This window comes from Caballeronia sp. LZ028 (assembly GCF_031451415.1).
Lineage (GTDB): Bacteria > Pseudomonadota > Gammaproteobacteria > Burkholderiales > Burkholderiaceae > Caballeronia > Caballeronia zhejiangensis.
In genome coordinates, this window is record NZ_JARUXN010000004.1 from 718,870 (window position 1) to 774,816 (window position 55,947).

Consider the following 55,947-nt stretch of genomic DNA (forward strand, 5'->3'; position numbering starts at 1 on the left):
CCGCAGCCTGCGGTCATCGTGACGCCGTATGGAGTTGCGCCTGCCGTCAGAGTGACTTACGCGCAGCCGGTGCTCGCGACGCCCGTCGTCGTCATGCATTGATCAATGCGATCCACGGCCGCCTCCTATACTGGATGAACCGCATCGGCGCAACTGCCGATGCGGCGGCGAGCCCGGCGCGTCGCGCCGTTTCATGGCGTTCCAACAGGAGGATCGAGCCATGCTATTCATCGTCAACTGGACTGCGCAACCCGAGGCCGAACGACTCGCGGCCGAGCGATTCCTGCAAACTCGCGGCGCGCCGCCCGACGGCATTCATCTGCTGGGCCGCTGGCATGCGATCGGTTCGATCTGGGGTATCGCCGTGTGCGAATGCGACAACGTCGAGCCGCTCGCGCAATGGGCGCACGAATGGGCCGATTTGTTCATGTTCGACATCAAGCCGGCGATCACGGACGAGCAGGTCGGAAAAATGCTCGCCGAGTATGCGCAGCGACAGTAGCGGGGCAAGCGGCCCGATTCGTCGTACGAACGCGCGTCGAGAGCTTAGGGTTTGCGTGGCTTGCAGCGGCACGGAGAATGCCTCAACATCACAAATGTACTAGTTAGTTCAAATTTGAGCGCCATATACGATCTCCGCGAAGTTGTTTCAAGCATGGCGCCGTCAAGGAGCGAAGCGTGACCCAATCCCCTACGAAAGAACCTTGCGTCATATCGGTTGCGATCACCGGCTCGGTGCCGCGCAAGAAAGACAATCCTGCCGTGCCGATCACGATTGCCGAGCAGGTCGAAAGCACGCACGAGGCGTATGAAGCGGGCGCGACGCTCGTGCATCTGCATGTGCGCGACGAGGATGAACGATCGAGCTCGGACCGGCACAGGTTCGCGGAATTGCAGGAAGGCATCCGCAAGCATTGCCCTGACATCATCATCCAGTTCTCGACGGGCGGGCGCGGGCGTTCGTTCGAGCAGCGCGGCGCGATGCTGGACTTGAAGCCTGACATGGCGTCGCTCGCGACGGGATCGGTCAACTTTCCGACGATCGTCTACGAGAATCCGCCCGATTTCGTGCGCTCGCTCGCGCAGACGATGCTCGATCACAACGTGAAGCCCGAGATCGAGATCTTCGATCTGGCGATGCTCTATAGCACCGTCGATCTCGTGAATCAGGGTTTGTTGAAATCGCCTGTGCACGTTCAGTTCGTGCTCGGCGTGAAGAACGCATTGCCCGCGCGACGCGAGATTCTCGAGTTCGAGGTCGAGCAGTTGAAGAAGAATCTGCCGGATGCCACGTGGACGGCTGCGGGCATCGGGCGCCATCAGCTCGAAGTGAATCATTGGACGTTGCAATTGGGCGGACATTGCCGAACGGGACTCGAAGACAACGTGCGCTGGGACAAGGACACGCTCGCGAAGAGCAATGCGCAACTCGTGAGCCGGGTGGCGTCGTTATGCGCGGAGTACGGTCGGCCGGTGGCGACGGCGAACGAAGCGAGGAAGCTGTTGTCGATCTGAATTTCGATGGCGATGGCCGAAGCGCGCTTGCGGGAGACCGCGGGCGCGTTTTTGTTTACGCTGCGCAATATCGCTTCGCATGCCGAAATGTCATTCAAGGCTCGCACTTCGCGTGCGGTGAAATACTGAGCATGGGACAGGCGGCTTGCGGTGCCTCGCGCGAAAAATCTGCCTGACAAAATCTGCCTTACAATCGGTCTCCACCCTGACAAGCACGTCACGCGCGAACATGAACGAGCGTAAGTCATCCGGCCTCGCCGACCGGATTTATAGCGACATCCTCAACAGCATCATCGAAGGCGAGTTCAAGGAGGGCGACCGGCTCCTCACCGAACACGCGCTCGCGGAACGATTCGCCACCTCGCGTCCGACCGTGCGCGAGGCGCTCGCGCGGTTGCGCGCAGACGGCATCATCGTGACGCGGCGCGGATCGGGAACGATCGTGGGTCGCCGCCCCGATCCCGACGTGCGCCGCTTCGCTCCGCTGGAAACGCTATCCGACATTCGTCGCTGCTACGAATTTCGCGTGGTGACGGAGTCGGGCGCGGCGGAACTGGCCGCCGTCAAGGCCGAGGAGCAAGACATCCGCGCGATTCAGGACGCGTGGGATCAGCTCGAACGCGTCGTCGAAACGCAGGAGGGCATCGGCGCGAAAGACGATTTCGCGTTTCATCTCGCGGTCGCGCGAGCGTCTAAAAATCAGTTCTTCATCACCGTGCTGTCGTTCATCGAAGAACAGGTCGAAGTCAGCATGAACCTGTCACGCAACCTGTCGTACGTGAAGACGCTCGAACGCCAGCGTCTCGTTCAGAGAGAGCATCGCGAAATCCTTGAAGCGATCCGCGCGCGCGATTCCGCCCGAGCCGGGCAAGCGATGAAGGCGCACCTCGAGAACGCGGTCGAGCGCATGTTCGGTGAATAATTTCGACCCGACAGTTGTCACACAACCTTAGCCAACTTGCGATAAACCGGCTCCCTCCCGGCAAAGTTGTTTGACAACGTTTACCCGCCTTGCTACCTTCTGCGGACCTTTTCCGTCGATTCAGCGAGGCGTCATGAATACCGATCCCATCGTCGTCAGCGAGTTTTCCGCATCCGTCATGGCGGTGCCGCCCCTGGCGCGTCGCCCGGATTATTCGCTCGATCCCAAAGCCAACCGCGGGCTGATCGCTCATATCGAGGCCGGCGGCGTCTCCACGCTGCTTTACGGCGGCAACGCGAATCTGTACCACGTCGCCGTCAGCGAGTTCCGGGAGTTGCTTGACATGCTGGCCGAGTCGGCTGGTCCGCGGACTCGCGTCATTCCGGCCATCGGCCCTGACTACGGGAAGATGCTCGATCAGGCGCGCATCCTCGCGCAGACGGGCTACCGCACCGCGATGATCCTGCCGCTCGCGGGTTTCACCACGCCGGAGGGCGTCGCGCACGGCCTCAGACGTCTTGCCGATGTGGCCGGCATGCCGTTCACGCTCTATATCAAGAGCGAGAGTTACATCGACGTGGACAGGCTTGCCGGCCTCGTCGATGACGGCACGCTGCTCGCGGTGAAATACGCGATTCAGCGGGCCAATCCAGCGGACGACGGCTATCTGCGGCGCTTGCTCGAAAGCGTGCCGGCGTCGAAGGTCGTGTCGGGCATGGGCGAGCGCCCCGCGCTGGTTCACACGCGCGACTTCGGTCTCGCGTCATGGACGACCGGCTCGGGATGCATCGCGCCGCACGCAGTGATGGCGCTGCTGCGCGCCGCAAAAGCAGGCGGCACCGGGGCCGATTCCATCTACGAGCACTTTATGCCGCTCGAAACCCTTCGCGACGAAGTCTCGCTGATCCGCGTTCTGCACGACGCCGTGACCTTATCGGGCATCGCCGACATGGGCCCGATACTGCCGTTGCTGAGCGCGTCGCCTGAAGCTGCGTTGCCGGCCATCGAACGTGCAGCGCGCGCGCTGCTCGCATTCGATGAAACCCTCCGCGTTTCCGGGAAACGTGCAGGAAACCCCAGTTAAATACAGGTTAAAGCGGGAGGTAACAAGCGCTCGGGGTATATCCCGAGACGGCTTGCAAAGCGCTATCGGCAGAGGAAAAAAGCCGGTTCGGCTGTTTCGGTAACAGCATCGGCGGGTTGCGATTTGCTTGACATCCTATAACCTCGTTAGCTATTTTTCAGCATCCAAGCCGCAACGAGGACGCACGCGCACGATAGACACGCAAGAATCAGAACGAAGTACAAACAGGCCGGCGATCAACACAATCGACAACATCGACGATCCGACCGGACCTCTTCCCGACCAGCGGTTGCGAGAGAAGTGAGGAGACAACATGGCTTTCAAGGCAGGACTGTCAGTGAAACTGGCGGCGATTTGCGTCGCCGTGAGCGCGGCTTTCGGCACGAGCGCGGCCCACGCGGCCGATCCCGTGTCGATCAACATCGTCGACGTTGCAGGCAATCTGCAACTGACGCAAAAGGGCTTCGAGGCGTTCAAGGCCAAGTATCCGGACCTCGTGTCCAGCATCACGTTCACGAATGCGCCGGCGCCGCAACTGCCGGGCAAGATCAAGGCGATGCAGGCGGCGGGGCGCTCGGACATCGACCTCGTCGTGACGGGCACCGACGCGCTCGCGGCCGGCATTCAGCAAGGTCTGTGGGAGAAGCTTCTGCCCGACAACGCCAAGGCATTCCCCGGCGTGCTCGACAAGTACGCGCCCGGTCCGCGCAAGATGCAGGACATCGCGCAGGGCTACGGTCTGGAAGTGACGTACATGCCAGCGGGTCCGCTGCTCGAATACAACCCGGCCAAAGTCACCGATGTCCCCAAGACGCCGGATCAACTGCTCGCGTGGTGCAAGGCGCATCCGAACAAGCTGATCTACGCGCGTCCGGCCAACTCCGGTCCGGGCCGCACCTTCCTGATGGGCCTGCCGTACGTGCTCGGCGACAAGGACCCGATGGACCCGATCAACGGCTGGGACAAGACCTGGGCGTTCCTCAAGCAACTGAACGACTGCATTCCGTACTACCCGGGCGGCACGTCGGCCGTGATGAAGGAGCTGGGTGAAGGCACGCGCGACATGACTGTCACCGTGACGGGCTGGGACATCAATCCGCGCGCGCTCGGCATCGTGCCGGCGGAATTCAAGGTCGGCGCATTCGACAACATGACGTGGGTCAACGACGCCCATTACATGGTGATTCCGAAAGGCGTGCCGAAGGAAAAGCTCGACGTGCTCTACAAGCTGATGAACTTCATGCTCGAGCCGGCGCAGCAGGCGCTGACATATGACGATGGCTATTTCTATCCTGGCCCGGCGGTGAAGGACGTGCCGCTCTCGATGGCGCCCGCGAAGAGCCAGGAAGTCATCCAGAAGTTCGGCCGTCCGGAATACGCGAAGCTCCTCGCCGACCGTCCGCACGTACTGCCGCTGAACGCGCAGGCGATGGTCGCCGCGTTCCAGAAATGGGACCGCGAAATCGGCGCGGCGAAGACGAAGTAAGTCGACGTATCGGTGTGATGAGACGGCGACGTTCCTCGCGAGGAGCGTCGCCGCTTGTACAAAAAAGCGCAGGAAATGTCATGAAGCACACTTTTGAGCAGTTGCGCCTCGACTCGGTCTCGCGCAGCTTCACCAACGCCGAAGGTCAGCAACTCGCGGCGTTGAAGGGACTCGATCTGAACATCCAGCGCGGCGAGTTCATCGCGCTGCTCGGACCGTCGGGCTGCGGCAAGTCGACCGCGCTGAACTGCATCGCCGGATTGCAGCCGTTGACCGGCGGCGGCATCTGGCTCGACGACAAACGTATCGACGTGCTGCCGCCCGAAAAGCGCGGCTTCGGCATGGTCTTTCAGAACTACGCGCTCTTTCCGCACATGTCGGTGCTGGACAACGTCGGTTTCGGATTGAAGATGCGCGGGGTATCCAAGGCCGAAGCGACGAAGCGGGCGAAAGCCGCGTTGCAACTCGTGCAGCTGATCGGCCACGACGCCAAGCTGCCCGGTCAGCTTTCCGGCGGCCAGCAACAGCGCGTGGCGATCGCGCGCGCGATCGTCATCGAACCGCCGCTCGTTTTGATGGACGAGCCGCTCTCTAACCTCGACACCAAGTTGCGCATCGAAATGCGCGCCGAGATTCGCCGCATCCACGGCAAGCTGGAGCGCGCGACGATCTACGTCACGCACGATCAGGACGAAGCGCTCTCGATGGCCGATCGCATCGTCGTGATGAAAGAGGGCGTCGTGCAGCAGGTCGCGTCGCCGAAGGAAGTCTATTCGCGTCCGAAGAACCTGCACGTCGCGCGGTTCATGGGCTTTCGCAATGTCGTGCAGGCGACGCTCGAAGGCACGCAGGGCGATTGCGTCGCGGTGAACGCGAACGGCGTCAGGCTGCTCGGCACGCCGATGGAAGGCTTCGACAGCAAGCGCGTTGCGGTCGCGCTGCGTCCGGAAGACATGGAGCGCGTCGCGCCCGGCACGGAAAACGCGTTCGACGCGCACGTCGAAGTCGTCGAGTACGGCGGACGCGATTCGCTCATCATCATCGATACGGCGTTCGGCAAGCTCTGGGCGCGCATCGCGGGCGAATGCAGCGAAGGCGAGCGCATCACGCTGCGCGTCGCGCCTTCGAAGACGCTCGTGTACGGAGAAGAAAAATGATCGCGCTTCCCGCGCAGCGCGATCCGAAGGGCTGGCTCGTAGCGCCCGCGCTCATCTTCATTCTCGCGCTGTTCATCTATCCGTTCGCCTACGGGCTGATGCTGTCGTTCAATCCGATGAACGGCGGCGGCATATGGGCGAACTACGTCACGTTCTTCACCGATTCGTCGATGTGGCCGACGATCATCGTCACGCTCAAGCTCGCCGTGCCCGCGACGATCATCAACGTCGGCGTATCGGTGCCCGTCGCGTTCGCGCTGCGCCGCACGTCGCCGTGGCAGAAGTTCGCGACGACGCTGCTCGTCGTGCCGGTGACGCTCGGCACCGTGCTGATCGCCGACGGCATGCTCACGTACTTCAGTCCGAACGGCTGGTTCCCGCAGGCGTTGCAGGCGCTGCATCTCTACGGCGATGAAGTGCGTCTCACGCACAACTACTGGGGCGTGCTGATTTCGCTGATCGTGTCGGGATTTCCGTTCGCGTTTCTGCTGACGCTTTCGTACGTGACCGGCATCGATCCGACGCTCGCGCGCGCGGCGGCCACGCTCGGCGCGAATCCGTGGCAGCAGTTCCGTCAGATCTATCTGCCCTTGCTGTTGCCCGGCCTCACGATGACCGCGTGTCTCTCGTTCGTGCAGGCGTTCTCGGTGTTTCCGTCGGCGGTGCTGCTCGGCGCGCCGGCCGGCCCGACGCGCGTGATCTCGATCGCCGCATCGGAGGCTGCGTTCGAAAACTACGACTACGCGCTCGCATCGACCATCGCGATCGTGATGGGCTTCGTGCAGTTGCTCGTGGTCGGCGGCATGCTCGGCGCGCGCCGCTTCTTCTATACGGGTCCGGTGACGGGAGGCAAGGGATAATGACGACCGATAACCGCGCGGCGTCCGGCTGGCAGGCCGGCGCCCCGACTCGAAGCACGGGCAAACAGATGAAACAGCAAGCGAGCCTGCGCGCCAGGCTATGGAAGTTCTTCGTCTGGACGACGATGGCCTTCTTCCTCGTCAACGTGCTGCTGCTGATCGCGACGGTCGCCGTGAATTCGGTGGCGACGCGCTGGTTCGGCACGCTGCTGCCGCAAGGCTTCACGCTGCACTGGTACGCGCAGGCGTGGAGCGACTTCCAGCTTTCGAGCGTGCTGCTCGTGACGCTCGAAGTGGTCGGCGCGGTCGTGCTGCTGTCGATCGCGCTCGGCGTGCCCGCCGCGTATGCGCTCGCCCGCGTGCAATTCCCCGGCAAGCGTTTCGCGATGCTCGTCTTCCTGCTGCCGCTGATGGTGCCGCCCGTGACCTACGGCATCCCGATGGCGACGGTCATGTACAAGTTCCATCTCGCGGGCACGCTGACCGGCGTGATCCTCGCGAACCTGGTGCCTGCGCTGCCGTTCGTCATTCTCGTGATGACGCCGTTCATCGAGCAGATCGATCCGAATCTGGAATCGGCCGCGCGCATCTTCGGCGCGAACACGGCGAAGTATTTCCGCTACGTGCTGCTGCCGCTGCTCGTGCCGGGCATGCTGGCTGCCGGCTTGCTGGTGCTGGTGCGGACCATCGGCATGTTCGAGCTGACGTTCTTCACCGCCGGTCCGACGACGCAGACGCTCGTCGTCGCGCTGTACTACGCGGTGTTCTCGACGGGCGTGCGCGCGCCGCAGTCCATCGACGCGATGGCGATGATCTACATGGCCATCACGATGATCTGGGTGCTGATCGCGTTGCAGTTCGTGAGCCCGACGCAGCTCGTGTCGCGCGTGAAGGAACAGAAGCAGTGACGAAATTTCGTGCAGTTGGAGAGCTGAACGCGGAACCGCGCCTGAGTATCGCGAGCGGGCCGCATGTGATCGAAATTGCGCCGATGGCGGGCGGGCGCATCACGCGCTTCGCCACGCGGGATGCGCGCGGATTGCATGACTGGCTCGCGCCGGTGACAGTCGCGAGCTGGTCTTGCGATGCGTGGCCCAAGGGCGGCAGCTATCCGCTCGTGCCGTTTTCGAATCGCGTGCGCGATGCGCGTTTTCCCGCGCCGGACGGTTCCGTCGTCGAACTGGCGACGTTTCCAGGCATGACGCACGCATTGCATGGATTCGGCCAGTACGCGGCGTGGAGCGTCGAGTTGCACGAGGCGGATTGCGTCGTGATGCGTTACACGCACGGCGAGGGCGAGCACGGCTGGCCGTGGGCGTTCGAGGCCGTGCAACTGATCGAGGCCAATGCGGATGGCGCGCGGCTGTCGATGCGTGTCGCGAACCGGTCGTCGAGCCCGATGCCGGTCGGCCTCGGTTTTCATCCGTATTTCGTCGCGCTGGAAGCCGAACTCCATACGACGACGCATTGGCGTCACGAAGCCGAAATCGCGATCGAGCCGACGGACGAACGTCCCGCGCTTCTCCACCAACGCGAGACGGAAGGGTACACGCGCTATCTGAGCGGCTGGGACGGCCGTGCGACGCTGCATTACGCCGACGGCCGCACGCTCGGATTGATCGCCGACGACGCGCTCGGTCACGTCGTCGTGCATTGTCCGGCCGGGGCGGGTTATCTGTGCGTCGAACCGGTGTCGCACGTGAGCGACGGCTTCAATCTCGCGGCGCAGGGCTTGCGCGGGACGGGCATCGCCGTCATCGAGCCAGGTAGTGAAATACAGGCGTCGCTCTCGATGGCAGCCGGCGCGAACCCGGCCCGGCACGACGGCGCCGCCGCCTAACGCGCGCTTCGACACAGGCGCGCTCGCGGACCGCGCGGCAGCGCGATGCGTTCGCGGGCAGCACGCCCCCGACGATGCAAATATCCGTGTTCATGGCGCACCTCCATCGACTCAGCGCGTGAGCGGCATCGAAAAGAACGATTCGACGAGATCGACGATGCGCCACGTCGCGCAAGGCCGACGGCAATGGGCGTCGAAACCGGCGTCCTTGAGCGTCTGCACCGGATCGGCGGGCCACACGTTGCTCATCGCGACGAGCAGGCGGCCGGTGACATCGCCGTCCGTACTCAACGTGCGCAGAAAGACGTAGCCGGATTCGTTGTCGAGGCTCGTGTCGAGAAGCAGCGCGTGCGGATGCCAGCTATTGACCAGCGCGCGCACCGACTTCAGATCCTGCGAAAGGATGACCTGCAAGCCTTTGAGCCGAAGTTGCACGGCGAGCGAATCGCCGATCGACTTGTCCTTGTGGGCGATCAGCACACGGCGCGATGCGTCTCCGGTACGCGCCCGCTTGATGCGCCACAATGCGAATTCGCTTTCGCTGGCGGCCAGACGGCTTGACATCTCATCCTCCATTCTCGTTTTGGGTTACGTGGTGATTCGACTGCGTTCAGTTTCGGCCGAACGTGGCGGTCGCTAAACCCGGCGCGGGAGGGGAACGCGGGGGATTTTGGGAGACTGCCGAATGTATCCCTGCGAAAGGAGGGTGGAAGTCGGGCAAGGCGCGCGTAATATCGGAACCGTTCTCGGAGCGTCGCAATGGAAAATGGCTATTTCAAAACTGTGTTGCTAGTAGAGGACGAAGGGCTCACCAGGAGCGCGATGAAAAGCCTGATCCTGGCGAACGAGCCTTTGCTCGAAATCGACGAAGCCGATGGAGTCGAGCAGGCGAAAGCCAAGCTTTCCGCCAATACCTACGATCTGATGTTTCTCGACTACCACTTGCGCGGCCAGGCGACCGGCATGGATCTGCTCAACTGGATCCGCGAAGAAGAACGCGAAGTCCAGACGATCATGCTGTCGGCGCAGGATGACCGCGACACGGTGCTCGAATGCATCAAGAACGGCGCGTGCGGATTCATCTCGAAGGGCAGTGAGCAGGGCGCGGGCGTGTTTCGCGAGGCGCTGAAAACGATTCTGAACGGGCGCGTGTATTTGCCGAATACGGTGCTGGGCAAGGGCGGTCACAGCCCGAAGCCGGTTTCGCCGCACGCGGGCGTGACGATCGAATCGCTCGAACTGCCGCCGCGCCTCACCGAGACGCTGCGCTCTCTGCTGCAAGGGCTGTCGAACAAGGCGATCGCGCGAAAGATGAACATCAGCGAAAACACCGCGAAGGAATATTCGAGCGATCTGCTCGCGCGCTTTCACGTCACGCGGCGAACGTTTCTAATCGTCGAAATGGCGCGGCGCGGGATCGAAATGCCGATGAGCAATACGTCGTCGGCCTCCTGAGCCTCCCGTTTCTCTTCCTCGACGCGGGCGCACCGAAAGGGCGTCCGCGTCGTCTTTTTTTCATCGGTCCGATGAATCATCCCGGGGATGGTAAGGTAGAGCCCGGACTAAATTTGAGATGGGGTCAGCGTAGGTGATTCGCAGGATGACGTTCACGAAAATGCAAGGCGCCGGCACGGCATTCACGGTGACAGCGGCGCTGCTTCTTGGCGCATGTGCGCCGCTTCCGCAGCAGAACGACACGGACGCGGCCGCGGCGGCATCGGCGGCATCGGCCGCGCAAGCGGCTCAGGCGGCGGTCAAGGCGCCCGTCGCGCCGGCGCCGCCGGGGGAAAGGCGCATCATGGTCGGCACCGCGAACGGCTATCACCTGATGCTCAAGACGACGCCGCCATCGCAAGTCTGCGACGACAACGCGTTCGCCGACGGCGTGCGCTACGGCTATGCGCTGACATGGAACCGGCTCGTCAGCGAAGACGTGCGCAACGGCGGCAAGGCGAAGCGCAAGTTCGACGCATCGGCCGTTCATTCCCAGGACGATCAATACAAGATCCAGTGGGAAGGAAAGGAGCGCGTCAACGCGTGCGCGTCGGATGGTTATCTGATCGGGCGTGTCGTCGGGACGCATCTCGCCGGCGTCGACATGCGCAACGGCAAGCCCTCCTGAAGCGCGGAAACCGGGGTTAATCGCAGGTGTGCGTCGCGGTGACGTAGCGGCCGGCCGCCGCGATGTCGCCGTAGATCGTGTAGCCCGTGCCGTTCGCCGACGCCTGCGCGATGACGAGCACCAGCGACTGGCTCGTCCGGCCGCCGCTGGGCCCGGAGACGGCCAGCGTGTCGGAGCTCGGCGAGTATTCGCGCACGCGCGGCGCGATCGGCGTCCATTTTTCCTTCACGCAGCGGACGAACTCGTACGGCTTGTACTGCGACGTGCCCGACCCGAACGGGACGGTCTTGAGCAGGGCGTCGTCGGTCGAAACGCAGGCGCTCAGGGCGCACGCGCCGATGGCGGCGAACAAGATCGATGTGGTTTTTCTCATGATTCCGATGCCTTTTTCTGTAGTATCCGCTTAAGCTACCGACCCGCGTCTATTCGATGCCCGACAAGCTTCACGGCCGTCGATCCTAACCGTTTCCCTGACAAACCGTAAAGCATGGGCGACCGCTCGTTCGTGCCGGTCGCGCTGTCCGGAACTCCGCGCCAGATCTGAAAGCCAGCTTCCGATCCGTAGTTTTCCCAATATTGGTCAAGTCGGGTCAACCATGGCCGTTATATAGGCGTTTCACACGTTGAAGCCTTTTGTATGGCGCGAGCGCGGGCGGCGGGAGCCGAAATGGCGCTCTCCGTCCGCGCGAAGTCCCGGCAATGCGTGGACCCCGATAACCTTGACGTACCGTTGCCGTCGTCGATTCGCTGACGAAACGCAGCGTGAGCCAGTTTCATAGAACGCATGTCTCGCACAAAGTTGCTCGCCCGGCTTCGCGCCATTTCCCCGATCGGACGTTTGTCCGGCGGCGTCGATCTTCAGCGGCTCGCCGCGCCCGTGCTCACGGTCGTCATCTGCGTGCTGCTGCTCGTCGTCTTCCAGCATCTTTCGCGCTCGGTCGATTACAAGTCGGTCATGCACTCGCTGCGCATGATGACGGCGCAAGCGTGGTTCGCCGCGCTGTTCGCCACCGCGCTCAGCTTCGCCGCGCTCGTCGGGCGTGACGCGGTGGGGCTGCGTCACATCGGCGTCGCGGTGCCGCGGTCTTTGTTGTGGGTCGGCGCGACGGTCGGTTCGGCGCTCGGCAACGTGACCGGTTTCGGCGCGCTGACGGGCGGCGCCGTGCGTTGCCGCGTGTACGGCGCGGCCGATGTCACGCCCGCGCAAGTCGGCCGTCTGACGATTTTCACGAGCATCACGCTCGCGCTGTCCCTCGCGTTCATGGCCGCCGCCGGCATGGTGTTCGGCGCGGAGACGCTCTCCGGCATGATGCACCTGCCGCCGGCCGCGTTGCGCGCGACCGGCGCGGCGCTGCTCGCCGTTTTCGCCGCGATGGTCATCGTCTGCGGCCGCGAGCCGCGCACTTTGCACTCGCGCTGGAAGTGGCTGTCGTTCACCGTGCCGGCGCGCCGCGATTTCGTCGCGCAGGCCGCGCTCGCCGTCGTCGACGTGTTCGGCGCCGGACTCGCGCTCTGGGCGCTCCTGCCGAATCCCCAGGTCGGCTTCGGCGAATTCATGACGGTCTTCTCGGCGGCGATGCTGCTCGGCATGATCGGCCATACGCCGGGCGGCGTCGGCGTGTTCGAGGCGGCGATGGTCTTCGCGCTCGGCGGCAGCGCACAGACGCCGGACGTCGTCGCCGCGCTGCTCGCGTATCGCGCGATCTACTTCGGCTTGCCGCTGATCCTGTCGGCCGGCGTCATGGCCGCCTTCGAAGGCCGCGCGCTGAAAGGCCGCTTCAATTTTCTGAGCCCGCATCACGTTTCGCAGCTTGCGCCGTTGTTCCTGTCGATCGTCACGTTCGCGGCAGGCTCGATGCTCGTCATCTCGGGCGCGACGCCCGCGTTCAAGATGCGTATCGCGCTGTTGCAGACCATCGTGCCGCTTTGGGTGCTGGAAAGCTCGCAACTGCTCGGCTCGGTGCTCGGCGTCCTGCTGCTGTTCGTCGCGCGCGGTCTCATGCGCCGCCTCGATGCCGCCTGGTGGCTCGCGCTGATTCTCGCGGTGGCCAACCTCGCGCTGTCGCTCGCGAAAGGTCTCGCGTTCGTCGAAGTGGGCGTGCTCGCGTTTCTCGTCGTGCTGCTCGTCCTGACGCGCGAGCGCTTCAATCGCCGTTCATCGCTCTTCGCCGAGCGTTTCACCGCGACGTGGCTCATTTCGATCGGCGTCGTGATGGCGCTCGCCGTGTGGATCATGTTCTTCGCCTTCCGCGACGTGCCTTATAGCCGCGATCTCTGGTGGCAGTTCGCATTCGACGAGCGCGCCCCGCGTGCGCTGCGCGCGACGCTCGCGGCGGCGCTGTTCGCGTCCGCGTTCGCGGTGTGGCAACTGCTGCGCCCGGCGGCGGGCCGCTTCGTGAAGCCCGCGCCGCAGGATCTCGCCGATGCCGCACGCATCCTGCGCGCGCAGGAACGCAGCGACGCCGGCCTCGCGATGATGGGCGACAAGAGCTTCCTCTTCTCCGAGTCGCGCGAAGCCTTTCTGATGTACGCGAAACACGGCCGCACGTGGGCCGCGCTGCACGATCCGGTCGGTCCGCGCCGCGAGTGGGCCGAACTGATCCGCAAGTTCGTCGAGCTCGCGCACGCGCACAACGGCCGCGCGGCGTTCTATCAGGTGCGCGCCGATGCGCTGCCGCTCTATCTCGACGCCGGCCTCACGCTGATGAAGCTCGGCGAGGAAGCGCATGTCGCTCTGTCCGACTTCGATCTGAAGGGCTCGCATCGCTCGCATTTGCGCTATGCGATCAAACGGGGCGAGCGCGACGGTCTGGACACCGAAGTCATCGGACCGGAGCGCATCGGAGCAAGCATGCCGATGTTGCGCGCCATCTCCGACGACTGGCTCGGCAGCCGCTCGGCGCGCGAGAAGAGCTTCTCGGTCGCGGCGTTCAACGAGGAATACCTCGCGGCGCAGTCGGTGCTGCTCGTGCGCCAGCAGGGCGAGCCGGTCGCGTTCGTCACTTTCATGACGACCGACATGAACACCGAAGCGACCGTCGGCGTGATGCGCCATGTTTCGGCCGCGTCGCCCTACGCGATGGAATATCTCTTCACCAAGCTCGCGCTGCATCTGAAGGAAGCGGGTTTCAAGTCGCTGTCGCTCGGCATTGCGCCGCTGTCGGGCATGGAGCCGACGCCGCTCGCATCGCCGTGGCATCGGATGGCCGGACTGGTGTGGCGCTTCGGCGGCCGTTTCTACAACTTCCGCGGTCTGCGCGGATTCAAAAGCAAGTTCCAGCCGCGCTGGGAGCCGCGCTATCTGGCGGCGTCCGGCTCGGTCGGCGTATTTTTCACTTTGGCGGATCTTTCGCTCCTCGCGGGCGGCTGGCGTTCATGAAATTCCTTTGCAAGAAAGCGGCGGCGCTCGTGGTGGCCGCCGTCTGTGGTGTGTCCGTGACGGGTATGGCGCATGCCGCCGAGTCGATCTCCGGCGGACGTTACGGTCAAGTCCAACTCACGAAGCCTGCGGGCGACATGACCGGCTTCGTCGTGCTGTTTTCCGAGAAGAGCGGCTGGACGCCGGCCGATCAGCAGGCCGCCGATGCGCTCGCCGCCAAGGGCGCGATGGTCATCGGCGTCGACACGCCGCGCTATGCCGCGCGCCTCGCCGCCGACAAGACCGAGAAGTCCTGCCACAACCTCGTCGGCGATGCGGAAAACATGAGCCATCAGCTCGAACGCACCGTTCAGTCGAATCGATATTTTTCGCCGATTCTCGTCGGCACCGGGCAGGGCGCGATGGTCGCGGAAAGCGCGCTGAAGCAAGCGCCGGACAACACCGTCGCGGGCGCGGTCTCGCTTGCGGCCGACCCGATGCTCGACCCGCGTTTCAATCCGTGCGCGCCGGATGCGACCATCATCCACGCAAAGGGTTTGCCGGGCTTCTTCGAATACACGGCCGTGCTGGAAGCGAACCGCTCGAAGGCCGACGCGCTCGTCGCGATGACGGCGCCGCGTCTGAAAAAAGCCGGGCGTCCGACCGAGAACGATGTCTCCGATCTCCCGCTGATCGAACTGCGCGCCGCGCAACCGACCGACTTGCTGGCGATCGTGATTTCCGGCGACGGCGGCTGGCGCGATCTCGACAAAACGATGGCGCTGGCGCTGCAACGCGATGGCGTGTCGGTGATCGGCGTCGACTCGCTGCGTTACTTCTGGAGCGAGAAGTCGCCGCAGCAAACCGCCGACGATTTGGCGCGAATCATCCGCACGTACAACGCGCGCTGGCATACGAGCCATGTCGCGCTCGTCGGCTATTCGTTCGGCGCGGACGTGATGCCGTTCGCGTACAACCGTCTGCCGGACGCAGTCCGCGCGCAGGTGTCGTATATCTCGCTGATGGGCTTCGCGCCCGACGCCGACTTCCAGATTCGCGTGACGGGCTGGCTCGGCATGAAGGCGAGCGACAAGGCGCTGAAGGTGCGGCCGGAATTCGACAAACTGCCGCCATCGATGGTGCAGTGCATCTACGGCGCGAACGAAGAAGACACGCTGTGTCCCGCGCTGACGAAGACGGGGATCGAAGTGGTGAAGCTGCCGGGCGATCATCACTTCGGCGGCGACTACGATGTGCTGGCGCGGCGGATTCTCGCGGGCTGGCGCAAGCAGATCGCGGCGCGGCAGCAATAACGCAGCGCCGCGACCGGCTTAATTGAGCGGGCCGAGATAATCCCGCTTGCCGATCGGCGCGCCGAGATGGCGCAGGATGTCGTGGGTCGTGACGACGTGGAAATAGAAGTTCGGCAAGCCGAAGCCGAACAGATAATCGTCGCCTGAGAACGACGGCGAGAAATCCGGGAATTTCAGCGTGACGGTGCGCGTTTCGCAGCCGGCGAGCGAAGCCTTGTCGATGCTCTTCAGGAACGCGATCGTCTTCTCGATGCGCGCCTGCAGCGCCGGAAAGCTGTCCTCGTTGTCCTCGAAGCGCGGCGCCTCGATGCCCGCGAGACGCGCCGCCGAGAGCTTCGCCGTGTCGCTCGCGCGCTGGATCTGCGCGGCGAGCGGCAGCATGTCGGGCGCGAGGCGCGCGTTGATCACATCGGCGTGAGCGAGGCCTTTTTCATCGGCGAAGGCGGCGCCTTTCTTCAGCAGATCCGCGCAGACTTCGAGTCCGCGAATGAAGACCGGAATCGATGCGCGATACATCGTGAGGGACATGGGTTGCGCTCCTTGAGGTTTGGATTCGACAGCGACAGGGGTCACAAGCATAGCGCCGCGCCCGGTTGCCTGCTCGAATCGGCCGGAGTCACTCACGAACGGGAAGCCTGCGCATGCCGCGCTTCCCACGCGCGCACGTCGGCCTCGTAGCGCTCGAGCGCTTCCCTGTACAACTCGAACACGCACTGATTGCAGCCGCTGCGGCAGCAGTCTTCCGGCAGCGGACGCTCGGGCGGCGTCGGGCGAGGATCGTCGGCGGGGCGGGATGGATCGTTCATCGCTTCATTGTGCATCGGCTTCGCTGAGCGGACGCGGGCGGCTAGACTTTGGCTGCGGCGCGCGTCATGCGCAATGCGATACTGCGCGCGGGGCGGCGATTGCGCCCCGTCATCACGTCGATCGGATCGAGGAACTCACGCGATGAATCAGATCGTCAGCCTTGCGATCTCCGCTGCGCTCGCGAGCGCTTTGCTTGGCGGCTGCGCGGCGCCCGGCCAGCAGCCGGAGTCCGGCGCTCAAACGGCCTGGCACGCCGAAATCCGCCGCACGCAGGACGGCATTCCGCATATCCGAGCGGCCGATTGGGGCAGCCTCGGCTTCGGTTTCGGCTACGCGCAGGCGCAGGACAATCTCTGCACGCTCGCCGATGGCTTCGTCACGTATCGCGGCGAGCGCTCGGCGTATTTCGGCGCGGATGCACGCCCGACGTCGGCGGCGACGTTCGGTCAGCCGCGCAACATCGACGCCGATTTCTTCTTTCGTCTGGTCGGCGATCAGGCGGCCGTCGAGCGTTACCGTGCGGCGCAATCGCCCGAATTGCGCGATCTCATCGACGGCTTCGCGAACGGCTACGACCGCTATCTCGACGACCTCAACGCCGGCAAATTTCCCGAGGCACATGCGGCGTGCCGGGGCAAGCCGTGGGTCGACAAGATCAGCGCCGACGATATCTACCTGCGTCTGATCGCGGCGAATCTCGCGGGCGGCTCGGCGCGTTTCGTGACGCCGATCGCGCTGGCGCATCCGCCGAAACCGGGCGCGGCGGCCCCGCGCGGCGACAACGCCGACGCCGACGCCGCGCGGACCGCGCTCGATTCGCTGCGGTTTCCGATAGGCGAAAATCCGGGCATCGGCAGCAATGCGCTCGCGTTCGGCGCGCAGATCACGCGCGACCGGCGCAGCATCCTGTTCGGCAATCCGCACTGGTTCTGGCGCGGCCCGGACCGTTTCTATCAGGCGCAACTGACGATTCCCGGCCAGATGAACGTCGCGGGCGTGTCCTTTCTCGGCGTGCCGCTGATCGTCCTCGGCTTCAACGAAAACATCGCGTGGACGCATACGGTGTCGAGCGCGCGGCGTTTCGGCATCTTTCGGTTGACGCTCGATCCCGCCGATCCGACGCGCTATCTCGTCGATGGCCAGAGCGAAGCGATGACGCCCGTGCCGCTCACCGTGCGCGCGCGCCGCGCCGATGGCACGTATGAGTCCGTGTCGCGCACGCTGTACAAGACGCGCTTCGGGCCGGTCGTCGATCTGTCCGCGATGGCGCAAGGCCTCGGCTGGACCGCGCAAACCGCCTTCGCGATCGCGGACGTGAACGTCGACAACACGCGCGCCTTTCAGAACTTCTTCGCGTGGAATCAGGCGCGCTCGCTCGCCGATTTCATGACGATCCAGAAGCGCTACGCCGGCATGCCGTGGGTCAACACGTTCGCGATCGGTCGCGACGACGTGCGCGTCTGGTTCGCGGACATCGGCCCGATCCCGAACGTGCCTGACGCGCTCGCGCAATCGTGCACGCCGCCCGCCGGACGCGCGTTCGCGGCCCGCGCGCCGGGCGTGCCGTTCCTCGACGGCTCGAAAAGCGCGTGCGCGTGGCGCGTCGATGCGACGAGCGCGCAGCCGGGCGCGTTGCCGCTGGAGCAACTGCCGAGCGCCGTGCGCGGCGACTACGTCGGCAACTTCAACGACAGCTACTGGCTCACCAATGCGAATGCGCCGATGTCTGGCTATCCGCGTATTGCGGGCGCGGCGCGCGTCGAACAATCGCTGCGCACGCGCTACGGCCATCTGCTCGCGGCGCGTCTGCAGCGCGAACGCGGCGGCGTGACGCGCGAGGCGCTCGAATCGGCGGTGCTCGAGACGCACTCGATGTCCGAGCGGCTGTTCCGCCGGCCGCTGCTCGACGCCGTGTGCACGGTGAACGAAGCGGGCGGGCCGCTGCACGAAGCCTGCGAGGTGTTGCGCAAGTGGAACGGCACGGCGGATATCGACGCGCGCGGCGCGAACCTGTGGGACGAGTTCTGGCAGCGCGCGATGCAGATCGCGCCCGAGCGCCTGTACGAATCCGGCTTCGATCCGAACAAGCCGCTCGCGACGCCGGGCGGCTTCAACATCGACAATCCTGCCGTCGTGCAGGACTTGCGTCAGGCGCTGGGCGGCGCGGCGCTCGCGCTGAAGCTGAACGGCTTCGCGCTCGATTCGCGGCGCGGCGACATCCTCTACACGACGCGCAACGGCGCGCGCGTGCCGCTTTACGGCGGCTGCGACGAAGCGGGCTATTTCACGATCGTCTGCGCGCGGCGTCCGCTCGATCCCAAGGGCTATCCGATGGACTCAAGCGGCCAGGGCGACAGCTACGTGCAAGTCGTCACCTTCGGCGAAAACGGCGTCGAAGCCGACACGATGCTGTCGCACTCCGAATCGGACGATCCGGCATCGCCCCATTCGGGCGACGCGACGCGCGCGTTCGCGGCGAAACGCTGGGCGCGCTTTCCCTTCACCGAACAGTCGATCGACTCCGATCCGGCGGTGACGCGCGTCGTCGTTTCGGGAACGCGCGACGGAGGGCCGGGCGCGCCGAAACGTTGAAAAAAGTCGCGGAAAACGTGCGCGCGCGGCGCGGCGGCGGTCGAACCGCGGGCAAATCCCGTCTATGATGGAAGTTTGCCTCGAAGGGAAACACGGTCATGACTATCGGCGACAGCACGCATCACGACGAAGCAGTACGGCTCGATTCCGTCGCGCTGCGGGATTTCGTGGATCGCAAATGGAATGACGAAATCGTGCCCGCGCTGACGGACTACATCGCCGTGCCCGCGAAAAGCCCGATGTTCGACAGCGACTGGGCGCGTCACGGCTTCATCGAACGCGTGGTCACGGACGCCGTCGACTGGATCAGGACGCAGCCGGTCAAAGGCCTGAAGGTCGAAATCGTCCGCTTGCCGGAGCGCACGCCGGTCATTTTCTTCGAAGCCCCCGCCACGCGCTCGGGCAGCACCGAAACAGTCGTGCTGTATGGCCATTTGGACAAGCAGCCGGAATTCGAAGGCTGGCGCAGCGATCTCGGTCCGTGGACGCCCAAGCTCGAAGACGACAAACTGTACGGCCGCGGCGGCGCCGACGACGGCTACGCGACCTACGCGAGCATCACCGCGCTGGCGGCGCTGGATGCGCAGGGCGTCGAGCGTCCGCGTTGCGTGGGTATCATCGAGACGTGCGAGGAATCGGGCAGCTACGATCTTTTGCCGTATATCGATGCCTTGCGCGACCGGCTCGGCGATGTCGGCCTCGTGATCTGTCTCGATTCCGGCGCGGGCAATTACGATCAGCTCTGGCTCACGACGTCCCTGCGCGGCCTCGTCGCCGGCGATCTCGAAGTGCAGGTGCTGGACGAGGGCATTCACTCGGGCGGCTATGGCGGCATCGCGCCGTCGGCATTTCGAATCTTGCGGCAACTGTTCGAGCGCCTCGAAGATTCGAGCACCGGCAATCTGCTGCCGGAAAGTTTTCATTGTCCGATTCCGATGCTGCGCCGGCGCGAAGCCGAAATGACCGCGCGCATTCTCGGCGACGATGTCTGGAAGAAGCTGCCGTGGGCGTGCGGCGCCGATGGCGGCAGCGTTCTGCCCACGACGACCGATCCGCGCGAGGCACTGCTCAATTCGACCTGGCGGCCGTCGCTCACGGTGACGGGCGCGTCGGGCCTGCCGCCGCTGGCCGATGCCGGCAACGTACTTGCGCCGCGCACGGCGTTCAAGCTGTCGCTGCGCTTGCCGCCGCTCGTCGACGCTGCCAGTGCGATCGTCCGCCTGCAGCGGCTGCTCGAAATGGATCCGCCGTACAACGCCAAGGTGACGTTCAAGCCCGAAGCGGGCGCGGCGACGGGCTGGAATGCGCCGGATCTCGCGCCGTGGCTGCGCTCGTCGCTGAATGAGGCGTCGAAACGGCACTTCGGCGCGGATGTCGCATACATCGGGCAGGGCGGCACGATTCCGCTGATGAATACGCTCAAGGAAGGCTTCCCGCGCTCGCAATTCATGGTGTGCGGCGTGCTCGGTCCGAAATCGAACGCGCACGGTCCGAACGAATTCCTGCACGTGCCGTACGCGAAGAAGCTGACGGCGTCGGTGGCCGAGGTCATCGCGGCAGCGCCCTGAGGCCGGGCGGCCGAACTTCTGTCTGGAGAAAGCCCGGTTCGTCCGGGCTTTTTTTCGGCCGATTTCAGCGATTTCGTAAAAACAAAGTGGTAAGGCCAGTTGATCGTCTGTAAAGTGATAATCCGCGCGCATCTCGAAAAGCAGAGCGCGAGCCATCAACTATGGAGACGAGTGTCGCAATGAATGCATCCCCCACGTCCACCCCATCCGCCACTGAACGGCGCATCGCCGCCGACACGCTGCACGCGTACGTCCGCGCCATCTGGGAGTCGGCCGGCAGCGCGCCGCGCGAGGCGGAACTGGTCGCGGATCACCTCGTGATGTCGAACCTTTCGGGCCACGATTCCCACGGCGTCGGCATGATCCCGCGCTATGTCGCGTCGCTCTCCGAAGGTCAGTTGCAGCTCAACACGCACGCCGAAATCGTGCGCGATGCGGGCGCGGTGCTGACCGTCGACGGCCGCAAGGGCTTCGGTCAGGTTGTCGCCTACGAGGCGATGGAGCACGGCATCGAGCGCGCGAAGAAGCTCGGCGTATGCGCGGTCGGCTTGCGCAACGCGCACCACATCGGGCGTATCGGCCACTGGGCGGAACAGTGCGCGAAGGCCGGACTCGTATCGTTCCACTTCGTGAACGTGGCGGGCGATCCGCTCGTCGCGCCCTTCGGCGGCATCGACCGGCGCTTCGGCACGAATCCGTTCTGCGCGGCCTATCCGCGCGACGGCAAGAGCCCGCTCGTGCTCGATTTCGCGACGGCGGGCATCGCGTACGGCAAGACGCGCGTCGCCTACAACAAGGGCGTAAAGGTCGCGCCGGGCATGTTGCTCGATCATGAGGGCAAGCCGACGATCGAGCCGAAGGTGATGCACGAGGAGCCGTTCGGCTCGCTCACCGCGTTCGGCCTGCACAAGGGTTCGGGCCTGGCCGCGCTGTGCGAGATCTTCGGCGGCGCGCTCTCGGGCGGCTACACGACGCACGAAGAGACGCTGGAGAGATCGAGTGCGATCATCAACTGCATGACTTCGGTGATCGTCGATCCGAACGCGTTCGATGCGCCCGCCGCGCAAGCAGAGGCCGAAGCGTTCCTCGAATGGATGAAGGCGTCGCCGCGCGCGGAAGGCGTCGATGCGATCTACGCGCCGGGCGAGCCGGAAGAGGCGCGTCGTGCGGACCGCGGCGCGAACGGCATCGCAATCGATCCGACGACGTGGCAGCAAATCCGCGATTCGGCGACGAAATCGGGCATGCCGGAAGCGGAAATCGAAAAGTTCGCGGCCGCGCTGCAGTAATTGCGCGAAGCGGTAGCCGCGGCAAATTGGTCAAGCCAATTTGCCGCGCGAACTTCACTCAAGCAGTCAATTCCGTTTCGATCCATTCGACCACCGACGTGCGCGACGGCTGCCAGCCCAGAATCTCGCGGGTGCGCTTGCTGCGCACGCGGCTGTTCGAGCCGAGGCCGTACGAGGCCATCTCGTAGCCCCATTCCTTGATCGCTTCTTCGAGCGGCCAGTCTTCCGGCCCGCGCAGATCGAGCGCCTTCGCCATCGCGACGGTCATGTCGCGGAATTGCGCGTCGCCGCTTTCGACGAAGTAGAACGTGCCCGCAGGCGACTTTTCGAGCGCGAGCCGATAGATGGTCACCACATCGTCGATATGCACGTTCGACCAGATGTTGAGGCCACGCCCCACATGGCGCACGATGCCGCTCTTGCGCGCCTGTCGTTCCAGACGCGGCAACTGCACGCTCGCGGTATCGCGCACCGCGCCGTGGCCGTAGATCAGCGTGTTGCAGAGCACCGTCGAGCGCACGCCACGCTTGGCGGCGTCGAGCACGAGATTGTCGATCGCTACGCGCGGCGCCTTGTCGGGCGTCGGCTCCGGCAGGTCGTCCTCGGTATAGATCTTCTCCGATGCCTCGCCGCCCGATGCGTCGCCGACGATGCTCGATCCGCTCGTATGCAGAAACGGCTTGTTCGTGCCTTCGAGCGCGCCGATCAGCGTTTCGACCGCGCCGCGATGATCGCTGCTCGCCGCGTTGATGACGGCATCGGCCGCGTGCGCTTCGGCGGCGAGCAAGGCCGCGTCGTCGAGACTGCCGATCACCGGTTCGATGTTCAGGCGTTTCAGTTCGTCGGCCTGTTCCGCGCGACGGATGAGGCCGCGCACGCGATGTCCGTTCCGCGCGAGTCCCGCCGCGATCGAGCCGCCGATGAAACCGCCCGCGCCCGTGATGAAAACGTCCATGTTCTTGCTCCGTTGAATGTTCAAACTGCGATGAACACAGTATGAGCCGCTTCGACTTTCGCAAAAACGGTGATAGTCTCAAATGAAACTTGACTCGGAATCAATAATCCGAGGCCATCCACCCAACGCGACCGACGATGCCACCGATCGAACTCATCAACGCTCCGGGCCTGCCGATTCCCGCCGGACACTACAGCCACGCGACGCGCGCCGGCAATCTCGTCTGCGTTTCGGGTCAATTGCCGATGCGCGCGGACGGCACGCATACCGGCGATCTCCCGTTCGACGAGCAGGCCGAACAGACGCTTTCGAATCTGCGCACCGTGCTCGAAGCCGCGGGTGCGAGCCTCGCGGATTGCATCGAGGTGACGGTGTATCTCGTCGGCGTCGAACACTGGAAAGCGTTCAACGAGATCTACGCGCGTCACTTCGGCGCCTGGAAACCGGCACGCGCCGTCGTGCCGGTCGGCGCGCTGCACTACGGCTATCTGCTGGAAATTTCCGCGCGAGCGTGGGTCGAACGCGTCTAGCCGTTACGCGAGATCGAGCGATTTTGTCAGGTCGCCGAGCGGCGCCTGACCGCTTGCGGCGAACGCGCGATCCCGCGCGGCCACGCCGTCCAGCGGCGCGAGATCGTGCACGCGCGAGATGAAGCGCAGGATCGAGTTCGTGTCATACACGGTGTGATCGACGTAGCCCTTCTTCGCGAACGGCGAAATCACGAGCGCCGGGATGCGCGAACCGGGCCCCCAGCGATCGCCCTTCGGCGGCGAGACGTGGTCCCACCAGCCGCCGTTTTCGTCGACGGTGACGATCACCACGGTGTTCTCCCATTGCGGCCCGCGCCGCAGACGCTCGATCACGTTCGAAATATGCCGATCGCCCGAAGCGACATCCGCATAGCCCGCGTGCATGTTGAGATTGCCCTGGGGCTTGTAGAACGTGACGGCAGGAAGGCGGCCCGCGTCGATGTCCGCGAGCAGCTTGTTCGTCGACGGATCGTCGCCAAGTCCCGCGTCGCGCAAATGCTGCGCCCGTGCGGCCGTGCCCGGCGCAAAGTTGGCGAAGTAATTGAACGGTTGATGGTGGTACTGGAAGTCCGGCACCGCGCCGGTGTCCCGATGTTCCAGTGCGTACTGCCACGCGCCGCTGTACCACGCCCAATCGACGTTCTTGTCCGACAGGCGGTCGCCGATCGTCGCGTACGTCTGCGGCGGCAATACCAGCGCGTTCGAGCGGTCCGCATAGCGCGAGTCGCCGCCTTGCGGAGGCGGCACGTTGCTCGGCTGATACGGCGGGAACATGGTGTTGACGGCGTATCCGTCCGCCGTGAGCGCGCCGTCGCGCACGTACTTCGGCGGGCCCTCGAGCGCGGATTTGGGCGAATCCGGGGCGAGCTTCAGGCGCGAACCGGCAGGATCGTCGCCTTCGACGACCGCGAGCAGCTTCGCAGCCGGGCTGCCTTTGACATCGGGATAGAAGGGCGCCTGCGCGGAAATGAGGAAGATGTGGTTCAGCCAGGAGCCGCCGAACGCCGACATGAAGAAGTTGTCGCAGAGCGTGTATTGCTGCGCGAGCCCCCAAAGTTTCAGCGTTTCGGGTGAGTTTTGGTAGTGCCCCATGACGAGGCCGCCCGAATCGCCCCACGCCGCGAACTGGTTGTTGCGCCCTGCGTTGATCTGCATCTGATTCTGATAGAAGCGATGCACGAGATCGCGCGTGATGACGGAATTGGGCAGCGGCGCACCGTGCGCGTCTGCGATCTGGAAGGGCGCGTTGCGCAGATCGATGATCTGCTGCTCGGTGATCGCGTAGCGCTTGCCGTCGACTTCCTGCGCCTGCGGCACAAGCCCGTCCCAGATTTTCGGCAGCGTGGGCATGGGCGTGACGCCATCGCGATCGAGTTGCGTGTAGTGCGATGCCGGCACCGCCGACAGCGGATATTGCACGCCCGGATAGTTGCCGTAGAGATTCGTGAAGCTGCGGTTTTCCGCGTAAATCACGACGATGTGCTGCACTTTCGCGGCGAGCGTGCGGTCGAGTGCGATATCGGCGGCAGTTTTCGGGGTGGTCGGCTTGTTTTCGAACAGATTGCACCCGCCGAGCGACAGCCCCGCCAGGCCCACGCCCGCGGCGAGCAGCCGCCGCCGCGCGGGGTCGGCGGGTGCGTCGCCTGCTGGCGTATCGTTGCCGGAAGGAAGCTCGTGCTGCGGATGATCGTTTTCATTCATCGCCTGACTCCTCGTGAATATGCGGCCCACGCCCGTTGACGCACGCTGCATGATCGACGCCGAAAGATGACGCGCCCGTTACCGGCGCCCCGACTTGAACCGCTCTGCGTGCGGCTCAACTGAGTGGGGATGATGCCGCATCGTCCCGCCGCGGGAAACCCGGCCGAACGACATAGGCAAAAAACAGGAATATCGTACGAATCGGCCTATGTCTTTTGGCCGACTGGAAAGCGCGAACGACCGTGACTAACATCAACTGAACACGAGCTTTGCTCCGACGAGAACGAGCGTCGCGGCGAGAACGTGACGGAGTAACGCTTCCGGCGCCTTGGTCGACAGCATGCTGCCAAGGGCGATGCCGGGAATCGAGCCCACGAGGAGCGAGGCGAGCAAGGACCAATCGACTGAGCCGAGCATCCAATGGCCGGTGCCGGCAATCAGCGTGAGCGGCACCGCGTGAGCCACGTCCGAGCCGACGATGCGCGCCGTCGCTAGACGCGGATACAGCAGCAGAAGTACAGTCACGCCGATTGCGCCTGCGCCCACGGAAGTGATCGAGACCAGCAGGCCGAGAATCGCGCCGGTGAAGACGGTCCACGCGGCGGTACGCGTCGGGTGTTCGGGGCGGCCATGTCCCTTTTTGTAGGCAAGGCGCGCGAGTTGCGGCCGGAAGATCAGCGAAACCGCCGTGATAAGGAGCGCGGTGCCGAGTATCAGCTGGATGAGCCGCGCGGTGCCCGGCGCTGTCAAACCGTGTTCGTGCAGAAAGTAGAGTGTGATGGCCGCAGCGGGCACGCTGCCCGCCGCGAGACGGCCGGTGATGCGCCAGTCGACCGAACCCTTGATGCCGTGCACGAGCGTGCCGGCCGTCTTGGTCGCGGTGGCGTACAGCAGATCGGTGCCGACGGCGGTCGCCGGATGTATGCCGAACAGCAGGACGAGCAGCGGGGTCATCAGGGAGCCGCCGCCGACGCCCGTCAGGCCGACCAGGAAACCCACTGCGAGACCTGAGGCAGAATAAAGTAAGTCGATATGCGGAAATGACATGCCGGACGCCCGCAACCCTTGCTGGGCGGGGCTGTTTAACGTTCATCCAAAATTTGTCCGAATCGCGACTCTTGGCTTCGGACATCCTTGTACGACTCGGTCATCGCGGCCGACCGACGCCCGAAAATTGCCCGGGCAAAATCCTTTCCTTTTTCCTGCAAACGGAGGCGCGCCGGGAGCGGTCGGATTTCGTGAGAACCTTTCGGCGTCGCGGCTTAGGGCGTCCCGATTTCGCGCGCGTCCGCGAAGTACTCTTTCAGCGATCGGAGCCCAAACGCTGCGCCGGCCTTCTAATGAAACCGTGCGCCTCCCGGCAGACGCCTTTTAGCGCTGGCCGGACAAAAGGGCTAAGAGCATAGCACTCTTCAGCTATGGCTCGCGGAGCCTATGCCGAACTGACCAGCCTGGCCGGCCTAGACCGCAGTTGGGCTTGCGCGTTGTCCCGATTCGATCGAGAACACGCGCGCGATTGCCGGAATGCGTCGAAGCAGGAAAACGAACCCGACGGCTAACGCCATTTCCGAAGCAGCGAAGACGAACCACGGCGTGGTCGGCGCGAACAGCCACTGAGCAAAAAGATTGAGGGGATAGTTGAACGCGAATATGGGCAGCGTGTTTTTACCGAGAAAACTGAGTGCGCGCGACGTCGCGGTGAGCCGGGCTAACCTGGCCAATGCCCATATCCCACATATTGATGCGAGGAGGAACAGCGCTGGATTACCGATAGTCTCGCCGGCGAGGTTCGCTGCTTTGGGATTCCACAGCGAAGCGATGATCCATCCGAGCGCGCAAAGTGGCAGCGTCCAAGCGGGAAAACGCCTGCCGTCCAGCATTTTGGATTCGGCTGCAACGAAACCCAGGTGGAAATAAAAGAGCGCGACAAAAGCGATCTTGATGTTCCAGGGTGAGAAGCCTTTCACGAAGGCCATTAACGTGCAGCCGACGACCAATGATGCGGCGATCACGACATGCACAACGTGTCGCGCGTACCGGGTCAACGCCGCGTACATGGCTTCGGTGCAGAACAGGCAAGTTAGAAACCAGAGCGGCGTGCAATAGAAAGTAAGATTCGATCGAGGTATGGAATACGCCGTACCCCCGAGTTGCACGAAGAATTGGGAGAGACTGGTTGTATTCCCAAATAGAATCGACGGGAAGATCGCGATTGTGGCGGCGACTGCGTACGGCATCAGAAGGCGTCGGGAATTCCTGCGCATGACCTCTAGCGGACCTCTCTTGCCGTTGAAAAGGTATCCAGACAGGAAAAAGAACAGAGGCATATGACACGAGTAAATGACTCGGAAGAGCCACTCTGGCAAACCAATGGCGTGTCCAAGGACAACAAGAACGATCCCGATCCCTCGGGCTGCGTCGATTGTTCTGTTGCGCAAATCCACCTCTGAGTTCGCTCAAAAAGCGCAATTTTAGCCCAAGCCATTGCCACATAAGGCCGAGAGGCTTATGGTCCGACATATCGAGATGACATTGCGCGCGGAGAACGCGTCAGGCGTGGGCGGGTCGAAAGGCTGTCGATGACAGCGGGTAAGCGCCCCCGAACGCCTCACGAAACCCTTCAGATTACTTTCAGGAAGGTGCAATGAACACACAGGAACAGCAGCAACAGCAGCAACAACAGCAGATGCAGGTGTCGCAATCGAAGCTGCCGGACGAAGCGTTCATCCCGACGGAGCACCCGAACATACCGAGCGAACGCCAGTTCGTGCTGAAGTCGGGCAACACGTTCGCCGTCTACGATGCGAACGGCGATATCCGCGGCGACGACGACGGCCTCTTCGTCAACGACACGCGCGTGCTGTCGGAGCTCGTGCTGACGTTCGGCGGACGCGCGCCGTCGCTGCTTTCGGGCAGCGTATCGAGCGACAACGCCGTCTTTACCGCGCACCTGACCAACCGCCCGCTGCCGCCCATCGGCGGAGCACGCACGCCGGAAGGCGTAATCCACGTCGAACGCAAGCGCGTGCTGTCGGGGCATGTGCTGCACGAGAGCATCGTGCTGACGAACTACGGCACGGAGCCGTCCACCGTGCCGCTGTCGATCTCCTTCAAGGCCGACTTCCTCGACATGTTCGAGGTTCGCGGCGCGATACGTGGCAAGCGCGGGGCTTTGCGTCCGCCGGTCGTCGAGAACGGCGAGGTCGTGTTGCGCTATGTCGGCCTCGACGAGGTGGAGCGCACGGCGCGCATCCAGTTCACGCCCGCGCCGGACGTGCTTTCGCCCACCCGCGCCGACTACGCGCTGCATATCCAGTCCGAAACGGCCATTTCCGTGTATCTCTCGGTGACGGCCGTGACGCACGCGCTCTCGGACGCCAGCGAGCAAAGCAAGCGCAACGCCGCGGAAGCGGCCGAATGCGCGCCCGAATCGGGCCGTCCCGCGATCCGCGACGCGCTCGTGGAGGCGCATCGCCGCATGCGCGACCGGCGCCGCGCGAGCGCGCGCGTGCGTTCGAGCAATCCGCTCTTCAGCGAATGGATCGACCGTTCGCTCGCCGATCTCGGGCTGCTCACCACCGATCTCGAAACCGGCCCTTATCCGTACGCTGGCATTCCGTGGTTCTCGACGGCGTTCGGCCGCGACGCGATCATCACGTCGCTGCAAATGCTCTGGCTGCATCCGACGCTCGCGCGCGGCGTGCTGCGCTTCCTCGCCGCGAATCAGGCGCGTGAAGACTCCGCTTTCCGCGATGCCGAAATCGGCAAGATCATGCACGAGACGCGCAAGAGCGAGATGGCGGCAACCGGCGAAGTGCCGTTCGCGCTCTATTACGGCGGCGTCGACAGCACGCCGCTCTTCATCGTGCTGGCGGGCGCATACGCGGAACGCACCGGTGACACCGCCCTGATCGATGAAATCTGGCCGGCACTGCAGCTCGCAGCGCAATGGGTCGCGCGCCATTGCGACAAGAATCCGCACGGTCTGCTCGACTACCAGCGCGCATCCGAGCACGGTCTGGCGAATCAGGGGTGGAAGGACAGCCAGGATTCGGTCTTCCACGCAGACGGCAAGTTTCCGATCGGCCCGATCTCGCTCGTCGAAGTCCAGGGTTACGCATCGACCGCGTTTTCCACGATGGCGCGTCTCGCCCGCGAGCGCGGGCAAGGCGAGAACGCAAGCGAGTTCGAGCGGCGTGCGCGTCACATTCGCGAGCGTGTCGAAGAGATGTACTGGATGCCGGAGATGGATTTTTACGGCATTGCGCTCGATGGCAAGGGCGAGCTATGCCGCGTGCTGTCGTCGAATGCGGGGCATCTGCTCGCGTTCGATCTCGTCGAACGCGAACGCGGCGAGGCTGTCGCCAAGCAACTCGAATCGGCGCTCTTTCACACGGGCTGGGGCGTGCGGACGCTTGCGGCGGGGCAGCCGCGCTTCAATCCGATGTCGTATCACAACGGCTCGGTATGGCCGCACGACACCGCGCTCTGCGCACGCGGCCTCGCGCGCTACGGCGATCGCGGCGCGGCCGTGGGACTGCTGCAGTCGCTGTTCGAAGCCGCCGTCACGTTCGACATGCGTCTGCCGGAGCTTTTCTGCGGATTCACGCGCCAACGCGGCGAACGGCCGATCGCCTATCCGGTCGCGTGTCTGCCGCAGGCGTGGGCGGCGGGCGCGCCTTTCATGATTCTGGAAGCGTGTCTCGGCGTGACCGTCGACGCCGTCAAGGAAGAAGTGCGTATCGACCGGCCGGAGTTGCCCGAAGGCATCGACTGGCTCGAAATCGGCGATCTGCGGCTCGGCGACAAGACCGCGACGATCACGTTCCGGCGCGTCGGCGGGCAGGTCATTCCGTCCGTCGAAGGCGACGTCAGGGTCGTGGCCGTTCTGTAACGTCGACGACGCACGGCGCCGACCAAGCGCCGTGCGACCGGTCCGCGCTTATACCGCGACGCTGCCCACGTAATTTTCGGCGAGGGCGGTGGCGGCCGCGCGCGATGTCGTCACATGTTCGAGTTCGGCCACCTGCAGGCGCTGCTCGAACGGCGACGTATCGTCCAGCTTGTGCAGCATGCGCGTCATCCACCACGAGAAATGCTCGGCGCGCCAGACGCGCTTCAATGCCGTTTCCGTATAGTGGCTGAGCTTCTCGCCGTTGCCTTCCTGATAGAAATCGAGAAGCGCGGCGTTCAGTACGCGCACGTCCGACACGGCGAGGTTCAGGCCCTTCGCGCCTGTCGGCGGCACGATATGCGCTGCGTCGCCCGCGAGGAACAGCTTGCCCGACTGCATCGGCGTGGACACGAAGCTGCGCATCCCGACGATGTTCTTCTGGAAGATCTTGCCTTCGGTGATCTGCCAGCCATCGGCGGTATCGACGCGTGCGTGCAGTTCGGCCCAGATGCGGTCGTCGGACCAGGCATCGACCGTATCTTTCGGATCGCACTGGAAGTACATGCGCTGCACGCCCGGCGAGCGCGTGCTGATGAGCGCGAATCCGCGATCGTGCCGCGCGTAGATGAGTTCATCGGAGGAGGGCGGCGCTTCGACCAAAATGCCGAACCAGCCAAACGGATAGATGCGCTGATAATCCTGCCGCACCGCTTCGGGAATCGACTGTCGCGAAACGCCCTGCGAACCGTCGCAGCCGATGATGAAGTCGCATTCGAGTTCTTCGTCGCGGCCTTCGTGCTGATACTTGATGCGCGGCTTGCGATCGCTGCCATCCTGAAAGTCGTGCAGCGACACATTCGACACGTTGAACTTCAGCTCGCCGTTCGCCGCGAGCCGCGCCGCGACCAGATCCTTGATGACTTCGTGCTGCGCGTAGACCGTGATCGAGTGACCTGTGAGCTCGGTCAGCGCGATACGGCGGCGCTGGCCTTCGAACGCGAGCTCGAAACCGTGGTGCAGCGCGCCTTCGGCCTGCATGCGCGCGCCGAGACCGGCCTGAGTGAGCGTGTCCATCGTGCCTTGTTCGAGCACGCCGGCGCGAATCGTCGATTCGATGTCGTTCTGGCTGCGCGCTTCGAGCACGACCGATTCGATGCCGCGCAAATGAAGCAGGTGCGAGAGAAGAAGCCCGGCCGGGCCCGCGCCGACGATGCCGACTTGAGTACGCATGATTGTCTCCGTGAGGCAGTGGTGATGTTGTGCGTACAGTGTCGGCAGAGCGGCCTTATGCCGCAACGCGATAGGGAGGATAAGAACTATCTGATTCGGAGATAAAGCCCCTAAAACGCGGGAAAATCGCCTGAAGTACGGGTAAATCCCTAGCCGGCGCGGGCCGGTCGCCCGCGCCGGACGGCCTTACTCCGCCGCTTCCTCCTTCAACTGATTACGCCGATATTCGCCCTGGCGCGTGAGCATCCAGCCGGGATATTCCGACGGCAACTGGCTCACCTCATCGAGCGCGGCGAGTTCGTCTTCGTTGAGACGCACGTTGGTCGCCGCGATGTTGTCGTCGAGCTGCTCGATCCGTTTCGCGCCGATGATCACGCTCGACACGACCTTCTGATGCAGCAGCCAGGCAAGGGCGATCTGCGCGACCGATACACCCTTGGATTCCGCGATGCGGCGCATCACGTCGACGCAGTCGTACGCGCGTTCGACATTGACCGGCGGGAAGTCGAACTTGGTGCGCCGGCTGCCTTCTTCCTTGCCGCCTTCGCGCGTGAACTTGCCCGAAAGCAGGCCGCCCGCGAGCGGACTCCAGACCATCAGCCCGACGTTCTCGCTTTGCAGCAGCGGCACGATTTCGCGTTCCAGATCGCGGCCAGCGACCGTGTAATACGCCTGAAGCGACTCGAAACGCGCAAGACCGAGACGCTCGGAAATACCGAGCGCCTTCATGATCTGCCACGCCGCCCAGTTCGAAACGCCGATGTAACGCACGTGTCCATGCTGCACGAGATTATCGAGTGCGCGCAGCGTTTCCTCGATCGGCGTCGCCGGATCGAAACCGTGAATCTGGTACAGATCGACGTGATCGAGCTGCAGCCGCTTCAGGCTCGCCTTCACGCCATCGATGATGTGATAGCGCGACGCGCCGCGCGAATTCACGCCCTTGGTGCCGGTCTCGCCAAGGATTTTCGTCGCGACGACCACGTTTTCGCGCGGCACGTTGAGGTTCTTCAGCGCCTGGCCGGTGATGATTTCGGATCGGCCGTCGGCGTAGACGTCGGCGGTGTCGATGAAATTGATGCCCGCATCGAGCGAACGGCCGATCAGCTTGTCGGCTTCCGCCTGCTGCAACTGACCGATGTTGTCCCAGATTCCGCCCGTTCCGCCGCCGAAGGTCATCGTGCCCAAGCACAGCTCCGAGACGAAAAGACCGGTGTTGCCGAATTTCCTGTAACGCATGGTTGCTCCCGAGTGACTGGAATGGCGCGGCATCGCACGACCTTCACGACAGGGTCCACGCCGGCAATGCAGTATCGTCCCGGCGCGCGGCGGGTTCATAGCCTGATCCTGTTCAATCCTTGCCTGTTCCTGCAAACGCTGGGGGCGCGCGCGAGCAATCACGCGCTCGCGCGAGTAAGCTAACCAGACTTCTCCCATCTTGAAAATGGTCCGCAAACCATGGCTCTGAACGACACGCCCGGCTTCGCCGGAAAAGAAAGTCATGACCAGCCGAAAGAAACGCGTCATGACGCCGCGCTGGATCAGGCGCGCCTCGATCTCGTCGCGCTGCTCGACCGTTTCACCATCGGTTGCGAAGGCTCGGTCGAGACGCCGGTGCCGGGGCTGTTCCTGCATCGGATCATGAATCCGGGCGGCCCGAAGCACGGCATCCAGACGCCCGCGCTCGCGCTCATCGCGCAGGGCAGCAAGCGCCTCATGGTCGGCGACGAGGTCTATATCTACGATCCGATGCACTATCTGGTGTCGTCGGTGGATCTGCCGGTGTGCGGGCAGGTGTCGGTGGCGAGCGAGTCCGAGCCGTATCTCGGCATGCGGCTCGATCTCGATGTCGACGAAATCACGTCGCTGATCCAGGACGAAAGCCTGCCGCCCGCGACGCAGACCGACGCCTCGCGCGGTCTCTACGTGAACCGCCTCGGCAACTCGATGCTCGATGCCGTGTTGCGCCTTTTGCGGCTCGTCGACACGCCCGAGGACGTGCCGATCCTCGCGCCGCTCGTCAAGCGCGAAATCCTGTATCGCCTGCTGATGAACGGCTCCGGCGCGCGTCTGCGGCAGATCGCGCTGCAGGACAGCCAGACGCAGCGCATCGCGAAGGCCATCCAGTTGCTGCGCCAGCATTTCGACCAGCCGCTGCGCGTGGAGGACATCGCGCGGGACGTGCACATGAGCGTGTCGTCGCTGCATCATCATTTCAAGGCGGTGACGGCGATGAGCCCGCTGCAATACCAGAAGCAGCTGCGGCTTCAGGAGGCGCGCCGCCTGATGATGCTCGATATCGTCGATGCCGCCACCGCCGCGCATCGCGTGGGCTATGAAAGCGCATCGCAGTTCAGCCGCGAGTACAGCCGGCTTTTCGGTGCGCCGCCGTTGCGCGACACCCGCCGCTGGCGCGACGCGACGGCCGCCGCCGCGGGGGCCTGAGCACCGAAATTTCAACGAAGCACTGGCCGAGCGCGCGCGAATGGTCTTGAATGGATTGCCGACAGGCGATGCGACGGCGCTGCCGCATCGATTTATTTCATCGTCCGCGGAATAGTGCAGCGCTTCCGAACGTTCTACGGATACTTCTACAACAAGGAAGATGAAATGAAGAAGCGTATCCAGATGTTCGTCGCTGCCGCAACCGTCGCTACCGCTTTTGCTTCGCTCGCGTCATCCGCGCATGCTGCGGCGCCGAAAGAATCGAACGGCATGTTCGTCGATGAAAACGGCATGACGCTCTACACCTTCGACAAGGACACGAAAGGCGGCCCGAGCGCGTGCAGCGGCGGCTGTGCGCAGGCCTGGCCCGCCGCGATGGCGAGCGACTCCGACAAGCCGAGCGGGAAATGGACCATGGAATCCGCCGACGGCGGCAAACAGTGGGCCTATGACGGCAAGCGCGTCTATCGCTTCGCGAAGGACACGAAGCCCGGCGACAAGAACGGGGACAATTTCCGCGATGTCTGGCACGTCGTGAAGCCCTGAGCGCCTTCGCATCGATGCGGGCTCGCGGAATAAATCGGCGAGTCCGCCAGTCTTTCAATCAACAGGTAACGACCATGAAACGATCGATCGGCGTGACGGCGCTCCTGATCGCGCTCGGGCTCGCGCTCGGCACAGCGGGCTGCGCGAGCGGTACGCAAAGTGCGCCGCCTTCTTCTGGCGCGCCGAGCGGACCTGCCGGCGGAGGCAGCTACTGATGGCGAACGCCTCCGGCTCGCCCCGCACGCAAGAGGACGCACGGTCTTGAGCTTCGAGAGCGATCTTCTCGCGCATCTGCCGCAGTTGCGCCGCTACGCGCGCGCGCTGACGGGCGATCGCGCCTGGGCCGACGATCTCGTGCAGGACGCGACCGAGCGCGCGCTCAATCGCGCCCGGTCGTTTCATGCGGGCACGAACTTGCGCGCGTGGCTGTTCACGATCATGCGCAATCTGTATATCGACCAGTTGCGCGGTCGCCGCGATATCGCCGTCGACGACGAAAGCGCGCCCTGGCGGCAGATGGCCGCGCCGCGCGGGGAAGTCGACGGCCTCGTGCTGCGCGATGTGCAGCGCGCGCTGTACTGTCTGCCGGTCGAGCAGCGCGAAGTGATGCTGCTCGTGTGTGTCGAGGAAATGAGTTATCAGGAGGCGTCCGTGGTGTTGAATGTGCCGACCGGAACCGTGATGTCGCGCTTGTCGAGAGCGCGGGAGCACATGCGCGTTCTGCTCGGCGAGGAATCGGGCCGCAAGGCGTCGCCTTCGTCGCTGAAAGTGGTGAGCCGCTCATGACCAATCAAGACCGTCCATCCGAAGGCGGCGACCGTATGGGGCCGCCCAAACCCGATCGCGATCTGCAGGCGCTGTCCGCCTTTATCGACGACGAACTTCCCGGCAATGAGCGCGATGCCGTGGCCGAACGCGTCGCGGGCGATCCCGCGAGCGAGGCGACCGTCGCCGCGTATCGTGCGCAGGACAATGCGTTGCGCGCGCTCTTCGCCGATCAGAGCGAGCCGCAGATCGTGCGTCTGCGGCCGCGCTCGCGCGAGCGTTATCTGATCGCGGCAGGCTTCATGGCCGTCGGGGTCGCGTGCGGATTCCTGTTGCAGATGCTCCTGCCCGCGCTCGGCGACAAGCCGCGCTTCGCGGAACGCGCGGATATCGCGTATGCCGTGTACGCGCCCGAGCAGCGGCACGCGGTGGAAGTGGCGGCGTCGCAGCAAGATCATCTCGTCACCTGGCTCTCGAAGCGGCTGAATCGCGCGGTGACGATTCCGTCGCTGGCCGAGTACGGATTTCAGCTCGTCGGCGGACGCCTGTTGCCGGACGAAGAGGGTCCGGCCGCGCAGTTCATGTATCAGAACGCGGCGGGCGAGCGCCTCACGCTCTACATGACGACCGCCACGATCAGGCGCAACGACAGCAAGATCCGCACGCTGAAGGACGGACAACGCACCACGTTCTATTGGGCGTGGAATCGCGTCGGCTATGCGCTTTCGGGGCAGATCGGCGAGGAAAAGCTGCAGGCAATCGCCTATGACACCTGCAAGGAGCTGGGCGGCGATCCGAAGAACTGGTGAGCCGGGAATCGATAAAAAGGCCGCAACGATGCGTGATCGTTGCGGCCTTTCTCATGCGCGATCGTGCTTATCGATAGCGATGCGGCGGAGGCGGCGCGACATGGTGATGATGGCGTTCCCATTCCTGACGCTGCCAGTAACGATGACCGTCCCAGTAGCGCTCGCCATGCCAGCCGACCGTCACGCGATGCGTGGGACCGTGGTGAACGTCCGCCGACGCCGCGTTTGCGAGACCCATGCCCAGCGCGGCGGCAAGGGAAGCGATCAACAGGCTTTTCTTCGTCTTGTTCATGATGTGTGCTCCTTGGTCGTTTGCCTGGCGGTGAAACCGCGAGTCGATTGGTCGCAGTTCGGCCAAACTTTGGCGTGTGGTTCAGGACCGGCTTATCAACGGTAGTAATCGTGATGATGGTGATAACCGCCGCCGTCCGGCACGACGATGCAGCCCGATAGCGCGCTACCCAACAACACGCTCAACGCTGCAAGGATCGCTAGTTTCTTCATGGGTTTCTCCGTGTGAATCCATGGAGACCAATTTAGCGGTTCGCAAAATGACAAGCCGTGTTCGTTTGTAAGCAAACGTGTAATCTGAAATATTCGCGACGGGCGTCTACAAGCTCCGTCGTGCGCCGTTGTACGGCGGATGCAGGACGCGCTATTCTGAACTCCGATTCGAAATGTCGGAGTGAACATGTCTCACATCAGCACGGGCGTCGAGTACGCGCTGCACTGCATGCTGTATCTCGCGGAGCCGCCACACGGCGTGCGCGAGGCGAGCGTGCGCGATCTGGCGGAATTGCAGGGCGTGCCTGCGGAATACGTCGCGAAGCTCTTCACGAAGCTGCACAAGGCGGGACTCGTCGTCGCGACGGAAGGGGCGCGCGGAGGTTTCGCGCTCGCGCGTCCGTCGAAGGAAATCAGCGTGCTCGATGTCGTCGACGCAATCGACGGCGACAAGCCTCTCTTCGAATGCAGGGAGATTCGCGCGCGCTGCGCCGTGTTCGGCGACGACGCGCCGCCTTGGGCGACGAGCGGCGTATGCGCGGTTCACGCGGTGATGAAGAACGCCGAAAAGCGCATGCGTGAAGCGCTCGCGGCGGATCGGCTGGCGGATCTCTCCGGGCGCATGCATGCGAAAGCGCCGCGCACGTTCGGGCCGCAGGTCGTCAAATGGCTCGGCGGGCGCACGGACCAGCGCCGCGCGGCCAAGCGCTGAAAGACTTTAGCGGACGATCTTCGGCTTCATGTTCGGCGTGAGCGATACGCCGACCACATGTCCGGCGCGCACGCCGCAGCGGCTATCTACGCGCGTCCATTGCTCCTTGCCGCGCGCCTTCGCGAACGCGCGCATCACGATGACCTGATCGACCGGAATCGGGTTGCCGACACTGAAGATCGTAGTATCGTCGTCGATCTTCGCGGAGAGCACGCGGCGGTCGGGCACGATGAGCGTGTCGTACTTCGGCGCGTTCTCCACCCAGCGATCGAATGCGGCGACACATTGCGCGACGGCATCCGGCACGTGAAGCCTCGTCAGATACGAATAATCCTCGGGCACGTCCGGCGTTTCCTGCGCCTGGACGAGCTGAAACATCGACGCCGACAAAGCGAGCGCGGCCAGGGCGGGCGCAAGAATGTTCTTCATGCGATGGGCGATGAAAAGGGCGTTCGGAGATGTTCGGGCAGAGCGCGGATCGCCGGAGCACGGATCGCGTGAATGGCGCTGAACGTGCGGTGCGCGCGCCTGCGCAGGAATGGCGCGAAGTATACCGTGTGACGTTTTGTGACGTCGAGCGATTCGCGCAGGTCGAATGCCGATCGAAAGCCTCGCCCGCAGCGATGTATCCTTTGATGCCGATAAACACGCGAACGAGGTGCCCAATGAAAGCGGTGCGATGGTCGCAACAAGACGGCTCAGGGCTCGAGCATCTCGTTCTCGATGAGACGCGCGATGGTATCGTGATCGAAAGCGCGGTCGTGGGCGAAGACGAAGCGCGTGCCTTCGGTCTCGTGTATCGCATCGAATGCGATGCGCGCTGGCAAGTGACGCGGCTCGCGCTGAAGCTCGCGGGCGGCGCATCGCTCGATCTGCATCGCAGGGACGGCGACAACGGCGACGCGCACGCATGGACCGATGCGAACGGCGAGCCGCTCGAGGCGCTGCGCGGCTGTATCGACGTGGACATCACCGCGACGCCTTTCACCAACACGCTGCCCATCCGCCGCCTGAAACTCGAACGCGGCGAACGGCGCGTGATTCGCGTCGCCTATGTGCGCGTGCCCGAGCTCGGCGTGAGCGCGGTGGAGCAGGCTTATACGTGCATCGAGCCGGATTGTCGCTATCGTTACGAAGGGCTCGACACGGGCTTCACGGCGGATATCACCGTCGACGAAGACGGCCTCGTGATCGACTATCCCGGCCTCTTCACGCGCATCCGGCGATAATACGCAGACATTCGCCTCAACCGATTTCCACTATGACCGACACGACTTCCCCCCGGCTCACGAGCCTGTCCCACGGCGGCGGCTGCGGCTGCAAGATCGCGCCCGGCGTGCTCGCCGACCTGCTCAAGCGCGCGACGCCGCTGCCCGCGTTCCCGAATCTTCTGGTCGGCAACGACACCGCCGACGATGCCGCCGTCTACAAGCTCAACGACGAGCAGGCGATCGTCGCGACGACGGACTTCTTCATGCCGATCGTCGACGATCCATTCGACTTCGGCCGCATCGCCGCGACCAACGCGCTCTCCGACGTCTACGCGATGGGCGGCAAGCCGATTCTCGCGCTCGCGCTCGTCGGCATGCCGATCAACGTGCTGCCGCATGAAGTCATCGCGCAAGTGCTGAAGGGCGGCGAAGCGGTGTGCGCGGAAGCGGGCATTCCGGTGGCGGGCGGCCATTCGATCGATTCCGTCGAGCCGATCTACGGGCTTGCGGCGCTCGGCATCGTGCATCCGTCGCGCGTGAAGCGCAACGCGGCCGCGCGCCCGGGCGACGTGCTCGTGCTCGGCAAGCCGCTCGGCGTCGGCGTGCTGTCGGCGGCGCTGAAGAAGGACAAGCTCGACGCGGCGGGCTACAGGGCGATGATCGACGCGACCACCAAGCTCAATCGTCCCGGCGCGGAACTGGCGCAACTCGACGCCGTGCACGCGCTCACCGATGTCACCGGTTTCGGCCTGCTCGGTCACACGCTCGAACTCGCGCGCGGCGCGCAACTGACGGCGCGCATCCGTTACGCCGATCTGCCGTGGCTGCCGCAGGTGCGCGAATTCGTGCGCGCGGGCATCTACACGGGCGCGTCGGGACGCAACTGGAGCGCGTATGGCGACCACATCTCGTTGAACGTCGAAGGCAAGGAAGGTGAGGAGGCCCGCGCCTTGCTGACCGATCCGCAGACCTCGGGCGGCCTGCTCGTGTCGTGCGCCCCGCATGCCGTGAACGACGTGCTCGCGATCTTCCGCGCGGACGGCTTTCACGACGCGACGATCATCGGCGAAATGGTGGACGGCCGGGGCCACGTCGACGTCAGCTAAACAAACTCGAAACGCATGAAGGAAGAATCCCCGAAAGCCATTTTCTACGCGCTCGCCGCGAATTTCGGCATCGCCGTCTGCAAGTTCGGGGCGGCTGCCTTCACCGGCTCGGGCGCGATGTTCGCCGAAGCCATCCATTCCACGGCCGATTGCGGCAACCAACTGTTGCTGCTCTTTGGCCTGAAGCGCGCGCAGGCGCCCGCGAACGCGCTGCATCCGCTCGGCTCCGGGCGCGAAATCTATTTCTACGCGCTCATCGTCGCGCTGCTGCTGTTCTTCGTCGGCGGAGCGTTCTCTGTGTACGAGGGCGCGCATCGGTTGATGCATCACGAGCCGTTGTCGAACCCGATCGTCGCGCTCGTGATTCTCGGCATCTCCGTCGTGCTCGAAGCCTTTTCGCTCGCGGGCGCGATCCGCGAAATCCGCAAGGGCGCGCCGAACAAAACCTTATGGCGATGGTTTCGCGAAACGCGCGAATCGGAATTGCTCGTCGTCGCCGGCGAGGACGTCGCGGCGCTGCTCGGCCTTGCGATCGCGTTCGCCGCCGTGCTCATGACGATGCTCACCGGCAACCCGGCCTACGACGCCGCCGGCTCGATCGGCGTCGGCGTGCTGCTGATGATCATCGCGTTTCTCGTTGCGCGTGAAGTGAAGTCGATGATCGTCGGCGAATCGGCGAGCCCGGAAGTACGCAAGGCGATCGACGCGCACTTGCGCACGCGCCCGGAAATCACGCGCATCATCAGCCTCATTACGCTGCAATGGGGCAAGCACGTCGTGGTGGCGGTGCAGGCCGAAATGATCGATTACGCCAGCGGCCGCGCGATGATCGATGCGATCAACATCATCGAAGACGATCTGCAGCGCGCCTTTCCGCAAGTGCGCTGGGTGTTCTTCGAACCCGACGTAGCACGCGATCGCGGCGAGCCGACGGCCGCCTGAGGCGAGGGCAGGCCAGGAGCGCGGCGTGCTACGGCTTTCAGGGTCGTCCGGGACCGCTCCTGCCGCGCGGACGTCATCGCGCTAGCATATGGCGTGCGCGTCGTCCGCATCGAGTCCCTGAAATTCTGTGATCTTCATCCGACCCATGCGCAAATTGCTCCTTGCAGTGCTGCTCGTCGCCGTGGCGAGCGTTCTCCCGATCTTTTCCCAGTCCTCCTTCGCCGCAGCCGCTTCCCCGCAGCACGCGTCGCAGCCGGCGGTCGCGCTGACGCCGCAGCAGGCGCGCGATGCGCTTGCCGTGCTCAACGATCCCGCGCGCCGTTCGCAAGTCGCGGATACGTTGCGCGCGATCGCCGCGGCAGGCGCGCTGGCCGCGCCCGCGAGCGCGCCGCAGGCGGCATCGTCCGCGGCGCCGGCATCGGGCGCATCGGGCGTGCTCGCGCATTCGTTGACCGCGAATGGGCTCGCGTCGCAATTGTCGCGGCAGGCGGGGCACTGGCTCGTCGAGATCGGCGCGGGGCTGCGGCATTCGACCGTCGCGCTGCTCGATTTCGGCTCCGTGATTTCGTGGTGGCGCGACCGTACGTCGAGCGACGCGGGGCGCGCGCTCATCGGCCATGTCATGTGGACCGTGCTGGCCTCGCTGATTCCCGCGTTGCTGCTCGAATTCTTGTGCTTGCGCCTGCTGAAGCGCCCGCGCGCCCGGATCGCGGCACGCGGCGTCGCCGATGCTGAGGAGCAGGATCCCGACCTCGTGCGCGAACAGCACGCCGCCGAGCGCGCGGAAGACGCCGCCGCGCAAACCGGCGACGCCACCGCGATGCATCTCGCCGAGCGCAAGGCGGACACCGCGCGCGGCCAGCGTCACGCCGCGCGTCACTGGACGCTGTTGCAGCGCCTGCCGAGCGCGCTCCTGTACGGCTTGCTGTCGCTGGTTCCGCTGATCGTGTTCATCGGCGTGGTGACGTTGCTGATGTCGATCTTCATCGACGACAACACGGCCGAGGCGCGCGTCGCGGGCTCGCTCATCGACGTCTATCTGGCGTGCCGCGCCGTCGTGATCGTGAGCGGCTTTTTCGTCGCGCCGCGTGCGCCCGGACTGCGCCTCATCCAGATGCGCGATGCCGCCGCCGCGTACACGCATCGCTGGGTGCGGCGCATCGTGTGCACCGCGGGCGCGGGCATCGCGCTCGCCAATGCCGGCGAACCGATCGGCCTGTCGGGCGATGCGCGCATCGCGGTGCTGAAGGTCACGCTGCTGATCGTGCATCTGATGATCGCATTCGTGATCTTCCAGAGCCGCAATTCGGTGGCGGAGCGCATCCGGCAGCGCGCGCGTTCGAACCGCTCGGTGAGATTGGTCGGCGCGTGGTTCGCCGATATCTGGGCGGGCGTCGCGATCTTCTTCGTGATCGCGCTGTGGTTCGTGTGGGCGCTCGACGTGCAGAACGGCTACCGCACGCTGTTTCATCTCGGCGGCGTGTCCTTGCTCGTGCTGGTCGGCGCGCGCGTGCTCGCGATCGTCGCGTTCGGCGCGCTCGGCCGCGTTTTCCATCAGAACGACGAAGAGGATCTCGCCGGCGAGTCGATCGCGCGGCGTCGCGCGTATCGCTATTACCCGGCGCTGCGGCGCATCGTGCAGGCGCTGATTTCCGTCATCACCGTGGTCGCGCTGCTGCAGGTGTGGCACGTCGATATCGTGCATTTCTTCACGTCGGGCGGCGTCGGCAACCGGCTCGTGTCGGCGCTCGTCACCATCGTGATCGCGGCCGTGTTCGCCGTGCTCGTGTGGGAAGCGGCGAACATCGTCGTCGAACGGCGGCTCGAACAATGGACCGCGAGCGGCGAGCGTCTGCGCGCCGCGCGCCTGCGCACGCTGCTGCCGATGATGCGTACCGGCCTTTTCATCGTGATCGCGATGGTCGTCGTGCTGACGGGCCTTTCGGAACTCGGCGTGAACACCGCGCCTTTGCTCGCGAGTGCGAGCATCTTCGGCGTGGCGCTCGGCTTCGGCTCGCAGAAGCTCGTGCAGGATCTCATCACAGGCATCTTCCTGCTGATGGAAAACGCGATGCAGGTCGGCGACTGGGTGACGCTCGCGGGCGTGTCGGGCACGGTCGAATATCTGTCGATTCGCACGGTGCGCTTGCGCGGCGGCGACGGCTCGCTCTACACCGTGCCGTTCAGTTCGGTCTCGACGGTGAACAACACGAATCGCGGCATCGGCAATGCAGCGGTGCGCGTCTCGATCGCACTCGGTCAGGACGTCGATCTCGCCATTTCGACGCTGAAGGAAATCGGCGCCGCCTTGCGTGACGACGAAGCGTTCCGCGACGGCATTCTCTCCGACTTCAGTTTCTGGGGCGTCGATGCCGTCGACGGCTCGACCGTCACGCTCGCCGGCCAGATCCAGTGCCGCGACAGCGCGCGCTGGCCGGTGCAGCGCGAGTTCAACCGGCGCATTCTCAACGAGTTCACGGCGCGCGGCATCGAGATCGCGAATCCGCAGCGCAACTTCGTGATCGTGAACGGCGGCAATCAGGAAGGCGGCCCGGAAGGCGTTCAGGACGCGGACGAGGCGGGCGCGGATCAGCGCGGCGAGCCGTCGAAGGCCGCGCAGCATCCGACGGGCGAGGCGGCGGGTTCGGCGAACGTCGCGTCGAACGCGCCGCCGCCGCGGTCATCGCAAAGCGGCACCTGAGTTTTCGGTTAGCGCTCCTATAATCGTGCGGGTTGACCGCGCCCTGGCCGGGCGCGGTCTTCTTTCGAAGGTCGAACCCTTACGAGGATCCGCTCGCCATGAGAAAACTCCGCGCGTCACGATCGATAAAGCTCAGAAAAACCGCCTGTGCGTCACTGTTCGCCGCCGGCCTCGCGACCCTGACAGGTTGCGCGTTCGCCCAGCCATCCGATGACAGCGGCCCCGAAGGCGGCCGCCACGTCAAAGTGATGATCGTCACGATGTTCGGCCCCGAGGGCCAGGTCTGGCTCGACAAGCTCGGTCCGTGGCAGGCGATCAAGGTGCCGGGCCTGTCGCCGGATTATCCCGAGGTCAATTGCAATCGCGACGATGTCTGCGTCATCACGACGGGCATGGGTCACACGAACGCGGCCGCGTCGATGATGGCGCTGGCATTCTCCGACCGCTTCAATCTGCGGCACACGTATTTTCTCGTCGCGGGCATCGCCGGTATCGATCCGAAGCAGGGCACGGTCGGCTCGGCAGCCTGGGCGAAGTATCTCGTCGATTTCGGCATTCAATGGGAACTCGACGCGCGCGAGAAGCCCGCCGACTGGCCTTCGGGTTTCCTCGGCATCAACACGAAAAGTCCGTACGAGAAACCGCCGCTCGACTATCGGACGGAGGCGTTCGCGCTCAATGCATCGCTTGCGGATGCGGCCTTCGCGATCTCGCGCAACGTCACGCTCTCGGACAGCGATCAGGCGAAAGTCGCGCGCGCGAAATTCAACTACGCGCCGGCCAACCAGCCGCCGCGCGTGATCCAGTGCGACACGCTCGCCGGCGATACGTGGTGGTCCGGCAAATATATCGGCGAGCGGGCGAGGGAGTGGACGCGCCTCCTGACCGACGGGCGCGGTGTCTATTGCACGACGCAGCAGGAAGACAACGCGACGTACGAGGCGCTCAAGCGCGCGGCGAGCGTGAAACGGGTGGATCTGTCGCGCGTGGCGGTGCTGCGCGCCGGATCGGACTTCGACCGGCCGTACGAAGGGCAAGCCGCTTCGGACAATCTGCTCAATTACGCCGATCAGGGCGGCTTTGCGCCGGCCATCGAAAACCTGTATCGAACGGGCAATCCATTCATACAGGAGGTTGTTACACATTGGGGCGCCTGGCGCAAAGGCATCCCGCAAAAGTAACGCCACGGCGTTACAAAGCCGGTAACAAGGCCATGTTTCTGGCAGTAACAACTCTGTTACTGCGACCAAGTAACTATTACCTAACCTGCCGCGGATCGGTAATCGCCGATTTCGCGGCATTTTTTTGCTCTTTCACGTCCGATGAATGGCGAATAAAAGCTGGGTCTTGGCGTCAACGGAATCCCGTAAATGCCCGTTATATGGCGCGGAAGGCGATTATTAAGAAAAAAACGAAGCCGCGCCGGGCGGACCTCGCAAACGTTAGACAAATACGCACCGGATCAAAGAATCGGTCAAATTCTCCAGACCGAAAAAATTACCGACCTAAAGTGTTGTTTGCAACAAAATATTATTGAGACACTCTTGCTTTAGGTTCAGACAGTTCTTAGAATCCGTCTCACAGTGGTTGTTACAAGATGTAACGCACTGAAACAAAGATTACGCGGTACGTAGCCGGGCAGAACGAGTCCGGTGAGGCACAAAAAAGACATCGGCAAAAAGCCGGCGGGAAATCGGGGATTTACTGGAAGTTGCAACCATGAACGGTCGCGAAACGCTGGAATCGATCCGGGAAATCAATTTGTCGTACATCATGCTCGCGCAGCGTCTGCTGCGCGAAGACCGCGCCATCGGCATGTTCCGGCTCGGTCTGTCGGCGGAACTCGCCGATCTGCTGTCGGGGCTCACGCTCGCACAGGTCGTCAAGCTCGCGTCGTCGGATAACCTGCTTTGCGCATTCCGCTTCAACGATCACACGATGCTGTCGGCCTTGGTGCAGCCCGCGAAGAACGCGGACATCGCGCCGACGCACGCGGCAATCCTGCTGGCTGGCCAGCCGGCCGAACAGTTCGCTTAAGTGATGACGGAGCGAGCCATGCTGAAGAAGAGCCTCACTGAAGACGCCCAGGAAGTGTTCCGCGCCATCGCGCTGATCGAGCTCGGCGCGCGCATGCAAGTGCTGGAGAGCGAACTCACGCTCTCGCGCGATCGCATGATCCGCCTGTATCGCGAAGTGAAGGGCGTGTCGCCGCCGAAGGGCATGCTGCCGTTCTCGGCCGACTGGTACATGACGTGGCTCGCCAATATCCACGCATCGCTTTTCTATAACACCTATACGTTCCTGAAGAACGAAGCCGGCTGTTCGCATCTCGATGCGTTGACCAAGGGGTATCGGCTGTATCTCGAGCACTGCAACCATAGCGGCGCCGAGGCGGTACTCGATCTTACGCGGGCCTGGACTCTTGTGCGCTTCTTCGACGCGGGCATGCTGCAGATGACGGCTTGCTGCCGCTGCACCGGGAAGTTTGTCGCACACAAACATGATTTGCAGAACAACGTGGTGTGCGGGGCCTGCCAGCCGCCGTCACGCGCGGGGAAGACCAAGAAAGCGGCGGCCGCGAAACAGGCCAGCAAAGAAGCCGCGCTGGAGGTAGTGATGTCGAAGAACGAAGTGCCGGAGCATGCGGAGCACACGGTACTCGCTAACGTAGCGGCAGTAGCGGCGTTACAGCCGCAACGAGCTAGCCTGGTCGCACAGGCTGCTTAGGCGGTAGCGGCCGCCGGCTTTCCTTCCGGGGACTGTCCGCGAGGATGGTGGATGTCCGGCTCGCCGCTACCGCGTTTTACTTCTCGTCCGTTTTCCCGAATCCATAGCCCGGCGCCGATTGGCGTGCCGGGCTTTTTTGTTTTGCCGCCCAGTAAAATGCTTCGATGGCACGCGCTCTCGAAGATAACGGCTTGGCTACCGCACAACAGGGTTTTCTGCTGACTCGTCACTGGCGCGACACCGCGGCAGGGACGGAAGTCGATTTCTGGCTCGCGACCGACGACGGCCCGAGAAAGATCCGCATCGCGACGCAGACGAGCGTCGCGTTCATTCGCGCCGAAGATCGCGCGAAGGCGGAGCCTGTCGTCGCCGGCGTGCGCGACACGTATCTGCGCGAGCTGCCGCTCAAGGACTTCCGTCAAAAGCCGGTGCTCGGGCTTTACTGCCCGCAGTATCGTCAGTTACTCGCGCTCGAAAAGAACCTGAGAAGCGCCGGCGTCAATGTCTTCGAGGCCGATATCCGTCCGCACGAGCGCTATCTGATGGAGCGCTTTATCACGGCGCCGGTGTCGTTCGAAGGCGCGCCGCGCGACGGTTACATTTGCAGCGAACTGAAGCCCGCGCCGGATTACCGGCCGTCGCTGAGCGTCGTGTCGCTCGATATCGAAACGAGCGTGAAGGGCGATCTCTATTCGATCGCGCTCGAAGGCTGCGGCGCGCGTCAGGTGTACATGCTCGGACCGCCGACCGGCGCCGCCGAGCCAGCGGATTTCGCGCTCGACTATTGCGACACCCGCGCCGACATGTTGCGCCGCTTCAACGCGTGGATCGCGCATCACGATCCGGACGCGATCATCGGCTGGAATGTCGTGCAGTTCGACTTGCGCATCCTCCAGCGGCACGCCGACGACTACGGCGTGCCGCTTACGCTCGGCCGCGACGGCGGCACGGTCGAATGGCGCGAGCACGGCATGAAGCGCAATCACTGGTTCGTGTCGATCGCGGGCAGGCTCGTCATCGACGGCATCGAGGCGCTGCGTTCGGCGACGTGGAATTTTCCGTCGTTCAGCCTGGAGTACGTCGCGCAATCGCTGTTAGGCGAGGGCAAGGCCATCGACAGTCCGTACGCGCGCATGGACGAGATCGAGCGGCGCTTTCAGGAAGACAAGCCCGCGCTCGCGCGTTACAACCTGAACGACTGCGAGCTCGTCACGAAAGTTTTCGACAAGACCGAACTGCTGCCGTTTTTGCTGGAGCGCGCGACCGTCACCGGTTTGCAGGCGGATCGCAGCGGCGGATCGGTCGCGGCGTTCACGCATCTGTATATGCCGCGGATGCATCGGCTCGGCTATGTCGCGCCGAATCTCGGCGACGTGCCCGAGGAAGCCAGTCCCGGCGGCTTCGTCATGGATTCGCGTCCCGGTCTCTACGATTCCGTGCTCGTGCTCGATTACAAGAGCCTGTATCCGTCGATCATCCGCACGTTTCTGATCGATCCGGCCGGGCTCGCGCAAGGCATGGCGGCTTCCGACGAGACCGCCACGGTTCCCGGCTTTCGCGGCGCGCGATTTTCACGCGACACGCACTGTCTGCCCGCGATCGTCGCGCAAGTGTGGGAAGCGCGCGAAGCGGCGAAGCGTCAGCGCAACAAGCCGCTGTCGCAGGCGCTGAAGATCATCATGAATTCGTTCTACGGCGTGCTCGGATCGAGCGGCTGCCGCTTTTTCGATCCGCGTCTCGCGTCGTCGATCACCATGCGCGGTCACGAAATCATGCATCGCACGCGCGAGCTGATCGAAGCGCGCGGCTACGGCGTCATCTACGGCGATACGGATTCCACTTTCGTCTGGCTGAGGCGCGCGCGCAGCGAGGAAGACGCGGGGCACATCGGCCGCGCGCTCGTCGCGCATGTCAACGAATACTGGCGCGAGCATTTGCGCGAGACCTTCGGGCTCGACAGCGCGCTGGAATTGCAGTTCGAAACGCATTTCACGCGTTTTCTGATGCCGACGATCCGCGGCACGGAAGAGGGCAGCAAGAAGCGCTACGCCGGCCTCACGACGCGCGCCGACGGCACCGAGGAAATCATCTACAAAGGGCTCGAAACGGTGCGCACCGACTGGACGCCGCTCGCGCAACGCTTCCAGCAGGAGCTTTACCTGCGCGTCTTCAAAGGTGAGGCATACGCGGACTACGTGCGCGATTACGTCGGACGCACGCGGCGCGGCGAGCTGGACGAACTGCTCGTCTATCGCAAGCGCCTGCGCCGCACGCTCGGCGACTATCAGCGTAATGTGCCGCCGCATGTGCGCGCCGCGCGCATCGCCGATGAGTACAACGCGCGTGCCGGACGCCCGCTGCAATATCAGAACGGCGGCTGGATCAGCTATGTGATGACGGCGGCCGGTCCCGAACCGGTGGAAGCGCGCCACGCGCCGATCGACTACGAGCACTACGTCAGCAAGCAGCTTCAGCCGGTCGCGGACGGCATTCTGCCTTTCCTGCGCGACGATTTCACCGCGCTGATGTCCGGTCAGAAAGAGCTGTTCTGAGTTCCGAGTCTAGAAACGCACGCCGAAACCCGCTTCGATGATGTCCGCATCGCGGTCGTAACGCGTGACCATGCGATTCCACGTCACGCGCGCGAGCCATCGATCCGAGAAGCGGTAACTCGCCGACACCGATACGAGACCGGAGAAGCGTCCGTCGCCGGTGCGGTTCTGCGCCAGATCGTCGTTCTGCGTGATCGACAGATACGGCCCCGCGCCGACGCCGAGCGTCAGCTTGTCATTCAAGAACGCGCGCGTCGCCCAGAGTTGCGCGGCAACGCCGTCGCGGCGCGACTGGACGTGGCCGCCTTCGTGCAGATACGACGCGGTGAAGTCGAAGTAACGCCACAATCCGCGCCGATATTCGATGCTCTCCGCCAGATTCGTTTCCGAGTCGGGACTGTTGAGGATCGTCGTGCCGAGCATCACCGTGACTTCGTTGTTGGTGACGTTGGTCATGCGCGACACGGGGCGCGCGCGCGGTCCGCGTCCTTCGGGCGCGTCGAGCTGATAGCCGATGCCGAAGAGCAGCGCGGTCGTGTCGGGACCGCCGAATGCCTGCACGCGATTGAGCTTCATCTCCGCGATCCAGCGGTTGTCGAAGTAATACGCCGCGCGCAGCGTGAACATCGCGCCCCAGCCGTGCGTGTTCGAGTATTCGCCGCCCGACTGCGCCTCGCTCGTATCGAAATAGCGATACGGCCCGGCGCCCGCCGACAATTCCAGCCGCTCGTTCCAGAGCGGCAGGCGTCCCCATAACTGCAGCGCCTGCCCGTCACGGTGATGATCGGGAATATGGCCCTCATTGAGCCAGGAAAAGCTCCAGGCGGCGTAAGGCCCGAGCCCTTCACGATAATTCGCTTCCCACGAATACGTGTTCTGGCTGCTGCTCTGGAGTGCGCCAGCCAGAAACGAAAATTCCTGCGAGTGAGCCGCGCTGCTCGCAATGCCGAGTAGCGCGAAAGCGATCGCGCGAAGGGCCGTTCTGCAATGTCGTTCGTTCTGGGTTCTTGTCATCGGCGAGGTCGGATTCGGAAGGTTCCGGCAACTTTGGTGCGGTCTGTTTCGATGCAGGATACAGACTTAGGAAAACTCCCGCAAAATTCTGACTAATTCCTATTTCCACCGACGGCAAGGGGAAACGTTTGCGCGGAACAATCGCTCGGCATGCGTTCGCAGCCACTCACACGCGGGGTTACGCGTTTCGCGGACCTTGCGTAGATTGAGTTCTCCCAGTGCATTCAGGCAAACGAGGTCAGCGATGGACTCCACCCCAATCGAATATCGAGGCTGTGAGCTTTCGGTCATCGTCCAGCATCGGGCTGGAGAATTCGTCGCGACGCTTCTGATCGAGCGGCCGGGCGGCGTGCGGCGCGCGATCGGGCCGATGCGCGCGTTTGCGACGGCGCAGGCCGCCGCGAACTTCGCGTTCGAATGCGGCAAGGCGGAACTCGACGGCGCATCCGCGATGCGCGCGCCGCGCGTCGCGGTGTCGGGCTGATGCCGTCGCTCAGGCGCCGCTCGTGCGCGGCTCGCCCGAAGTCGCCGCCGCGGCGCCGTCCGGCGTCGCCGGATGCCGCGCGCGATACACCGCGAGCGCGCACACGCTGACCGCAGCGATCGCGACCGGCCCGGCTACCGCTTCGAAAATGCGCGGCGGCAACCAGGGCGCGCCGAGCATCGCGCCGCCCGTGCCGGTGCCCGTCACAAAGAGCGCACTCAGCGACAGCCACGCGAGCGCCGGTTTCCCCGCGAGATGTCCGAACGACGCGAGACTCGACGTCGCGCACACGAACGCCGCCGCGAGCAGCTACTGCGGATTGACAAGAACACGCGCAATAACAAGAACACGCGCAATAGCATCGCTGACCGCGCCGTCGACCCGTCTCAAGAAATGCTGAGAATCGGCCTATTCCTAGGGGCAATCCGCTGATTTGACGCAATAATTTACAAATCCACGAGACGGGCCGGATAAGCTCGGATGTTCCATCCGGGCGGGTCGTCCGTATCTGCTCGCTTTCCGTCTTCCGACTGTTGAACCGCCATGGTGACTCTGGTTAGCTGTTTCTCCGATCGCAACGCGACATCATCGCTCGACAATCACATCGAATATTGCCGGCGCGCGAACGCGAAGCATCGTTTCGAGCCGATATCCGGCTGCGTCGATTCGCTCGAATTGCGCACGCTCTACAAATACCAGTTGCTGAACGACGTACTGCGGGAGGCCGAAGAGGGCGAACTCGTCATTTTCGCCACGGAAAACGCGTTGTTCCTCCGCTTTCACGACTTCGAGCCGATCATGGCGGACCGCGACGTCCTGGTCACGAAAGGGCATTTCGGCATCAACACCGAGATGTTCGTGCTGCGAAACAATGAAGAGAACCGGCGCATGATTCGTGGCTTCGCCGCGCAATGCCGCAAATACTTCGAATACGGCAAGTTCGTCACGGAAGAGGAACTGCTCGAAGCCCTGCCGACCGTGCCCGACTGGGACGACCTGAACGGCGTGGTGCCGATCGCGTCGATGTGGGCGAGCCAGCATCCGGATATTCGTGGCCGCGAAGTCGTCGCGGTGTCGCTCGTCTACACGCCGCGCCTTTACAGCAAGTACGGGCCGCTGTGGCGCGCGGTGTTCGCGCGGCATGTGAGCGCGTGTCACGCGTCAGGCGATCTTCGCTTTTTCGACGATGCAGCGCCGATGTCGAGCGATTCGAACGAGCCGCTTTCGGTGTATCAGCCGGGACGTCCGATCGCGGTCGTGATGCTCTATACGCCCAACATCGCGAGCTATGCGCGCTTCGGCGAAGCGAGTCTGCGTGCGTACTGCGAGCAGCACGGTTATACGCTTTACGTGCATCGCGAAGTGCCGGCCGATTTCGGCCGCGATGCGTGCGGCAACTGGGCCAAGCCTTTTCTACTCAGCAAGTACCTGCCGCAGCACGAATGGGTTTTCTGGATGGACGCGGACATCATCGCGATGAACCGGAGCGTGAAACTGGAGAAGTTCACCGAAGGGCGCGAACGCGTGCTGACCGCGGACATCTGCGGCTGGCGTTTCAATTCGGGCGTAATGGGCTTTCGCAACACCGAAGCGAATACGAACGTGCTCGACGCCGTGCTGGCGAAGGTGCGCGAGATCGAGGACATCCAGTACACGTTTTCGAGTCAGGGCGACCAGTATGTGTTCATGGAGCAACTGATCGCGCACGGTCTGTGTCCCGAGATGGATTCGCCCGAACTCGTGAGCTTTCGCGAACTGAACACGCCCTGGTATTACGCGGACCGGAACACGTTCCTCTGTCACTTTCACGGCCTGAGCACCGAGATGCGGGCGCTGTTCATGTCGATGGATTCGGTGCCGGAAGGCGGCTTCGAAGCCATCGAACATGCGGCGCCGCGCACGCCGCTCCTGATCCGCAAACCCGCGTGATCGCGGCTTACGCGCCGGCCATCTTTCTCATCAGGCGCACGCGGGGATCGACTGCTTCCTGCAGCGCCGGCTCCTCCGCGAAATGCCAGGCGAGGCTGCGCGCACGCACGCGGCGCGTCGGCTTGACGTGCTGACGCCGGCGCACCAGCGAGCGCACGGCGCGCCCCAGCGCCAGATCGATGGCTCCGCGCCAGTCGCGCGCAATCGACGTCGCGACGACCTTGTTTTCCCGATTCAACTGCACTTCCACCTGACAGCGCTTGTCGACGCCGCCGCGCGGCCCGTTGATGTCCGACAAGCTGACGGTCGCCTTCGAGATCAGCCACGCGAGACGGCGAAAGACGAATTCGCTGCGCGCTTTCGCAAGCTCGTGCATCGCAATGGCTTCGGGGTCGCGGGACTTGAACAGGACTTTCACTGACGCCTCCTCGTTGAACATGGGTTCAGCGTAAAGGCCGGTCGCGATCCGAAAAAGCAGATTGAACGGAACGTGAGCTTCGAAAAAACCGAAGTTAGCTCGTGGCTCGCGCAAGCACCTGCTGAGTCAACGGATGATGCCGTCCGCGCCGCGACACGATCGCGTGCACTTCCTCTTTCACGTCCGGCGAGCGGCCGAGCCAGCGCAGTCCGCGCAACAGCGGCGCATCGCCCGCGCCGAATTCCGCGAGCGGAAACACCCCGAGGCCGCGCGCGCCGAACACGGCCATCAGCGCACTGTCCTCGAATTCGCCGACGATGCGCGGCGCGATGCCTTGCGCCTCCAGCCATCGATCGAGCCTTGCCCGCAGCGACGAATGGCCGGTCGGCAAAAGAATGGGCAGCGACGCGAGACTTTCAGGGAAACGATCGATCGCGCTCTTGCGCACGATCGAAGCCGGCCCGTACCAGTCGACCGGCGAGGCGATCAGCCGCTCGCTCGTGAGACGCAGATTGTGATTGTGCGGCGCGGGGTGGCTCGCGAGCACGAGATCGAGCCGATGCAGCGCCAGTTCGCCGAGCAGTTCGTCGGTCTCGCCTTCGTGACACAGAAGACGCAGCGACGGATTGCCGAGCACTGGCGCGAGCAGCGCGTGCGCAGCAAGCTTCGAAATGCCATCCGACAGGCCGACCGCGAGACGCGCGAGCGCGCCGCTCGCCGCCTCGCGCACTTCGTCCTGAATCGACTGCCCAATATGAAAGATTTCCTCCGCACGCGCGAAGGCCACCTGTCCCGCTTCGGTCATCGTGACGCCGCGGCCTTCCGGCTTGAGCAGTTGATGCCCGAGCGATTTTTCCAGCTCACGCACTTGCGCGCTGATGGTTTGAACCGCCATGTCGAGCCGTTCCGCTGCGCGCGCGAACCCGCCTTCCTTCACGACAACCCAGAAATAATGCAGATGACGATAGTTGAGCATGTGCCGTGCGTCCTTTTCGATACATCGAAAAAACCGAAGTAGGGCTTCGATTATCGCTGATTTTTTCGAGTACGAGTTCAGCCGATCATGGCGCGATACGTTCAATCAAAAACCCTGTTACTCATGGAATATCTCCTTTCGCTCGCCGCCGATCCCGCCGTCTGGGCCGCGCTCGTCACGCTGATCGTGATGGAAGTCGTGCTCGGCATCGACAATCTCGTCTTCATTTCGATTCTCAGCAACAAGCTGCCCGTGGCGCAACGCGCGCGCACGCAGCGCATCGGCATCATGCTCGCGCTCGTCATGCGGCTCGCGCTGCTCGGCACGGTCGCGTGGATCGCGCAACTGACCACGCCGGTGTTCTCCATGTTCGATCATGCGTTCTCGTGGCGCGACATCATCCTGCTCGCGGGCGGCCTGTTCCTCGTCTGGAAGGCGACCACGGAGATGCGTCATCACGTCGGACGCGAGCACGATGTCGTGCCCGGCGTCGCGTCGAGCGTCGGCGGAATGACGGCGTGGGCTGCGATCGGCCAGATCCTGCTGCTCGATCTCGTGTTTTCCGTCGACAGCATCATTACGGCGGTCGGCATGACCGAGCATCTGCCGATCATGTTTATCGCCGTCATCTTCGCCGTCGCGACAATGCTGTTCGCCGCGCAACCGCTCTCGCGTTTCATCGAACGCAATCCGACGGTCGTGACGCTCGCGCTCTCGTTCCTGCTCGTGATCGCGATGACGCTGATCGCCGAGGGTTTCGGCACGCACGTGCCGAAGGGCTACATCTACGCGGCGATGGGCTTCGCGGGATTCGTCGAAGGTTTGAACCTGCTTGCAAGGCGCGCGAAGGGCAAGCGCGAGGCGAGCGTTCCCGCGCGTAATTCCGCTTGCTTCTCGTCGTCCGAGTGACTACGTTATTCGTTAGCGAACGTCTAAGTTCTTTCGGGTCCCGAAATAATCAACCGACAAATTCGCGCGCGTCGCGGCCATGGCGACCAATCGTCGGCGGAATGCAGGCGACAGGAGCGAAGATGAGCCCGCATTGGGAGATCGGCAAGGTGAGCGAAGCGTTCGAGCCCATCGCGCGGATCGATCCATACATCGTGTGGGCGCACGCGACGCGCTATCGCGATCTCGGCGGCATGCCGCGCGGCCGAATTCCCATCGCCATCGAGATGAAGCAGGGCGGCGAGACCGCGCAGCAGTTCGCGCAGACGATCGAGCGTAACGGCTGGCAACGCTGGATCTGGATGTCGGCGCTCTATCGCGATCCGCCCGCGGGGCTCGAAGCGACGCGCTTCTGCACGGCTCACGTGACGCGCGAATTCTTCGCGCATCTGAACACCGATCTCGCGGGCAAGTTCGAGCGCTTCACGGAGGCGCTGGCGATTCCAACGCACGTCGATGCGCGTACGGAACGCGTGCCTGCCGATCATGCACCGATGCGCGAAGGGCTGGGCAATGCGATCGTCGGCGTGTGCGATGAAGATATCGCGTTCACGCATCCGCGATTCTCCGAGGATGCAAACGGAACGCGCACGCGCTTTCAATGCTTCTGGAATCAGAACGATCCCGCCGACTCCGCAGCCGGGCTCGGTTACGGAAGCGAGCTGCTCAAACATCAGATGGACGCGCTTCTGGGCGACGCGCGCCTTCATGCGGAAGCGGCGGGCGCATGCATGTACGATCCGTCGCGCACGCAATCGACAGCCGATTGCGACGCGCCCTTGCCGATGATCGGCGTGCAACTCAAACGACGCTATCGCACGATGCGCGACGCGTTCGGCCCTTGCCCCGATGCGGAAGTACTCGACGCCGTCCGCTATGTCGTGCAGCGCGCGCAGGACATCGGCAGTGCGGCGTGTCATGCGCTCGTCAGTCTGAATATCGGCAATGTCGCGTGGCAGCAGGACGGCAGCTCGCTCATCGAATGCGCGCTCGACGAACTGATGGACAGCGGCGCATGCTCGGTCGTGCTTCCGTCCGGCAATGTCGACTTGTCGCGCTGTCGCGGTGCATCGACGCTCGCGGAGCGCGCGGAATCGGAGTGGCGCTGGCGCGTGCGCGCGCATTCCGAATCGCCGAGTCTCGCGGAAATCTGGCTGTCGACCCGTGATGGAACGCCTAGCGTCGACGTGCAGATCGTGCCGCCCGACGACGTCGCGAGTGCATGGATCGGGCTCGGCAACGTCGGCACGTTTACGCGCGGCGGCGATCCCGTGTGCACCGTCGTGCATCTCGGGCGCGGCGCGCGCGGCGAAGGGCACATGATCCTCGTCGCGCTCGCGCCGACCGCCACGCGCAGCGGCGTGCGCCGCGCGACCGCGGGCGAGTGGCTCATCCGCCTGAGGAACAACGCGCGCGCGACCGTCACGGCCTATGCGTGGATGCAGCGCGACGAAACATGGGCGCGGGATCCTGCTCAACCGCGCGCATGAAGCGCGATGATCTCCTGAAGATCCAGGTCGTGCTCCAGCGAATGCAGAAGCTCGTCGTGGATTTCCCCCGCGCGATGCATCCGCAGCAACTCCGTGCGCCCGGCGGCAATCGCGGCGAGCACGACGTCGTAGTGCGCGTGGCGGGCATCCGTCGGGAACTCCTCCATGTCCTCGAAGCGCTTCGTGAGTCCCGCGCGATACGTGTATTGCTCGAGCAGTCGCGGATGGATCACATTGCCATCGGCGTCGTGCACCAGTGGCTGGATCGCCGCCAGTTGCGCGGTCTCCATGCGCGCCCACGCCTGCGGCTCGCTGAGATGGCGTGACGAGCGCTCGTGACCGCGCGTGAGCGACAACAGCGCGATGAGCGGGCCGATTGTCGCGCCCTGCAGGAGCACGGTGACGAGAATCACCGCGAAGCCGGCAAACACAATCAGATCGCGGC

At 64.0% G+C, this 55,947-nt stretch carries 55 protein-coding genes (2 of these 55 cut by a window edge); 38 read left to right on the top strand and 17 right to left on the bottom strand.

Annotated elements, in window-relative coordinates; translation table 11 throughout:
• The 10 genes from QCE58_RS26070 to QCE58_RS26115 all read left to right on the top strand — a co-directional run.
• Positions 1–102, top strand: the end of a protein-coding gene (locus QCE58_RS26070; protein WP_250440580.1) for a hypothetical protein. Its footprint begins 249 nt before the window's first position; 102 of the gene's 351 nt are visible here — the last part of the coding sequence; its start codon lies beyond the left edge, outside the window; the stop codon is at positions 100–102.
• A 118-nt stretch (positions 103–220) separates the two neighbouring features.
• A complete protein-coding gene (locus QCE58_RS26075; RefSeq protein ID WP_008353429.1) occupies positions 221–502 on the top strand; it encodes a DUF3303 domain-containing protein in 282 nt (93 codons plus the stop codon).
• Between the two features lie 176 nt (positions 503–678).
• Positions 679–1,515 carry a 3-keto-5-aminohexanoate cleavage protein gene (locus tag QCE58_RS26080; protein WP_250521655.1) on the top strand — a complete coding sequence of 279 codons (837 nt, stop codon included), beginning with the start codon at positions 679–681 and terminating at the stop codon, positions 1,513–1,515.
• 229 nt (positions 1,516–1,744) lie between these two features.
• On the top strand, positions 1,745–2,437 hold the full coding sequence (locus tag QCE58_RS26085) for a FadR/GntR family transcriptional regulator (RefSeq protein ID WP_008353427.1): 693 nt from the start codon (positions 1,745–1,747) through the stop codon (positions 2,435–2,437).
• A 133-nt stretch (positions 2,438–2,570) separates the two neighbouring features.
• Positions 2,571–3,521, top strand: a complete 951-nt coding sequence (locus QCE58_RS26090) for a dihydrodipicolinate synthase family protein (RefSeq protein ID WP_250521656.1) — start codon at positions 2,571–2,573, stop codon at positions 3,519–3,521.
• A 313-nt stretch (positions 3,522–3,834) separates the two neighbouring features.
• Positions 3,835–5,007 carry an ABC transporter substrate-binding protein gene (locus QCE58_RS26095; protein ID WP_008353424.1) on the top strand — a complete coding sequence of 391 codons (1,173 nt, stop codon included), beginning with the start codon at positions 3,835–3,837 and terminating at the stop codon, positions 5,005–5,007.
• 80 nt (positions 5,008–5,087) lie between these two features.
• Positions 5,088–6,164, top strand: coding sequence for an ABC transporter ATP-binding protein (locus tag QCE58_RS26100; protein ID WP_008353423.1), 1,077 nt, complete (start codon positions 5,088–5,090; stop codon positions 6,162–6,164).
• Positions 6,161–7,024, top strand: coding sequence for an ABC transporter permease (locus tag QCE58_RS26105; RefSeq protein WP_175979312.1), 864 nt, complete (start codon positions 6,161–6,163; stop codon positions 7,022–7,024). The genes QCE58_RS26100 and QCE58_RS26105 overlap by 4 nt, the downstream gene beginning before the upstream one ends.
• The gene (locus tag QCE58_RS26110) at positions 7,024–7,932 is read left to right on the top strand and encodes an ABC transporter permease (protein ID WP_033536134.1); all 909 of its coding nucleotides are present in this window, start codon (positions 7,024–7,026) and stop codon (positions 7,930–7,932) included. The genes QCE58_RS26105 and QCE58_RS26110 overlap by 1 nt, the downstream gene beginning before the upstream one ends.
• A complete protein-coding gene (locus tag QCE58_RS26115; RefSeq protein ID WP_250521657.1) occupies positions 7,929–8,864 on the top strand; it encodes an aldose epimerase in 936 nt (311 codons plus the stop codon). Before QCE58_RS26110 ends, QCE58_RS26115 begins: the two co-directional genes overlap by 4 nt.
• A gap of 111 nt (positions 8,865–8,975) precedes the next feature.
• Here the strand turns inward: QCE58_RS26115 and QCE58_RS26120 are convergent, their stop codons facing one another.
• Entirely contained in the window at positions 8,976–9,428 is a 453-nt protein-coding gene (locus QCE58_RS26120) for a response regulator (RefSeq protein WP_008353416.1), read from the bottom strand.
• 195 nt (positions 9,429–9,623) lie between these two features.
• On the opposite strand from QCE58_RS26120, the gene QCE58_RS26125 reads away from it, so the two are divergent.
• Positions 9,624–10,319: a response regulator transcription factor gene (locus QCE58_RS26125; RefSeq protein ID WP_309780490.1), complete on the top strand. Its 696-nt coding sequence runs from the start codon at positions 9,624–9,626 to the stop codon at positions 10,317–10,319.
• 145 nt (positions 10,320–10,464) lie between these two features.
• A complete protein-coding gene (locus QCE58_RS26130; RefSeq protein WP_008353414.1) occupies positions 10,465–10,986 on the top strand; it encodes a hypothetical protein in 522 nt (173 codons plus the stop codon).
• Between the two features lie 16 nt (positions 10,987–11,002).
• Here QCE58_RS26130 and QCE58_RS26135 read toward each other — a convergent pair whose 3' ends face one another.
• Complete coding sequence (locus tag QCE58_RS26135; protein ID WP_250521658.1) at positions 11,003–11,359, bottom strand: hypothetical protein; 357 nt, start codon at positions 11,357–11,359, stop codon at positions 11,003–11,005.
• A 411-nt stretch (positions 11,360–11,770) separates the two neighbouring features.
• Here QCE58_RS26135 and mprF point away from each other — a divergent pair, with 411 nt between their 5' ends.
• On the top strand, positions 11,771–14,365 hold the full coding sequence (gene mprF, locus QCE58_RS26140; RefSeq protein WP_250435741.1) for a bifunctional lysylphosphatidylglycerol flippase/synthetase MprF: 2,595 nt from the start codon (positions 11,771–11,773) through the stop codon (positions 14,363–14,365).
• Entirely contained in the window at positions 14,362–15,657 is a 1,296-nt protein-coding gene (locus QCE58_RS26145) for a virulence factor family protein (RefSeq protein WP_250435742.1), read from the top strand. Before mprF ends, QCE58_RS26145 begins: the two co-directional genes overlap by 4 nt.
• Positions 15,658–15,675: 18 nt before the next feature.
• On the opposite strand, the gene QCE58_RS26150 is transcribed toward QCE58_RS26145, so the two are convergent.
• The gene (locus tag QCE58_RS26150; protein WP_250521659.1) at positions 15,676–16,185 is read right to left on the bottom strand and encodes a DUF1993 family protein; all 510 of its coding nucleotides are present in this window, start codon (positions 16,183–16,185) and stop codon (positions 15,676–15,678) included.
• 92 nt (positions 16,186–16,277) lie between these two features.
• On the bottom strand, positions 16,278–16,463 hold the full coding sequence (locus QCE58_RS26155; protein ID WP_372492483.1) for an oxidoreductase-like domain-containing protein: 186 nt from the start codon (positions 16,461–16,463) through the stop codon (positions 16,278–16,280).
• 142 nt (positions 16,464–16,605) lie between these two features.
• On the opposite strand from QCE58_RS26155, the gene QCE58_RS26160 reads away from it, so the two are divergent.
• The 3 genes from QCE58_RS26160 (at position 16,606) to QCE58_RS26170 (ending at position 21,913) form a co-directional block, all read left to right on the top strand.
• Positions 16,606–19,056: a penicillin acylase family protein gene (locus tag QCE58_RS26160; protein ID WP_250521660.1), complete on the top strand. Its 2,451-nt coding sequence runs from the start codon at positions 16,606–16,608 to the stop codon at positions 19,054–19,056.
• Between the two features lie 98 nt (positions 19,057–19,154).
• Positions 19,155–20,624 (top strand): M20 family metallopeptidase, encoded by a 1,470-nt coding sequence (locus tag QCE58_RS26165; RefSeq protein WP_034471776.1) that lies wholly within the window; start codon positions 19,155–19,157, stop codon positions 20,622–20,624.
• Positions 20,625–20,803: 179 nt separating this feature from the next.
• A complete protein-coding gene (locus QCE58_RS26170; protein WP_250521661.1) occupies positions 20,804–21,913 on the top strand; it encodes a malate/lactate/ureidoglycolate dehydrogenase in 1,110 nt (369 codons plus the stop codon).
• Positions 21,914–21,971: 58 nt separating this feature from the next.
• Here QCE58_RS26170 and QCE58_RS26175 read toward each other — a convergent pair whose 3' ends face one another.
• A complete protein-coding gene (locus QCE58_RS26175) occupies positions 21,972–22,868 on the bottom strand; it encodes an NAD-dependent epimerase/dehydratase family protein (protein WP_250521662.1) in 897 nt (298 codons plus the stop codon).
• A gap of 137 nt (positions 22,869–23,005) precedes the next feature.
• Here QCE58_RS26175 and QCE58_RS26180 point away from each other — a divergent pair, with 137 nt between their 5' ends.
• Complete coding sequence (locus QCE58_RS26180; protein ID WP_008353398.1) at positions 23,006–23,398, top strand: RidA family protein; 393 nt, start codon at positions 23,006–23,008, stop codon at positions 23,396–23,398.
• A 3-nt stretch (positions 23,399–23,401) separates the two neighbouring features.
• Here the strand turns inward: QCE58_RS26180 and QCE58_RS26185 are convergent, their stop codons facing one another.
• The 3 genes from QCE58_RS26185 to QCE58_RS26195 form a co-directional block, all read right to left on the bottom strand.
• Positions 23,402–25,099, bottom strand: a complete 1,698-nt coding sequence (locus QCE58_RS26185; RefSeq protein WP_250521663.1) for an acid phosphatase — start codon at positions 25,097–25,099, stop codon at positions 23,402–23,404.
• Between the two features lie 252 nt (positions 25,100–25,351).
• Entirely contained in the window at positions 25,352–26,146 is a 795-nt protein-coding gene (locus QCE58_RS26190; protein ID WP_175979322.1) for a sulfite exporter TauE/SafE family protein, read from the bottom strand.
• A gap of 413 nt (positions 26,147–26,559) precedes the next feature.
• Entirely contained in the window at positions 26,560–27,543 is a 984-nt protein-coding gene (locus QCE58_RS26195; protein ID WP_250521664.1) for an acyltransferase family protein, read from the bottom strand.
• Positions 27,544–27,785: 242 nt separating this feature from the next.
• On the opposite strand from QCE58_RS26195, the gene QCE58_RS26200 reads away from it, so the two are divergent.
• A complete protein-coding gene (locus QCE58_RS26200; protein WP_235366214.1) occupies positions 27,786–29,993 on the top strand; it encodes an amylo-alpha-1,6-glucosidase in 2,208 nt (735 codons plus the stop codon).
• A 48-nt stretch (positions 29,994–30,041) separates the two neighbouring features.
• Here the strand turns inward: QCE58_RS26200 and QCE58_RS26205 are convergent, their stop codons facing one another.
• Positions 30,042–31,223 carry a 4-hydroxybenzoate 3-monooxygenase gene (locus QCE58_RS26205; RefSeq protein WP_175979325.1) on the bottom strand — a complete coding sequence of 394 codons (1,182 nt, stop codon included), beginning with the start codon at positions 31,221–31,223 and terminating at the stop codon, positions 30,042–30,044.
• Positions 31,224–31,409: 186 nt separating this feature from the next.
• Complete coding sequence (locus QCE58_RS26210; RefSeq protein ID WP_250521665.1) at positions 31,410–32,462, bottom strand: aldo/keto reductase; 1,053 nt, start codon at positions 32,460–32,462, stop codon at positions 31,410–31,412.
• A 21-nt stretch (positions 32,463–32,483) separates the two neighbouring features.
• Here QCE58_RS26210 and QCE58_RS26215 point away from each other — a divergent pair, with 21 nt between their 5' ends.
• The 6 genes from QCE58_RS26215 (at position 32,484) to QCE58_RS26240 (ending at position 35,788) form a co-directional block, all read left to right on the top strand.
• Positions 32,484–32,645 carry a hypothetical protein gene (locus QCE58_RS26215; RefSeq protein WP_309780491.1) on the top strand — a complete coding sequence of 54 codons (162 nt, stop codon included), beginning with the start codon at positions 32,484–32,486 and terminating at the stop codon, positions 32,643–32,645.
• Positions 32,646–32,681: 36 nt separating this feature from the next.
• Positions 32,682–33,668, top strand: coding sequence for an AraC family transcriptional regulator (locus QCE58_RS26220; RefSeq protein WP_008353388.1), 987 nt, complete (start codon positions 32,682–32,684; stop codon positions 33,666–33,668).
• A 165-nt stretch (positions 33,669–33,833) separates the two neighbouring features.
• Complete coding sequence (locus QCE58_RS26225) at positions 33,834–34,214, top strand: lipoprotein (protein WP_033536167.1); 381 nt, start codon at positions 33,834–33,836, stop codon at positions 34,212–34,214.
• A gap of 74 nt (positions 34,215–34,288) precedes the next feature.
• Positions 34,289–34,429, top strand: a complete 141-nt coding sequence (locus QCE58_RS26230) for a hypothetical protein (RefSeq protein WP_160172887.1) — start codon at positions 34,289–34,291, stop codon at positions 34,427–34,429.
• 46 nt (positions 34,430–34,475) lie between these two features.
• Positions 34,476–35,000, top strand: a complete 525-nt coding sequence (locus QCE58_RS26235) for an RNA polymerase sigma factor (RefSeq protein WP_008353386.1) — start codon at positions 34,476–34,478, stop codon at positions 34,998–35,000.
• Positions 34,997–35,788 (top strand): anti-sigma factor, encoded by a 792-nt coding sequence (locus QCE58_RS26240; RefSeq protein WP_175979328.1) that lies wholly within the window; start codon positions 34,997–34,999, stop codon positions 35,786–35,788. Before QCE58_RS26235 ends, QCE58_RS26240 begins: the two co-directional genes overlap by 4 nt.
• 67 nt (positions 35,789–35,855) lie before the next feature.
• Here the strand turns inward: QCE58_RS26240 and QCE58_RS26245 are convergent, their stop codons facing one another.
• On the bottom strand, positions 35,856–36,080 hold the full coding sequence (locus QCE58_RS26245) for a hypothetical protein (protein ID WP_008353384.1): 225 nt from the start codon (positions 36,078–36,080) through the stop codon (positions 35,856–35,858).
• 399 nt (positions 36,081–36,479) lie between these two features.
• On the opposite strand from QCE58_RS26245, the gene QCE58_RS26250 reads away from it, so the two are divergent.
• Entirely contained in the window at positions 36,480–37,004 is a 525-nt protein-coding gene (locus tag QCE58_RS26250; protein WP_008353382.1) for an Rrf2 family transcriptional regulator, read from the top strand.
• 6 nt (positions 37,005–37,010) lie between these two features.
• Here the strand turns inward: QCE58_RS26250 and QCE58_RS26255 are convergent, their stop codons facing one another.
• A complete protein-coding gene (locus QCE58_RS26255; RefSeq protein WP_008353380.1) occupies positions 37,011–37,433 on the bottom strand; it encodes a BspC domain-containing protein in 423 nt (140 codons plus the stop codon).
• Between the two features lie 236 nt (positions 37,434–37,669).
• Here QCE58_RS26255 and QCE58_RS26260 point away from each other — a divergent pair, with 236 nt between their 5' ends.
• The 8 genes from QCE58_RS26260 (at position 37,670) to QCE58_RS26295 (ending at position 48,243) form a co-directional block, all read left to right on the top strand.
• Positions 37,670–38,233: a putative glycolipid-binding domain-containing protein gene (locus QCE58_RS26260; RefSeq protein WP_175979330.1), complete on the top strand. Its 564-nt coding sequence runs from the start codon at positions 37,670–37,672 to the stop codon at positions 38,231–38,233.
• A gap of 32 nt (positions 38,234–38,265) precedes the next feature.
• Complete coding sequence (selD, locus tag QCE58_RS26265) at positions 38,266–39,321, top strand: selenide, water dikinase SelD (RefSeq protein WP_250521666.1); 1,056 nt, start codon at positions 38,266–38,268, stop codon at positions 39,319–39,321.
• 15 nt (positions 39,322–39,336) lie between these two features.
• A complete protein-coding gene (locus tag QCE58_RS26270; protein ID WP_175979332.1) occupies positions 39,337–40,263 on the top strand; it encodes a cation diffusion facilitator family transporter in 927 nt (308 codons plus the stop codon).
• A 145-nt stretch (positions 40,264–40,408) separates the two neighbouring features.
• Positions 40,409–42,964: a mechanosensitive ion channel domain-containing protein gene (locus QCE58_RS26275; RefSeq protein WP_250521667.1), complete on the top strand. Its 2,556-nt coding sequence runs from the start codon at positions 40,409–40,411 to the stop codon at positions 42,962–42,964.
• A 98-nt stretch (positions 42,965–43,062) separates the two neighbouring features.
• Positions 43,063–44,145: a purine nucleoside permease gene (locus QCE58_RS26280; RefSeq protein ID WP_033536139.1), complete on the top strand. Its 1,083-nt coding sequence runs from the start codon at positions 43,063–43,065 to the stop codon at positions 44,143–44,145.
• 538 nt (positions 44,146–44,683) lie between these two features.
• On the top strand, positions 44,684–45,001 hold the full coding sequence (gene flhD, locus QCE58_RS26285; RefSeq protein WP_008353371.1) for a flagellar transcriptional regulator FlhD: 318 nt from the start codon (positions 44,684–44,686) through the stop codon (positions 44,999–45,001).
• Positions 45,002–45,019: 18 nt separating this feature from the next.
• Positions 45,020–45,691 (top strand): flagellar transcriptional regulator FlhC, encoded by a 672-nt coding sequence (gene flhC / locus QCE58_RS26290; RefSeq protein WP_008353370.1) that lies wholly within the window; start codon positions 45,020–45,022, stop codon positions 45,689–45,691.
• A 164-nt stretch (positions 45,692–45,855) separates the two neighbouring features.
• A complete protein-coding gene (locus tag QCE58_RS26295) occupies positions 45,856–48,243 on the top strand; it encodes a DNA polymerase II (protein ID WP_250521668.1) in 2,388 nt (795 codons plus the stop codon).
• Positions 48,244–48,252: 9 nt separating this feature from the next.
• On the opposite strand, the gene QCE58_RS26300 is transcribed toward QCE58_RS26295, so the two are convergent.
• Entirely contained in the window at positions 48,253–49,257 is a 1,005-nt protein-coding gene (locus QCE58_RS26300) for a hypothetical protein (protein ID WP_250435756.1), read from the bottom strand.
• A 244-nt stretch (positions 49,258–49,501) separates the two neighbouring features.
• Between QCE58_RS26300 and QCE58_RS26305 the strand changes: the two genes are divergently transcribed.
• On the top strand, positions 49,502–49,741 hold the full coding sequence (locus QCE58_RS26305; RefSeq protein ID WP_008353367.1) for a hypothetical protein: 240 nt from the start codon (positions 49,502–49,504) through the stop codon (positions 49,739–49,741).
• A 9-nt stretch (positions 49,742–49,750) separates the two neighbouring features.
• Here the strand turns inward: QCE58_RS26305 and QCE58_RS26310 are convergent, their stop codons facing one another.
• Positions 49,751–50,032, bottom strand: a complete 282-nt coding sequence (locus QCE58_RS26310; RefSeq protein ID WP_250440603.1) for a hypothetical protein — start codon at positions 50,030–50,032, stop codon at positions 49,751–49,753.
• A 252-nt stretch (positions 50,033–50,284) separates the two neighbouring features.
• Here QCE58_RS26310 and QCE58_RS26315 point away from each other — a divergent pair, with 252 nt between their 5' ends.
• Positions 50,285–51,670 (top strand): hypothetical protein, encoded by a 1,386-nt coding sequence (locus tag QCE58_RS26315; protein WP_250521670.1) that lies wholly within the window; start codon positions 50,285–50,287, stop codon positions 51,668–51,670.
• 7 nt (positions 51,671–51,677) lie between these two features.
• Here the strand turns inward: QCE58_RS26315 and QCE58_RS26320 are convergent, their stop codons facing one another.
• Together QCE58_RS26320 and QCE58_RS26325 are read right to left on the bottom strand one after the other, a co-directional pair.
• The gene (locus QCE58_RS26320; RefSeq protein WP_008353363.1) at positions 51,678–52,088 is read right to left on the bottom strand and encodes an HPF/RaiA family ribosome-associated protein; all 411 of its coding nucleotides are present in this window, start codon (positions 52,086–52,088) and stop codon (positions 51,678–51,680) included.
• Between the two features lie 94 nt (positions 52,089–52,182).
• On the bottom strand, positions 52,183–53,064 hold the full coding sequence (locus QCE58_RS26325; RefSeq protein WP_008353361.1) for a LysR family transcriptional regulator: 882 nt from the start codon (positions 53,062–53,064) through the stop codon (positions 52,183–52,185).
• A gap of 123 nt (positions 53,065–53,187) precedes the next feature.
• On the opposite strand from QCE58_RS26325, the gene QCE58_RS26330 reads away from it, so the two are divergent.
• A complete protein-coding gene (locus tag QCE58_RS26330; protein WP_008353360.1) occupies positions 53,188–53,973 on the top strand; it encodes a TerC family protein in 786 nt (261 codons plus the stop codon).
• A 122-nt stretch (positions 53,974–54,095) separates the two neighbouring features.
• Positions 54,096–55,502, top strand: a complete 1,407-nt coding sequence (locus tag QCE58_RS26335) for a hypothetical protein (RefSeq protein WP_250521671.1) — start codon at positions 54,096–54,098, stop codon at positions 55,500–55,502.
• Here QCE58_RS26335 and QCE58_RS26340 read toward each other — a convergent pair.
• Positions 55,487–55,947 carry the final stretch of a Na+/H+ antiporter gene (locus tag QCE58_RS26340; RefSeq protein ID WP_175979337.1) on the bottom strand. It continues 1,138 nt past the right edge of the window, so 461 of the gene's 1,599 nt are visible here — the last part of the coding sequence; its start codon lies beyond the right edge, outside the window; its stop codon occupies positions 55,487–55,489. The two genes, QCE58_RS26335 and QCE58_RS26340, sit on opposite strands and share 16 nt — an antisense overlap.

Excerpts from the sequence above, each read along its gene's own strand:
- QCE58_RS26250 (WP_008353382.1), top strand. The coding sequence starts at position 36,480 with ATGTCTCACATCAGCACGGGCGTCGAGTACGCGCTGCACTGCATGCTG.
- QCE58_RS26205 (WP_175979325.1), bottom strand. The coding sequence starts at position 31,223 with ATGCGTACTCAAGTCGGCATCGTCGGCGCGGGCCCGGCCGGGCTTCTT.
- selD (WP_250521666.1), top strand. The coding sequence starts at position 38,266 with ATGACCGACACGACTTCCCCCCGGCTCACGAGCCTGTCCCACGGCGGC.
- QCE58_RS26125 (WP_309780490.1), top strand. The coding sequence starts at position 9,624 with ATGGAAAATGGCTATTTCAAAACTGTGTTGCTAGTAGAGGACGAAGGG.
- QCE58_RS26185 (WP_250521663.1), bottom strand. The coding sequence starts at position 25,099 with ATGAATGAAAACGATCATCCGCAGCACGAGCTTCCTTCCGGCAACGAT.
- QCE58_RS26160 (WP_250521660.1), top strand. The coding sequence starts at position 16,606 with ATGAATCAGATCGTCAGCCTTGCGATCTCCGCTGCGCTCGCGAGCGCT.
- QCE58_RS26280 (WP_033536139.1), top strand. The coding sequence starts at position 43,063 with ATGAGAAAACTCCGCGCGTCACGATCGATAAAGCTCAGAAAAACCGCC.
- QCE58_RS26260 (WP_175979330.1), top strand. The coding sequence starts at position 37,670 with ATGAAAGCGGTGCGATGGTCGCAACAAGACGGCTCAGGGCTCGAGCAT.
- QCE58_RS26090 (WP_250521656.1), top strand. The coding sequence starts at position 2,571 with ATGAATACCGATCCCATCGTCGTCAGCGAGTTTTCCGCATCCGTCATG.
- QCE58_RS26330 (WP_008353360.1), top strand. The coding sequence starts at position 53,188 with ATGGAATATCTCCTTTCGCTCGCCGCCGATCCCGCCGTCTGGGCCGCG.
- QCE58_RS26165 (WP_034471776.1), top strand. The coding sequence starts at position 19,155 with ATGACTATCGGCGACAGCACGCATCACGACGAAGCAGTACGGCTCGAT.
- QCE58_RS26220 (WP_008353388.1), top strand. The coding sequence starts at position 32,682 with ATGGCTCTGAACGACACGCCCGGCTTCGCCGGAAAAGAAAGTCATGAC.
- QCE58_RS26200 (WP_235366214.1), top strand. The coding sequence starts at position 27,786 with ATGCAGGTGTCGCAATCGAAGCTGCCGGACGAAGCGTTCATCCCGACG.
- QCE58_RS26275 (WP_250521667.1), top strand. The coding sequence starts at position 40,409 with ATGCGCAAATTGCTCCTTGCAGTGCTGCTCGTCGCCGTGGCGAGCGTT.
- QCE58_RS26135 (WP_250521658.1), bottom strand. The coding sequence starts at position 11,359 with ATGAGAAAAACCACATCGATCTTGTTCGCCGCCATCGGCGCGTGCGCC.
- QCE58_RS26105 (WP_175979312.1), top strand. The coding sequence starts at position 6,161 with ATGATCGCGCTTCCCGCGCAGCGCGATCCGAAGGGCTGGCTCGTAGCG.
- QCE58_RS26270 (WP_175979332.1), top strand. The coding sequence starts at position 39,337 with ATGAAGGAAGAATCCCCGAAAGCCATTTTCTACGCGCTCGCCGCGAAT.
- QCE58_RS26300 (WP_250435756.1), bottom strand. The coding sequence starts at position 49,257 with ATGACAAGAACCCAGAACGAACGACATTGCAGAACGGCCCTTCGCGCG.
- QCE58_RS26180 (WP_008353398.1), top strand. The coding sequence starts at position 23,006 with ATGCCACCGATCGAACTCATCAACGCTCCGGGCCTGCCGATTCCCGCC.
- QCE58_RS26100 (WP_008353423.1), top strand. The coding sequence starts at position 5,088 with ATGAAGCACACTTTTGAGCAGTTGCGCCTCGACTCGGTCTCGCGCAGC.
- QCE58_RS26130 (WP_008353414.1), top strand. The coding sequence starts at position 10,465 with ATGACGTTCACGAAAATGCAAGGCGCCGGCACGGCATTCACGGTGACA.
- QCE58_RS26225 (WP_033536167.1), top strand. The coding sequence starts at position 33,834 with ATGAAGAAGCGTATCCAGATGTTCGTCGCTGCCGCAACCGTCGCTACC.
- QCE58_RS26075 (WP_008353429.1), top strand. The coding sequence starts at position 221 with ATGCTATTCATCGTCAACTGGACTGCGCAACCCGAGGCCGAACGACTC.
- QCE58_RS26095 (WP_008353424.1), top strand. The coding sequence starts at position 3,835 with ATGGCTTTCAAGGCAGGACTGTCAGTGAAACTGGCGGCGATTTGCGTC.
- mprF (WP_250435741.1), top strand. The coding sequence starts at position 11,771 with ATGTCTCGCACAAAGTTGCTCGCCCGGCTTCGCGCCATTTCCCCGATC.
- QCE58_RS26215 (WP_309780491.1), top strand. The coding sequence starts at position 32,484 with ATGGCGCGGCATCGCACGACCTTCACGACAGGGTCCACGCCGGCAATG.
- QCE58_RS26110 (WP_033536134.1), top strand. The coding sequence starts at position 7,024 with ATGACGACCGATAACCGCGCGGCGTCCGGCTGGCAGGCCGGCGCCCCG.
- QCE58_RS26175 (WP_250521662.1), bottom strand. The coding sequence starts at position 22,868 with ATGGACGTTTTCATCACGGGCGCGGGCGGTTTCATCGGCGGCTCGATC.
- QCE58_RS26085 (WP_008353427.1), top strand. The coding sequence starts at position 1,745 with ATGAACGAGCGTAAGTCATCCGGCCTCGCCGACCGGATTTATAGCGAC.
- QCE58_RS26155 (WP_372492483.1), bottom strand. The coding sequence starts at position 16,463 with ATGAACGATCCATCCCGCCCCGCCGACGATCCTCGCCCGACGCCGCCC.
- QCE58_RS26240 (WP_175979328.1), top strand. The coding sequence starts at position 34,997 with ATGACCAATCAAGACCGTCCATCCGAAGGCGGCGACCGTATGGGGCCG.
- QCE58_RS26325 (WP_008353361.1), bottom strand. The coding sequence starts at position 53,064 with ATGCTCAACTATCGTCATCTGCATTATTTCTGGGTTGTCGTGAAGGAA.
- QCE58_RS26315 (WP_250521670.1), top strand. The coding sequence starts at position 50,285 with ATGGTGACTCTGGTTAGCTGTTTCTCCGATCGCAACGCGACATCATCG.
- QCE58_RS26150 (WP_250521659.1), bottom strand. The coding sequence starts at position 16,185 with ATGTCCCTCACGATGTATCGCGCATCGATTCCGGTCTTCATTCGCGGA.
- QCE58_RS26245 (WP_008353384.1), bottom strand. The coding sequence starts at position 36,080 with ATGAACAAGACGAAGAAAAGCCTGTTGATCGCTTCCCTTGCCGCCGCG.
- QCE58_RS26305 (WP_008353367.1), top strand. The coding sequence starts at position 49,502 with ATGGACTCCACCCCAATCGAATATCGAGGCTGTGAGCTTTCGGTCATC.
- QCE58_RS26295 (WP_250521668.1), top strand. The coding sequence starts at position 45,856 with ATGGCACGCGCTCTCGAAGATAACGGCTTGGCTACCGCACAACAGGGT.
- QCE58_RS26145 (WP_250435742.1), top strand. The coding sequence starts at position 14,362 with ATGAAATTCCTTTGCAAGAAAGCGGCGGCGCTCGTGGTGGCCGCCGTC.
- flhD (WP_008353371.1), top strand. The coding sequence starts at position 44,684 with ATGAACGGTCGCGAAACGCTGGAATCGATCCGGGAAATCAATTTGTCG.
- QCE58_RS26210 (WP_250521665.1), bottom strand. The coding sequence starts at position 32,462 with ATGCGTTACAGGAAATTCGGCAACACCGGTCTTTTCGTCTCGGAGCTG.
- QCE58_RS26230 (WP_160172887.1), top strand. The coding sequence starts at position 34,289 with ATGAAACGATCGATCGGCGTGACGGCGCTCCTGATCGCGCTCGGGCTC.
- flhC (WP_008353370.1), top strand. The coding sequence starts at position 45,020 with ATGCTGAAGAAGAGCCTCACTGAAGACGCCCAGGAAGTGTTCCGCGCC.
- QCE58_RS26255 (WP_008353380.1), bottom strand. The coding sequence starts at position 37,433 with ATGAAGAACATTCTTGCGCCCGCCCTGGCCGCGCTCGCTTTGTCGGCG.
- QCE58_RS26170 (WP_250521661.1), top strand. The coding sequence starts at position 20,804 with ATGAATGCATCCCCCACGTCCACCCCATCCGCCACTGAACGGCGCATC.
- QCE58_RS26190 (WP_175979322.1), bottom strand. The coding sequence starts at position 26,146 with ATGTCATTTCCGCATATCGACTTACTTTATTCTGCCTCAGGTCTCGCA.
- QCE58_RS26335 (WP_250521671.1), top strand. The coding sequence starts at position 54,096 with ATGAGCCCGCATTGGGAGATCGGCAAGGTGAGCGAAGCGTTCGAGCCC.
- QCE58_RS26120 (WP_008353416.1), bottom strand. The coding sequence starts at position 9,428 with ATGTCAAGCCGTCTGGCCGCCAGCGAAAGCGAATTCGCATTGTGGCGC.